The 57,156-nt window shown below is 61.7% G+C and carries 48 protein-coding genes and 2 pseudogenes (2 of these 50 cut by a window edge); 16 read left to right on the forward strand and 34 right to left on the reverse strand.

Annotated features, from left to right (window positions below):
• From gltB to hemE, 3 genes are all read left to right on the forward strand, one after another.
• Positions 1 to 3,223: the 3' portion of a glutamate synthase large subunit gene (gene gltB, locus CAF74_RS11415; RefSeq protein WP_085746421.1), read on the forward strand. It extends 1,223 nt beyond the left edge of the window; 3,223 of the gene's 4,446 nt are visible here — the last part of the coding sequence; its start codon lies beyond the left edge, outside the window; it ends in the stop codon at positions 3,221 to 3,223.
• 33 nt (positions 3,224 to 3,256) lie between these two features.
• Positions 3,257 to 4,675, forward strand: a complete 1,419-nt coding sequence (locus CAF74_RS11420) for an FAD-dependent oxidoreductase (RefSeq protein ID WP_085746422.1) — start codon at positions 3,257 to 3,259, stop codon at positions 4,673 to 4,675.
• Between the two features lie 253 nt (positions 4,676 to 4,928).
• Entirely contained in the window at positions 4,929 to 5,996 is a 1,068-nt protein-coding gene (hemE, locus tag CAF74_RS11425; RefSeq protein WP_007952372.1) for a uroporphyrinogen decarboxylase, read from the forward strand.
• A 71-nt stretch (positions 5,997 to 6,067) separates the two neighbouring features.
• Here hemE and CAF74_RS11430 read toward each other — a convergent pair whose 3' ends face one another.
• The 3 genes and pseudogenes from CAF74_RS11430 to CAF74_RS11440 form a co-directional block, all read right to left on the reverse strand.
• Positions 6,068 to 6,712, reverse strand: a complete 645-nt coding sequence (locus tag CAF74_RS11430; protein WP_085746423.1) for a retron system putative HNH endonuclease — start codon at positions 6,710 to 6,712, stop codon at positions 6,068 to 6,070.
• Positions 6,709 to 7,978 (reverse strand): annotated as a pseudogene (locus CAF74_RS11435) (AAA family ATPase). The gene CAF74_RS11430 and the pseudogene CAF74_RS11435 overlap by 4 nt, the downstream one beginning before the upstream one ends.
• Before the next feature lie 77 nt (positions 7,979 to 8,055).
• Positions 8,056 to 9,333, reverse strand: a complete 1,278-nt coding sequence (locus tag CAF74_RS11440) for an MFS transporter (RefSeq protein WP_085746424.1) — start codon at positions 9,331 to 9,333, stop codon at positions 8,056 to 8,058.
• Between the two features lie 118 nt (positions 9,334 to 9,451).
• Between CAF74_RS11440 and CAF74_RS11445 the strand changes: the two genes are divergently transcribed.
• The gene (locus CAF74_RS11445; protein ID WP_085746425.1) at positions 9,452 to 10,348 is read left to right on the forward strand and encodes a LysR family transcriptional regulator; all 897 of its coding nucleotides are present in this window, start codon (positions 9,452 to 9,454) and stop codon (positions 10,346 to 10,348) included.
• Here CAF74_RS11445 and CAF74_RS11450 read toward each other — a convergent pair whose 3' ends face one another.
• Positions 10,349 to 10,786 carry an excinuclease gene (locus tag CAF74_RS11450; protein WP_085746426.1) on the reverse strand — a complete coding sequence of 146 codons (438 nt, stop codon included), beginning with the start codon at positions 10,784 to 10,786 and terminating at the stop codon, positions 10,349 to 10,351.
• A gap of 213 nt (positions 10,787 to 10,999) precedes the next feature.
• On the opposite strand from CAF74_RS11450, the gene CAF74_RS11455 reads away from it, so the two are divergent.
• Positions 11,000 to 11,383, forward strand: coding sequence for a type II toxin-antitoxin system PemK/MazF family toxin (locus CAF74_RS11455; RefSeq protein WP_085746427.1), 384 nt, complete (start codon positions 11,000 to 11,002; stop codon positions 11,381 to 11,383).
• A gap of 209 nt (positions 11,384 to 11,592) precedes the next feature.
• On the opposite strand, the gene CAF74_RS11460 is transcribed toward CAF74_RS11455, so the two are convergent.
• The 21 genes from CAF74_RS11460 to CAF74_RS11560 are packed head-to-tail and all read right to left on the reverse strand — an operon-like array spanning position 11,593 to position 30,028.
• A complete protein-coding gene (locus tag CAF74_RS11460; protein ID WP_085648021.1) occupies positions 11,593 to 12,033 on the reverse strand; it encodes an excinuclease in 441 nt (146 codons plus the stop codon).
• Positions 12,034 to 12,053: 20 nt separating this feature from the next.
• A complete protein-coding gene (locus CAF74_RS11465) occupies positions 12,054 to 13,289 on the reverse strand; it encodes a beta-ketoacyl-ACP synthase (RefSeq protein WP_085611127.1) in 1,236 nt (411 codons plus the stop codon).
• Positions 13,289 to 14,017 carry a 3-ketoacyl-ACP reductase FabG2 gene (locus CAF74_RS11470; RefSeq protein ID WP_085746428.1) on the reverse strand — a complete coding sequence of 243 codons (729 nt, stop codon included), beginning with the start codon at positions 14,015 to 14,017 and terminating at the stop codon, positions 13,289 to 13,291. Before CAF74_RS11470 ends, CAF74_RS11465 begins: the two co-directional genes overlap by 1 nt.
• A complete protein-coding gene (locus CAF74_RS11475; RefSeq protein ID WP_085746429.1) occupies positions 14,010 to 14,474 on the reverse strand; it encodes a hotdog family protein in 465 nt (154 codons plus the stop codon). Before CAF74_RS11475 ends, CAF74_RS11470 begins: the two co-directional genes overlap by 8 nt.
• Positions 14,471 to 15,667: a beta-ketoacyl-[acyl-carrier-protein] synthase family protein gene (locus CAF74_RS11480; protein ID WP_085746430.1), complete on the reverse strand. Its 1,197-nt coding sequence runs from the start codon at positions 15,665 to 15,667 to the stop codon at positions 14,471 to 14,473. Before CAF74_RS11480 ends, CAF74_RS11475 begins: the two co-directional genes overlap by 4 nt.
• On the reverse strand, positions 15,664 to 16,146 hold the full coding sequence (locus tag CAF74_RS11485) for a hypothetical protein (RefSeq protein WP_007952358.1): 483 nt from the start codon (positions 16,144 to 16,146) through the stop codon (positions 15,664 to 15,666). Before CAF74_RS11485 ends, CAF74_RS11480 begins: the two co-directional genes overlap by 4 nt.
• Complete coding sequence (locus CAF74_RS11490; RefSeq protein ID WP_085746431.1) at positions 16,146 to 16,871, reverse strand: class I SAM-dependent methyltransferase; 726 nt, start codon at positions 16,869 to 16,871, stop codon at positions 16,146 to 16,148. The genes CAF74_RS11485 and CAF74_RS11490 overlap by 1 nt, the downstream gene beginning before the upstream one ends.
• A complete protein-coding gene (locus tag CAF74_RS11495) occupies positions 16,868 to 18,115 on the reverse strand; it encodes an NAD(P)/FAD-dependent oxidoreductase (RefSeq protein ID WP_085746432.1) in 1,248 nt (415 codons plus the stop codon). The genes CAF74_RS11490 and CAF74_RS11495 overlap by 4 nt, the downstream gene beginning before the upstream one ends.
• Entirely contained in the window at positions 18,102 to 19,262 is a 1,161-nt protein-coding gene (locus CAF74_RS11500) for a sodium:proton antiporter (RefSeq protein ID WP_085746433.1), read from the reverse strand. The genes CAF74_RS11495 and CAF74_RS11500 overlap by 14 nt, the downstream gene beginning before the upstream one ends.
• Positions 19,259 to 21,598 (reverse strand): MMPL family transporter, encoded by a 2,340-nt coding sequence (locus CAF74_RS11505; RefSeq protein ID WP_085746434.1) that lies wholly within the window; start codon positions 21,596 to 21,598, stop codon positions 19,259 to 19,261. The genes CAF74_RS11500 and CAF74_RS11505 overlap by 4 nt, the downstream gene beginning before the upstream one ends.
• Positions 21,582 to 22,184, reverse strand: coding sequence for an outer membrane lipoprotein carrier protein LolA (locus tag CAF74_RS11510; RefSeq protein ID WP_085746435.1), 603 nt, complete (start codon positions 22,182 to 22,184; stop codon positions 21,582 to 21,584). The genes CAF74_RS11505 and CAF74_RS11510 overlap by 17 nt, the downstream gene beginning before the upstream one ends.
• Entirely contained in the window at positions 22,181 to 22,606 is a 426-nt protein-coding gene (locus CAF74_RS11515; RefSeq protein ID WP_085746436.1) for a thioesterase family protein, read from the reverse strand. The genes CAF74_RS11510 and CAF74_RS11515 overlap by 4 nt, the downstream gene beginning before the upstream one ends.
• A complete protein-coding gene (gene hutH / locus CAF74_RS11520; protein ID WP_085746437.1) occupies positions 22,599 to 24,143 on the reverse strand; it encodes a histidine ammonia-lyase in 1,545 nt (514 codons plus the stop codon). The genes CAF74_RS11515 and hutH overlap by 8 nt, the downstream gene beginning before the upstream one ends.
• Complete coding sequence (locus tag CAF74_RS11525) at positions 24,124 to 25,071, reverse strand: glycosyl transferase (RefSeq protein WP_039766474.1); 948 nt, start codon at positions 25,069 to 25,071, stop codon at positions 24,124 to 24,126. Before CAF74_RS11525 ends, hutH begins: the two co-directional genes overlap by 20 nt.
• Entirely contained in the window at positions 25,068 to 25,802 is a 735-nt protein-coding gene (locus tag CAF74_RS11530; RefSeq protein ID WP_085746438.1) for a glycosyltransferase family 2 protein, read from the reverse strand. The genes CAF74_RS11525 and CAF74_RS11530 overlap by 4 nt, the downstream gene beginning before the upstream one ends.
• Complete coding sequence (locus CAF74_RS11535) at positions 25,795 to 27,474, reverse strand: acyl-CoA synthetase family protein (protein ID WP_085746439.1); 1,680 nt, start codon at positions 27,472 to 27,474, stop codon at positions 25,795 to 25,797. Before CAF74_RS11535 ends, CAF74_RS11530 begins: the two co-directional genes overlap by 8 nt.
• Entirely contained in the window at positions 27,471 to 28,016 is a 546-nt protein-coding gene (locus CAF74_RS11540; RefSeq protein WP_085746440.1) for a hypothetical protein, read from the reverse strand. Before CAF74_RS11540 ends, CAF74_RS11535 begins: the two co-directional genes overlap by 4 nt.
• On the reverse strand, positions 28,013 to 28,267 hold the full coding sequence (locus tag CAF74_RS11545; protein ID WP_007947135.1) for an acyl carrier protein: 255 nt from the start codon (positions 28,265 to 28,267) through the stop codon (positions 28,013 to 28,015). Before CAF74_RS11545 ends, CAF74_RS11540 begins: the two co-directional genes overlap by 4 nt.
• Positions 28,268 to 28,276: 9 nt before the next feature.
• Positions 28,277 to 28,537: a phosphopantetheine-binding protein gene (locus CAF74_RS11550; protein WP_007952344.1), complete on the reverse strand. Its 261-nt coding sequence runs from the start codon at positions 28,535 to 28,537 to the stop codon at positions 28,277 to 28,279.
• Complete coding sequence (locus CAF74_RS11555; protein ID WP_085746441.1) at positions 28,518 to 29,327, reverse strand: 1-acyl-sn-glycerol-3-phosphate acyltransferase; 810 nt, start codon at positions 29,325 to 29,327, stop codon at positions 28,518 to 28,520. The genes CAF74_RS11550 and CAF74_RS11555 overlap by 20 nt, the downstream gene beginning before the upstream one ends.
• Positions 29,303 to 30,028, reverse strand: coding sequence for a beta-ketoacyl synthase chain length factor (locus tag CAF74_RS11560; protein ID WP_085746442.1), 726 nt, complete (start codon positions 30,026 to 30,028; stop codon positions 29,303 to 29,305). The genes CAF74_RS11555 and CAF74_RS11560 overlap by 25 nt, the downstream gene beginning before the upstream one ends.
• 369 nt (positions 30,029 to 30,397) lie before the next feature.
• Between CAF74_RS11560 and CAF74_RS11565 the strand changes: the two genes are divergently transcribed.
• Positions 30,398 to 31,168 carry a ParA family protein gene (locus CAF74_RS11565; RefSeq protein WP_007952339.1) on the forward strand — a complete coding sequence of 257 codons (771 nt, stop codon included), beginning with the start codon at positions 30,398 to 30,400 and terminating at the stop codon, positions 31,166 to 31,168.
• A 7-nt stretch (positions 31,169 to 31,175) separates the two neighbouring features.
• Here CAF74_RS11565 and trxC read toward each other — a convergent pair whose 3' ends face one another.
• Entirely contained in the window at positions 31,176 to 31,610 is a 435-nt protein-coding gene (trxC, locus tag CAF74_RS11570; protein ID WP_085746443.1) for a thioredoxin TrxC, read from the reverse strand.
• A gap of 194 nt (positions 31,611 to 31,804) precedes the next feature.
• Between trxC and CAF74_RS11575 the strand changes: the two genes are divergently transcribed.
• Together CAF74_RS11575 and CAF74_RS11580 are read left to right on the forward strand one after the other, a co-directional pair.
• Positions 31,805 to 32,101, forward strand: a complete 297-nt coding sequence (locus CAF74_RS11575) for a type II toxin-antitoxin system HigB family toxin (protein ID WP_085746444.1) — start codon at positions 31,805 to 31,807, stop codon at positions 32,099 to 32,101.
• Positions 32,098 to 32,499: a type II toxin-antitoxin system HigA family antitoxin gene (locus tag CAF74_RS11580; protein WP_039766491.1), complete on the forward strand. Its 402-nt coding sequence runs from the start codon at positions 32,098 to 32,100 to the stop codon at positions 32,497 to 32,499. The genes CAF74_RS11575 and CAF74_RS11580 overlap by 4 nt, the downstream gene beginning before the upstream one ends.
• A 132-nt stretch (positions 32,500 to 32,631) precedes the next feature.
• On the opposite strand, the gene selO is transcribed toward CAF74_RS11580, so the two are convergent.
• The 5 genes and pseudogenes from selO to CAF74_RS29640 form a co-directional block, all read right to left on the reverse strand.
• Complete coding sequence (selO, locus tag CAF74_RS11585; protein WP_064382865.1) at positions 32,632 to 34,095, reverse strand: protein adenylyltransferase SelO; 1,464 nt, start codon at positions 34,093 to 34,095, stop codon at positions 32,632 to 32,634.
• A 48-nt stretch (positions 34,096 to 34,143) separates the two neighbouring features.
• Positions 34,144 to 37,497 (reverse strand): mechanosensitive channel MscK, encoded by a 3,354-nt coding sequence (gene mscK, locus CAF74_RS11590; RefSeq protein ID WP_085746445.1) that lies wholly within the window; start codon positions 37,495 to 37,497, stop codon positions 34,144 to 34,146.
• Between the two features lie 34 nt (positions 37,498 to 37,531).
• Positions 37,532 to 39,274: a potassium/proton antiporter gene (locus CAF74_RS11595; protein WP_085667701.1), complete on the reverse strand. Its 1,743-nt coding sequence runs from the start codon at positions 39,272 to 39,274 to the stop codon at positions 37,532 to 37,534.
• Positions 39,275 to 39,597: 323 nt separating this feature from the next.
• A complete protein-coding gene (locus CAF74_RS29635; RefSeq protein ID WP_371850982.1) occupies positions 39,598 to 40,470 on the reverse strand; it encodes a methyl-accepting chemotaxis protein in 873 nt (290 codons plus the stop codon).
• Positions 40,453 to 41,331, reverse strand: a pseudogene (locus CAF74_RS29640) (MCP four helix bundle domain-containing protein); the annotation flags it as partial. The pseudogene CAF74_RS29640 and the gene CAF74_RS29635, both read right to left, overlap by 18 nt.
• Before the next feature lie 172 nt (positions 41,332 to 41,503).
• Between CAF74_RS29640 and CAF74_RS11605 the strand changes: the two are divergent.
• The 3 genes from CAF74_RS11605 to CAF74_RS11615 all read left to right on the forward strand — a co-directional run bounded on the left by CAF74_RS11605 (position 41,504) and on the right by CAF74_RS11615 (position 44,071).
• Positions 41,504 to 41,734: a hypothetical protein gene (locus CAF74_RS11605; protein ID WP_064592964.1), complete on the forward strand. Its 231-nt coding sequence runs from the start codon at positions 41,504 to 41,506 to the stop codon at positions 41,732 to 41,734.
• The gene (locus CAF74_RS11610) at positions 41,731 to 42,033 is read left to right on the forward strand and encodes a cell division protein ZapA (RefSeq protein ID WP_007952314.1); all 303 of its coding nucleotides are present in this window, start codon (positions 41,731 to 41,733) and stop codon (positions 42,031 to 42,033) included. The genes CAF74_RS11605 and CAF74_RS11610 overlap by 4 nt, the downstream gene beginning before the upstream one ends.
• A gap of 100 nt (positions 42,034 to 42,133) precedes the next feature.
• Positions 42,134 to 44,071, forward strand: coding sequence for a methyl-accepting chemotaxis protein (locus CAF74_RS11615; RefSeq protein WP_085746447.1), 1,938 nt, complete (start codon positions 42,134 to 42,136; stop codon positions 44,069 to 44,071).
• A gap of 217 nt (positions 44,072 to 44,288) precedes the next feature.
• On the opposite strand, the gene CAF74_RS11620 is transcribed toward CAF74_RS11615, so the two are convergent.
• Both CAF74_RS11620 and putA read right to left on the reverse strand, forming a co-directional pair.
• The gene (locus CAF74_RS11620; RefSeq protein WP_085746448.1) at positions 44,289 to 46,091 is read right to left on the reverse strand and encodes an acyl-CoA dehydrogenase; all 1,803 of its coding nucleotides are present in this window, start codon (positions 46,089 to 46,091) and stop codon (positions 44,289 to 44,291) included.
• Positions 46,092 to 46,256: 165 nt separating this feature from the next.
• Positions 46,257 to 50,210, reverse strand: coding sequence for a trifunctional transcriptional regulator/proline dehydrogenase/L-glutamate gamma-semialdehyde dehydrogenase (putA, locus tag CAF74_RS11625; RefSeq protein ID WP_085746449.1), 3,954 nt, complete (start codon positions 50,208 to 50,210; stop codon positions 46,257 to 46,259).
• A 455-nt stretch (positions 50,211 to 50,665) separates the two neighbouring features.
• Between putA and putP the strand changes: the two genes are divergently transcribed.
• The 4 genes from putP to CAF74_RS11645 all read left to right on the forward strand — a co-directional run bounded on the left by putP (position 50,666) and on the right by CAF74_RS11645 (position 55,737).
• Positions 50,666 to 52,150 (forward strand): sodium/proline symporter PutP, encoded by a 1,485-nt coding sequence (putP, locus tag CAF74_RS11630; RefSeq protein ID WP_085746450.1) that lies wholly within the window; start codon positions 50,666 to 50,668, stop codon positions 52,148 to 52,150.
• 227 nt (positions 52,151 to 52,377) lie between these two features.
• Positions 52,378 to 54,393, forward strand: a complete 2,016-nt coding sequence (locus CAF74_RS11635; protein ID WP_085746451.1) for a type VI secretion system tip protein VgrG — start codon at positions 52,378 to 52,380, stop codon at positions 54,391 to 54,393.
• A complete protein-coding gene (locus CAF74_RS11640; protein ID WP_102686822.1) occupies positions 54,338 to 55,090 on the forward strand; it encodes a DUF4123 domain-containing protein in 753 nt (250 codons plus the stop codon). Before CAF74_RS11635 ends, CAF74_RS11640 begins: the two co-directional genes overlap by 56 nt.
• 329 nt (positions 55,091 to 55,419) lie before the next feature.
• Positions 55,420 to 55,737, forward strand: coding sequence for a hypothetical protein (locus CAF74_RS11645; protein ID WP_085746453.1), 318 nt, complete (start codon positions 55,420 to 55,422; stop codon positions 55,735 to 55,737).
• Positions 55,738 to 56,029: 292 nt separating this feature from the next.
• Here the strand turns inward: CAF74_RS11645 and CAF74_RS11650 are convergent, their stop codons facing one another.
• Positions 56,030 to 56,443: a hypothetical protein gene (locus tag CAF74_RS11650; protein ID WP_085746454.1), complete on the reverse strand. Its 414-nt coding sequence runs from the start codon at positions 56,441 to 56,443 to the stop codon at positions 56,030 to 56,032.
• Positions 56,444 to 56,565: 122 nt separating this feature from the next.
• On the opposite strand from CAF74_RS11650, the gene CAF74_RS11655 reads away from it, so the two are divergent.
• Positions 56,566 to 57,156: the 5' portion of a 23S rRNA (adenine(2030)-N(6))-methyltransferase RlmJ gene (locus CAF74_RS11655; protein ID WP_085746455.1), read on the forward strand. The gene runs 249 nt beyond the window's last position; only the first 591 of its 840 coding nucleotides appear in the window; its start codon is at positions 56,566 to 56,568; its stop codon lies beyond the right edge, outside the window.

Here is a 57,156-nt window from a genome sequence, read left to right on the forward strand (position 1 = left end):
CCTCGACACCGACGCGATCGACAACCGTCTCAAATCCCGTCATCCGTACAAGCAATGGCTGCGCAAGAATGCCCTGCGCATCCAGGCGACCATGGAAGACAACGACCACGGTTCGGCTTTCTACGACGTCGATCAGCTCAAGCAGTACATGAAGATGTATCAGGTCACGTTCGAAGAGCGCGATCAGGTACTGCGTCCGCTTGGCGAACAAGGCTACGAAGCCGTTGGCTCGATGGGCGACGACACGCCGATGGCCGTGCTGTCCCAGCGCGTGCGCACGCCGTACGACTATTTCCGCCAGCAGTTCGCGCAGGTGACCAACCCGCCGATCGACCCGCTGCGTGAAGCGATCGTGATGTCGCTGGAGATCTGCCTCGGTGCCGAGCGCAACATCTTCCAGGAATCGCCGGAGCACGCTTCGCGCGTGATCCTCAGCTCGCCGGTCATTTCCCCGGCCAAGTGGCGCTCGCTGATGAACCTCGACCGCCCGGGTTTCGAGCGGCAGATCATCGACCTCAACTACGACGAAAGCGTCGGCCTCGAAGCGGCGATCCGCAACGTCGCCGATCAGGCTGAAGAAGCCGTGCGCGCCGGTCGTACCCAGATCGTACTGAGCGATCGCCATATCGCTCCTGGCAAACTGCCGATCCACGCCTCGCTGGCCACCGGCGCGGTGCACCACCGCCTGACCGAAAAAGGCCTTCGCTGCGACTCCAACATCCTGGTTGAAACCGCCACCGCACGCGATCCGCACCACTTCGCCGTGCTGATCGGTTTCGGCGCCTCGGCGGTCTATCCGTTCCTCGCGTACGAAGTGCTGGGCGACCTGATCCGTACCGGTGAAGTGCTGGGCGACCTCTATGAGGTGTTCAAGAACTACCGCAAAGGCATCACCAAAGGTCTGTTGAAGATCCTGTCGAAGATGGGCATCTCGACCATCGCGTCCTATCGCGGTGCTCAGCTGTTCGAAGCCATCGGCCTGTCCGAAGAAGTCTGCGACCTGAGCTTCCGTGGCGTGCCGAGCCGCATCAAAGGTGCGCGTTTCATCGACATCGAAGCCGAGCAGAAAGCACTGGCCACCGAAGCCTGGAGTCCGCGCAAGCCGATCCAGCAGGGCGGTCTGCTGAAGTTCGTCCACGGTGGCGAATATCACGCGTACAACCCGGACGTGGTCAACACCCTGCAAGCCGCCGTGCAGCAGGGCGACTACGCCAAATTCAAGGAATACACCTCGCTGGTGGACAACCGTCCGGTGTCGATGATCCGCGACCTGTTCAAGGTCAAGACCCTCGACACGCCGCTGGACATCAGTGAAGTCGAGCCGCTGGAATCGGTGCTCAAGCGCTTCGACTCCGCCGGTATCTCGCTGGGCGCCCTGTCGCCGGAAGCTCACGAAGCCCTGGCCGAAGCCATGAACCGCCTCGGTGCGCGTTCCAACTCCGGCGAAGGCGGCGAAGACCCGGCGCGCTACGGCACCATCAAGAGCTCGAAAATCAAACAGGTCGCGACCGGCCGTTTCGGTGTGACCCCGGAATACCTGGTCAACGCCGAAGTGCTGCAGATCAAGGTCGCCCAGGGCGCCAAGCCGGGCGAGGGCGGGCAACTGCCGGGCGGTAAAGTCAACGGGTTGATCGCCAAACTGCGTTACGCAGTACCGGGCGTGACCCTGATTTCGCCACCGCCGCACCACGACATCTACTCGATCGAAGACTTGTCGCAGTTGATCTTTGACCTGAAACAGGTCAACCCGAAGGCGCTGGTTTCGGTGAAACTCGTGGCTGAAGCGGGCGTCGGCACCATCGCCGCCGGTGTGGCCAAGGCCTATGCAGACTTGATCACCATCTCCGGCTACGACGGTGGCACCGGTGCTTCGCCGCTGACCTCGATCAAATACGCTGGCGCTCCGTGGGAACTTGGTCTGGCCGAAACCCACCAGACCCTGCGCGGCAACGACCTGCGCGGCAAGGTCCGGGTCCAGACCGACGGCGGCCTGAAAACCGGCCTCGACGTGATCAAGGCAGCCATCCTCGGCGCCGAAAGCTTCGGCTTCGGCACCGCGCCGATGATCGCGCTGGGCTGCAAATACCTGCGCATCTGCCACCTGAACAACTGCGCCACCGGCGTTGCGACCCAGAACGAGAAGCTGCGCAAGGATCACTACATCGGCACCGTCGACATGGTGGTGAACTTCTTCACCTACGTCGCCGAAGAAACCCGTGAGTGGCTGGCCAAGCTGGGCGTGCGTTCCCTCGAAGAGCTGATCGGCCGTACCGATCTGCTGGAAATCCTCGAAGGCCAGACCGCCAAGCAGCATCACCTGGATCTGACCCCGCTGCTGGGCAGCGATCACATCCCGGCGGACAAGCCTCAGTTCTGCGGCGTCGAGCGCAACCCGCCGTTCGACCAGGGCCTGCTGGCCGAGAAAATGGTCGAGATGGCGACGTCGGCGATCAACGACCTCAGCGGCGCCGAGTTCGATCTGGACATCTGCAACTGCGACCGTTCGATCGGCGCACGGATCTCCGGCGAAATCGCGCGCAAGCACGGCAACCAGGGCATGGCGAAAGCGCCGATCACCTTCCGCTTCAAGGGCACTGCCGGTCAGAGCTTCGGCGTGTGGAACGCCGGCGGTCTGAACATGTACCTGGAAGGCGACGCCAACGACTACGTCGGCAAAGGCATGACCGGTGGCAAGCTGACCATCGTGCCGCCGAAGGGCAGCGTTTATAAGACTCAGGAAAGCGCCATCATCGGCAACACCTGCCTGTACGGCGCCACGGGCGGCAAGCTGTTCGCCGCCGGCACCGCAGGCGAGCGTTTCGCCGTGCGCAACTCCGGTGCCCACACGGTCGTGGAAGGCACTGGCGATCACTGCTGTGAGTACATGACCGGTGGTTTTGTCTGCGTTCTGGGCAAGACCGGTTACAACTTCGGCTCTGGCATGACCGGCGGTTTCGCCTACGTGCTCGACCAGGACAACACCTTCGTTGACCGGGTCAACCACGAACTGGTGGAAATCCAGCGGATCAGCGGCGAGGCGATGGAAGCCTATCGCAGCCACCTGCAGAACGTGCTGAACGAGTACGTCGCGGAAACCGACAGCGAGTGGGGTCGTGAACTCGCCGAGAACCTCGATGACTACCTGCGTCGTTTCTGGCTGGTCAAGCCGAAGGCTGCCAACCTGAAGTCGTTGCTTTCCAGCACCCGTGCCAACCCGCAGTGATATGCGCCTGAAGAGTTTGATGAGGTTTTAACAATGGCTGAACGTCTGAATAACGACTTCCAGTTCATCGATGTCGGGCGCAAGGATCCGAAGAAGAAACTGTTGCGTCAACGCAAGAAAGAGTTCGTGGAAATCTACGAACCGTTCAAACCCCAGCAGTCGGCCGACCAGGCCCACCGCTGCCTGGGTTGCGGCAACCCGTATTGCGAATGGAAGTGCCCGGTGCACAACTTCATTCCGAACTGGCTGAAGCTGGTGGCCGAGGGCAACATCCTCCAGGCCGCCGAGCTGTCGCACCAGACCAACACCCTGCCGGAAGTCTGCGGCCGGGTGTGCCCGCAGGATCGTCTGTGCGAGGGTGCCTGCACCCTCAACGACGGATTCGGTGCGGTGACCATCGGTTCGGTCGAGAAGTACATCACCGACACCGCATTCGCCATGGGCTGGCGCCCGGACATGTCCAAGGTCAAGCCGACCGGCAAGCGTGTCGCGATCATCGGCGCGGGCCCGGCGGGCCTCGGTTGTGCCGACGTGCTGGTGCGCGGCGGCGTGACCCCGGTGGTGTTCGACAAGAACCCGGAAATCGGCGGTCTGCTGACCTTCGGCATCCCCGAGTTCAAGCTTGAGAAGACCGTGTTGAGCAATCGCCGCGAAGTCTTCACCGGCATGGGCATCGAGTTCCGTCTCAACACCGAGGTCGGCAAGGATGTGACCATGGAGCAACTGCTCGCCGACTACGATGCCGTGTTCATGGGCATGGGCACCTACACCTACATGAAGGGTGGTTTCGCCGGTGAGGACCTGCCGGGCGTTTATGACGCGCTGGATTTCCTGATCGCCAACGTCAACCGCAACCTGGGCTTTGAAAAGTCGCCGGAAGATTTCGTCGACATGAAGGGCAAGAAGGTCGTGGTTCTTGGGGGCGGCGACACGGCGATGGACTGCAACCGCACGTCGATCCGCCAGGGCGCCAAATCGGTGACCTGCGCCTATCGTCGTGACGAAGCAAACATGCCCGGCTCGCGCAAAGAGGTGAAAAACGCCAAGGAAGAAGGCGTGAAATTCCTCTACAACCGCCAGCCGATCGCCATCGTTGGCGAGGACAAGGTCGAAGGCGTGAAGGTGGTCGAGACCCGTCTCGGCGAACCGGACGCCCGTGGCCGTCGCAGCCCCGAGCCGATTCCGGGTTCCGAAGAGATCATCCCGGCTGACGCCGTGGTCATCGCTTTCGGTTTCCGCCCGAGCCCGGCGCCGTGGTTCGAGCAGTTCGAGATCCAGACCGACAGCCAGGGCCGTGTCGTTGCGCCCGAGCAGGGACAGTACAAGCACCAGACCAGCAACCCGAAAATCTTCGCCGGTGGCGATATGGTGCGCGGTTCCGACCTGGTGGTGACGGCGATCTTCGAAGGCCGCAATGCAGCTGAAGGGATTCTGGATTACCTGGGCGTCTAAACCCGGATCCTGAGCCAAAAGCAATAAGCCTGTGGGAGCGAGCCTGCTCGCGATGGCGGTGAATCAGTCACCAGACGTATTGGCTGACAATCCGCTATCGCGAGCAGGCTCGCTCCCACAGTTGTTTCTCGCTGTTGCTGATGCCCCGTATTTATTGCGACAAATTGACCCGATAGACAAAAGGCTGACCTGCATCCGTGCCTTTTGCGTCGCGCTCTGAGAAAATGCCCGCACTTTTTTTCCGGATGCCGACATGACTGCCCTGAAGAACGACCGTTTCCTCCGCGCCCTGCTCAAGCAACCCGTAGACGTCACCCCTGTGTGGATGATGCGCCAGGCCGGCCGCTACCTGCCGGAATACCGCGCCAGCCGCGCCCAGGCCGGTGATTTCATGAGCCTGTGCATGAATCCGGAATTCGCCTGCGAAGTCACGCTGCAACCCCTCGACCGCTATCCGCAACTGGACGCGGCGATCCTGTTCTCCGACATCCTCACCATTCCCGATGCCATGGGCCAGGGCCTGTACTTCGAGACCGGTGAAGGTCCGCGCTTCAAGAAAGTCGTCAGCACCCTGGCCGACATCGAAGCCCTGCCGATCCCGGATCCGCACAAAGATCTCGGTTATGTGATGGACGCGGTCAGCACCATCCGCCGCGAGCTGAACGGCCGTGTACCGCTGATCGGTTTCTCCGGGAGCCCGTGGACCCTCGCCACGTACATGGTCGAAGGCGGCTCGTCGAAAGACTTCCGCAAGACCAAGGCGATGCTCTACGACAACCCGCAAGCCATGCACCTGCTGCTGGACAAGCTGGCGCAGTCGGTGACTTCTTACTTGAACGGCCAGATCCAGGCCGGCGCGCAAGCGGTGCAGATCTTCGATACCTGGGGCGGCAACCTGTCGGCGGCGGCGTATCAGGAATTCTCCCTGGCCTACATGAAGAAAATCGTCAGCGGCCTGATCCGCGAGCACGACGGTCGCAAGGTGCCGGTGATCCTCTTCACCAAGAACGGCGGCCTGTGGCTGGAAAGCATCGCCGACGCCGGCGCCGACGCACTGGGTCTGGACTGGACCTGCGACATCGGCAACGCCCGCGCCCGCGTCGGCGACAAGGTCGCGCTGCAAGGCAACATGGACCCGACCGTGCTGTACGCCAAACCTGAAGCGATCCGCACCGAAGTCGGACGCATCCTCGCCAGCTACGGTAAAGGCAGCGGCCATGTGTTCAACCTCGGCCACGGCATCACCCCGGAAGTCGACCCGGAACACGCCGGCGCGTTCCTGCGTGCGGTGCATGAGTTGTCGGCGCAGTATCACGAGTAATCGGCGCTCAGCGCTAAAGGTAGAAAACAAAAACGCCCGGCTTATGCCGGGCGTTTTTGTTTGCGATGGGTTTAGCGTCCGAGGAGCTGTTCGGCGTAGCGGGCGATGATGTGGTCGAAGGTTTTTTGATTGGGAATCGCGGTATTTCTGATCGCCGTCACCAACCGCTCAAGCTCTTCCTCGCTGACTTGCATGACGAACTCGTCATCGAAGAGGCGGCGGATTGTGTCCTGCCGTCGATTTTTGAGGTAGGGGATGTCTAGCGCCAATACCTCGATCATCTTTGTGGCGGGAAGGTCGTTAGAGTCCTTTGGCTGGATTTCGCCGGTTCGCAGATATCGGAAGCGCTGTTCACAGTTCTCGTCAGTGGGAGAAATGTGTTGGTTTTCGTCGAACCAGTTGCCCTTCTTATGGCCGCAGTGCAACGGATTGCCGGGCTTGGTTTCTCGCAGGCAGGAGGCATGAAGGTTGTGAAACTCCAACGCCAGCTCTTCGAAATGCTCTTGAGGTCTGAAGTGCTCGATATGGCTGGTCGAGGCATCTATTTCCCGGCCGCAATAACAGCAGAAGAAGCCTTGCTCCTTAAGCAGGGCATTATGTAAATCGCGTTTTTGCGGGTTTTGTAGCGTTGGGTAAGTTGGACTCCACTCGTCGTTCGCCGAGTTTTTCCAATCTGTAAATGAAGCGGGTTCAGTTCCTTTGAGCACTCGCTTCATTTGCCGAGAATCTCCTTGCGCCTGATCAGTGCTTCGGCGCCGGCGAATTCCGGTAGGTCGGGGGCTTTCTTTTTCAGCGCCTCAAGTTGTGATTTTTGCCTTTTCGAGGTCGTTGTCTTCCAACGTGGAAAAAAGCTCGGACAGCAGATCTTCGATCTCTGGTTCGCGCTGCGTAACGCCCATTACCTCTTCAAGCACGCTGCTGGAATCCAGACCGTAGGTGACCCGCGGATGAGTAGGATCCCCGTTGTGCAACACGATGACTTCCTCAGGCTTCAGGCTGCCGATGATTTGTGGGGAATGGCTTGCGGCGATGAACTGGACTTTGGGGAATGCCTGTCTCAATGCCGGGGCGATGCTGCGTTGCCAGGCCGGATGCAGATGGATATCCAGTTCGTCGATGATCACCACGCCGGAGGTGTTTTTCAGAACGTCCTTACCCATGTGGGGGTTGAGGATGCACATGCGGCGGGCGATATCGGCGAACAACGCAACCATCCCGCGCTGACCATCGCTAAGCTCATTGAAAGGAGTGGTCTTTCCATCCAGGTCGATCAACAAGCTTTGCAGCCGGAGGTCATAGCGAAAATTTTGTGCGTGGGGAATAGCGCGCTCGATCGCAGTGTTTACCCAGTAAAGTTCGTCGTCGAACTCAAGTGACTGGGTGTTGGAATCAAGGAGGTTCTGCATCCGTTCGAGCGTTCTACCGATTAACCAACTTTCAAATTCTCTGAGATCCGCAACTGCATCGAACCAGTTAACGTAGGCATCGAAGCGCGAGACGCGTTGTTTCGCGGCGAACTCAGCAGATACTCCTACCCCTTGCCAGCGGCGATTGGAGCGATAGAAAGCAAGCACAGGCAAATCGACTGGAATGGCCAGGTTGATTTTCTGTTTTAGTTTGTCTATCTCGGCGTCGAATACTGAATCTACAAGATGGGGCAAGTCTTCTGCATCTCGTTTCAGGACCCAGTCTGTAGTTCCGAAGAAACTGCCTATGCCATGTACCAGTAATGGGAACTTGCGCTCAAAGCGGCTTCTGTTTTCAAAACGATCTATGACAAAGCGAATGTCTTCATTTTTTATAGAGGTCTGACTTGGCTTCATGGCATTGCCGAGTTCGATGAACGAAACGGCAACCGCCTGCAACAACGAACTCTTCCCGCTCCCATTAACCCCCACCACCAGATTGAATCCCGGCTGAAAGTCGAACGTGGCATCTTCGTAGCAACGAAAATTCTGAATGTGGAGACGGTCCAGGCGCATTCTGGCTTCCTTTACCAAAGCAGGCGAATGCCGTCAGTGTACCTTGGCCCGTGATTACCGCTAGGGCGCAGTTGTCGCTAAACCTTTTCGCCACCACCCAGCGGCGGCAACTTCGCCAGCTTCAACGCCACCAACAGCGCCACCAGCAACAGCGCGCCGATGAACAACCCGATCCCGTTCCATCCCGCCATGTGCCAGAACACTCCGCCGGCCGTCCCCGCGATGCTCGACCCGGCGTAATAGCTGAACAGGTACAACGACGACGCCTGGCCCTTGGCCTTGAGCGCCCGGCGGCCGATCCAGCTGCTGGCCACCGAGTGCGCGGCGAAGAAGCCGAAGGTGAAGATCAGCATGCCGATGATCACCAGCGGCAGCGGTGTGAACATGGTCAGGGCGAGGCCGGCGAACATCAGCGCGATGGTCGCCCACAGTACTTTGCGGCGACCCAGTTTGTCGGCCAGCGAACCGATTTTCGCCGAGCTGTAGATACCCGACAGGTACACCACCGACAACAGTCCCACGAACACTTGATCCATGTGGTACGGCTCGGCCAGCAGGCGATAACCGATGTAGTTGAACAACGTGACGAACGCGCCCATCAGCACAAACGCCTCAAGGAACAGCAACGGCAGGCCGGCATCGCGAAAGTGCATGGTGAAGCCGTCGAGCAGGCTGCGCGGATGCAGCGAGCGGGAGCGGAAGTTGCGCGATTCCGGCAGGATTTTCCAGAAGACCGCCGCCGCAATCAGCGCCAGGCCGCCGATCACCATCATCGCTGTGTGCCAGCTGACGAAGTCGATCAGCACACCGGTGATCAACCGCCCGCTCATGCCGCCAATCGCGTTGCCGCCGATGTACAAACCCATCGCCAGCCCGATGTGCTGCGGATGGATTTCCTCGCTCAGGTACGTCATCGCCACCGCCGCCAGGCCACTCAATGACAGCCCGATCAGCGCACGCATGATCAGCACGCCGTGCCAGCTCGGCATCATCGAACTGGCGATGGTGCATAGCGCAGCAGCAAACAGCGCGGCGACCATCACCGGTTTGCGCCCGACCCGATCGGAAATCGGGCCGGTGATCAGCAGACCGAACGCCAGCATGCCGGTGGCCACCGACAGGATCAGGCTGCTCTGCGCAGCGTTGATCGAATACTCGTGGGACAGCAGCGGCATCATCGGCTGCACGCAGTACAGCAGGGCGAAGGTGGCGAAGCCGCCACTGAACAGCGCGAGCACCGTGCGCATGAACGCGGGCGTGCCTTTCTCGATGTAGATCTCTTGCAGTTCGGTCAGCACATCGTCCGCCGAAGCGGGCGGGACTTCATGGGCCAGTGGAGCGACGGCGGTTTTCACATCAGACCTCGGAGGGCGCGGGCAGGCAGGCAATGAAAAAATCATATAGCTGGCTAATGTTTCTATCCAATATATTGTTCGACCTGTTTGATAGCTTTCACGACCTAATGGGGTGTTCATGGAATTGCGTCATCTGCGCTACTTCATCGCCGTCGCCGAAGAACTGCACTTCGGCCGCGCCGCACAGGTGCTGGGTATCTCCCAGCCACCGCTGAGCCAGCAGATCCAGGCGCTGGAACAGGAAGTCGGCGCGCGACTGTTCGAGCGTACCAATCGTCGGGTCGAGCTCAGCGAGGCCGGGCGGTTGTTTCTGGAGGAAGCGCGGCTGGTGCTCGCGCAAGTCGATAAAGCGGCCGACGTGGCCCGTCGCGCGCAACTCGGCGAACTGGGTGAACTGAAGATCGGCTTCACCTCGTCGGCGCCGTTCAACTCGACCATTCCCCAGGCGATATTTTCCTTCCGTCAGCGTTTCCCGGCCGTGCACCTGAACCTGCGCGAGATGAGCAGCACCATGGTGGCCGATGCGTTGGTGGACGAATCGATCGAGGTCGGCATCATGCGCCCGCTGGGCCTGCCGGATTCGCTCAGCGTGGTCGAACTGATGCGCGAGCCGCTGGTGGCCGTGCTCAGCTCCAAACATCCGTTGGCGCAGGGCTCTGAAGAGGGGCTGTTCCTCTCGGCGCTGGCTCTGGAGCCGTTTGTGTTCTTCCCGCGCAGCTACGGCAGTGGTCTGTATTCACAGTTGATCAGTCTGGCCCGCGATGCCGGGTTCAGCCCGCACTTCGCCCAGGAGGCCGGCGAAGCCATGACCATCATCGGTCTGGTGGCAGCGGGTCTGGGCGTGTCGGTCATGCCGGCGTCGTATCAGCGGATGCGCATCGACGGCGTGGTCTACCGACCGCTGCTCGATCCCGAAGCCGTGACGGCGGTGTGGCTCGTGCAGCGCAAAGACCAGAAATCACCGATGGCCAAGGCGTTTGTCGAACTGCTCACGCGCAAGCTTGAAGCCGGTTGATCAGGGCAGCCGCACCAGATCACCCTTCAACGCCACTCGCGTCACAAACACTCCGGCCCGACATTCGTAAGTGTTCAGATCCTTGCGCACATGCTGGTCGTAGTAGCTGACGATGTTGGTCACCGCATTTGCCCCGACACGCTTGGCCTCGGCTTGCAGCGCAATCAGGTTCGACTGCAACACCCACTCGCACGAGTCGTGATCGCTCTTGTTGAAGCCGTTGGTCTTCAAATCGCTGACCACCCCGCGCCGCAACAACCGCTGAGTGCCCTGAGGCCCGTTGCCGACCAGATAAAACTTCACACTGCCATCCAGCCGCCCGGCGCGCATCGCATCCGACACAACTGTTTCGAACGGCATGTACATCAGATTGGTGGCATGGCTGGCGCCGGGCAGCAGGCCGAGAAGGGCGGCGGCGATGAGGGCTTTCGCTTGCATGGTCATCTCCTTGACGTTGAAAGAGAACCGCGAGTACTTGACCGACCGGGCTCGCCGTTCCGGCAGGCACTGTGTATTGGCCTGTTTGAGCGAGTGTAGTTGTGGTGAACAGGTTTGGTTGGCTCGACTCCGTACATTTCGAGTAACGGAACTGTCGTAGGGAATATGGCCGTTGTTGCGCAAAATCAGTTCTTTTTCAAACGAGTGTCACGGATGCCACTTCGATATCAGCCTAAGGAGGGCAGCGTTTTGATTTGCGATTTCAGGGGTTATGAAATCCCCGAGATGGTCAAAGTCAGACCTGTTGTTGTGATACGTAAACATCGAACCAACAGCTTGTTGGTAACAGTAGTGCCGTTGAGTACCACCGCCCCTGGTAGCTTGCTTGGGCACCATCTTGAACTTGCAAGTCACCTTCAGGGAGCCAGTCCGACCTGTTGGGCAAAGTGCGACATGATTGCCACGGTCAGCCTTTCGCGGCTTGATCGGATCAAAAGCCGGGATCGGCAAGGCAAACGCATCTACCTGATCTCACATCTTGCAACAGACGAGTTTCACGCCATTAAAACTGCGGTCAGACGGGCGTTGGGACTGTGATGGCAACGGAAGTGGCGCATCGAAGCCAAATGCCAGCCGTTGCTCGATATGAGGTTTCAGGCAATACTGCCGGCGTTCCCGAAAGGGGCTTGTGAGACTCTGAGGATCCTGGGCAACCAGCCATCGCAGAGCCAGACAGGTGACAGGCGATGACAAGCCAACCTGTTTGTGAAAGGGCGCCGAAAGGCGCCCTTTGTCGTTTCCGACCGTTATTGAACCGTCGCCAGATCGCCCTTCAACGCAACGCCCGCCATGATGGCGCCCGCGTGGCATTCGTAGGTTTTCGCATCCTTGCGCTCGTTGCTCTTGTAGAAGCTGACGATGTTGGTCACGGCGTTGGCGCCGGCGTTTTTTGCGGCCTGGTGCAGGCTGATGATCGCCGATTGCACGACCCACTCGCAGGCTTCCTGGTCGGTCTTGTTGAAGGCGTTGGTCTTCTTGTTGGTCACGGCGCCGGGGCTGACGACGGTGACTTTGCCGGCCGGGGCATTGCCCGCCAGATAGAACTTCACGCTGCCGTCGATCTTGCCGGTGCGGGTCGCTTCGGCGACGGCCTTGTCGAACGGCAGGTAGACCGCCGTGTCACGGGCCTGGCTGACGGCCGGCAAGGCGCAGATGAGCAGGGTGGCAGCGAGTTTCTTGAAGTGCATGGAGGTCTCCTTGACCTGGATTAATTCGGTTGGGGCCAGCGACGGAAAATCAGCGAGGTGTTGACCCCGCCGAAAGCGAAATTGTTGTTCATCACGTATTCGTGGCTCATCTGGCGGAATTCGCCGCGCAGGTAGTCGAGCTTGCCGCAGTGCGGATCGACCTCGTCGAGGTTGAGCGTGTGCACGTACAGGTCGCGGTTGAGCATCTCGATGCTGAACCACGACTCCAGCGCCCCACAGGCGCCGAGGGTGTGGCCCAGGAAGCTCTTTTGCGAACTGATCGGCATGCGTTCACCGAACAGGGCACTGGTGGCCAGGGTTTCGGCGACATCGCCCTGTTCGGTGGCGGTGCCGTGGCCGTTGACGTAGCCGATGACGTCCGGCGCAAGTCCTGCGTCTTCCAGCGCCAGTTCCATTGCCCGGCGCATGGTGACTTGCTCGGGGCGGGTGGTGTGCTGGCCGTCGGCGTTGCTGCCGAAACCGACGATCTCGGCGTGAATGTGCGCACCGCGTGCCAGGGCGTGTTCCAGCTCTTCAAGCACCAGCATGCCGCCGCCTTCACCGATCACCAGACCGTCGCGGCCCTTGTCGTAGGGGCGTGGCGAGGTGTGCGGCGCATCGTTTTTCAGGCTGGTGGCGTACAGCGCGTCGAACACCATGGCTTCCGTCGGGCACAGTTCTTCGGCGCCACCGGCGAGCATCAGCGGCAGGCGTCCGAACTTGATCGCCTCGTAGGCATAACCGATGCCCTGGCTGCCGCTGGTGCAGGCGCTGGAGGTCGGGATCAAACGGCCGGTGAGGCCGAAGAAGATGCTGATGTTCGCCGCCGTGGTGTGCGGCATCATGCGCACGTAGGAGTTGGCGTTGAGGCCCTCGGCCACCGAGTTGAGCAGCATGTTGCCGAACGCCTTGATCTCGTCGGTGCTGCCGGTGGACGAACCGCAGGCCACGCCCATGCGCCCGTCCTTGATCGACTCGTCGCCGAGCAGGCCGGCATCGGCCAGCGCTTTTTCCGCCGCGCCGACGGCCAGCCGCGAAACACGGCCCATGCTGCGCAGCTGTTTGCGGGTCCAGTGCGCCGGCACCTGGAAATCATCGATAGGCCCGGCCAGGCGCGTGTTGAGCTCGCTGAAGCGATCCCACTCGTCCATCCGGCGGATGCCGCTGCGGTTGGCGGCGAAATTGCCGGCGATGGTGTCCCAGTCGCTGCCCAGCGAGGTAATGCCGGCCATGCCGGTGACGACAACGCGCTTCATCAGCACAAGCCTCCGTTGACCGCCAGCACCTGGCGGGTGATGTACGACGCTTCCGCCGACATCAGGAAATTCACCGCACCGGCCACCTCTTCAGGCGTGCCCATGCGTTGTGCGGGGATCATTTTCATCAGTTCTTCCACCGGCACGTTTTCATCCAGCATCGCCGTGTCGATCAGGCCCGGCGCAACGCAATTCACCGTGATCTTGCGCTTGGCCAGTTCGATCGCCAAGGCTTTCGCGGCGCCGATCACGCCCGCTTTCGACGCGCTGTAATTGACCTGGCCACGGTTGCCGATCAGCCCCGAGACTGAGGTGATGCAAACGATGCGACCCGCGGCGCGGCGGCGGATCATCGGCATCATCACCGGGTGCAGGACGTTGTAGAAACCGTCGAGGTTGGTGCGCAGCACCACGTCCCAGTCGTCGTCGCTCAGTGCCGGAAAGGCGCCGTCGCGGGTCAGGCCGGCATTGAGCACCACGCCGTAGTAGGCGCCGTGGGCTTCAACGTCGGCTTCGAGGATGGCTTTGCAGGTTTCGCGATCCGCCACGTCGAATTGCAGGATGCGCGCGGTGCGGCCGAGCGCTTCGACTTCGGCTTTCACTGCTTGCGCTTCCGCTACGCCGCTGCGGCAATGCAGGACGATATCGTGGCCGGCACTGGCCAGGCGCAGGGCAATGGCGCGGCCGATGCCACGGCTGGAGCCGGTGACCAGTATTGATTCAGTCATCGTTCGACTCCTTGGATTGCTCTAGATAGTCCGCTGCCTGGGGCGGGCGGAACACGTTCAGCCGGGCGCTGGCCTCGATGCCGGGCGCGTTGATATGGCATTCGAATACGCCCATGCCGTTGTCGTCTTCCAGCGAGCGCAGGCCATGGATGGTCAGTTCGCTGCCAACCGGAAAGGCCGCGACATTGCATTCGAACTTGCGTGTGCCGAGCAGAAAGCCCAGCTCCACCGGGTTGCCTTTCTGCCGCGCATGGCAGCCGGCGAACGCGGCGACGCTTTGCGCCATCAGCTCGACGCCGACCCACGCCGGCAGGCTGCCGTCGGGCAGGCTGAACAGGCCGCCGGGCCGGACGGTGAGGGTGGTGTGGATCTGTTCGTCGTCAAAGCTCAGGATCCGGTCGATCAGGATCATGTCGCCAGCGTGGGGCAGCAGTTCGGCGAGCGGCCAGTGGCTCATGGGGCGTCTCCGATAATCAGGCTGACGTTATTGCCACCGAAGGCAAACGAGTTGCTCATCAGGTAGCGGGGTGCAATGGACGCCAGGCGTTCGCTTGCGGTCACCCACTTGAGTGGTGGAAGGTCCGGATCCGGCTGGCCATCCCAGACGTGCGGCGGCAAGGCGTGGTCGGGGTTGTCGGCACTCAGGCTCAACCAGCAGAACGCCGCTTCCAGTGCGCCGGCGGCGCCGAGGGTGTGGCCGGTCATCGGTTTGGTCGAGGAACACGGTACGCCTTCGGGAAACAGCGCGGCGACGGCCAGACTTTCCATCGCGTCGTTGTGCTGGGTCGCGGTGCCGTGCAGGTTCAGGTAGCTGATGTCACCGGCTTGCAGATGGGCTTGGTCGAGCGCCTTCTGCATCGATTGCAGGGCGCCACGGCCGGTCGGCTCCGGTGCGGAAATGTGGTGCGCGTCGGAGCTGGCGCCCGCGCCGAGCAGGGCAATGCCCGGCCCTGCACCGCGCTCTTTGCTCATCACGAACAGCACCGCCGCTTCGCCGATGTTGATGCCGTTGCGGTTGGCGGAAAACGGATTGCAGCGCTCGTCCGAGACCGCTTCCAGCGCACTGAAACCGTTGAGGGTCAGTTTGCACAGGCTGTCGACACCGCCGCACAGCACCGCGTCGCACAGGCCCAGATCGAGCAGGCGTCGGGCGCTCATCAGCGCGCGTGCGCTGGAAGTGCAGGCGGTGGAAATGACATAGGTCGGGCCGCTCAGTTGCAGCCAGTCGGCGAGGAAATTCGCCGGGGCGCCGAGCTCCTGTTGCCGGTAGTCGTAATCGGCCGGGAACTGCTGGTCGCGAATGTAGTGCGCGAGGCCTCGGCTGGCCTCGTCGATGCCCGAAGTGCTGGTGCCGAGCACCACGCCGATGCGCTCGCGGCCGTAAGTCTGGATCGCGTGCTCGATGTCATCGCGAATCTGCAACGCGGCTTCCAGCAACAGTTGATTGTTGCGGCTGCGCTGGTCGGCCAGCGCTTCGGGAATCGGCGCCAGATCGCCGTGCACGGCGGCCACCGGCAGTTCACGCTCCGGCACCCAGCCGGACTCGCGGCGCATGCCCGAGCAGTCGCCGGCAAACAGGTTGCGTGCCACGGCTTGCTTGTCGCGCCCCAGGGCGCAGATCACGCCGAGGGCATTGAGGTAGGCGGTCATGACGTCGGTTCACCGAGTGGCGTTACGCGATAGTGCGGGCCTTGTGGCAGGTTCAATTCGAAGCTCAAGGGTTGGGTGTAACGGATGTCCCAGCGCGCCGGCAGGGAACGTTGGCCGCCCTGTTGCTGCGCGTCGGGGTAGTTGCGCGACAGCTCGCCCGCAGGGGTCAGGGCGAACAGCAGCGCGGCGAACAACTCCCGGGCTTCCGGGTTGGGCGGCAGCAGGCCGTCGGCCTGCCAGTGCCCGTCGATCAACTGCTGACGCGCCTGGGGAATGCCCAGCGGATCCATCATCGACCAGCGGATGCCGGGCCCTTCGCGCTGGATCACCAGCAACCAGTCTTGCTGTTGCCCGGCCAGGTGACGTTCGATATGCAATTGCATCGGCAGCGGCAGGCTCGGGTTGCCGGCCGGCAGCGGCGCCTGACTGGCGCAGGCACCGAGCAGCAAGACGCAGGCGAGCAGCAGAACACGCAACATCAGACAGCCTCGTTCAAGGGTTTGCGGGCCACCACGTTGACCAGGGTTTCTTCCCGCTGGCCGAATGGTTTTGGTTTGTGCAATCCAAAACGCTCGAGCAGACCGAAATCCTTCGACCGGCTCCACCACAGATACGGGTACGAAACGTTCTGTTCGCCGAACTCGAAACCCTGCTGGCGAATCATCTCCAGGTACTGCGCCGCGCTCTTTTGCACATGCATCGGATGACGGAACAGCCAGCGAATCACCCACGTATCAATGTAAGCCTCGGTGGACTCGGCGAACAGCAGATAGCCACCGGGTTTGAGCACCCGATAGAACTCGGCCAGGGCTTTTTCCTGCTCCACCAGGTGATGGAAGGTCTGGTGACAGAACAGCAGGTCGACACTGGCGTCCGGCACATTCAGCGTCGCGCAGTCGCTGCCGATCAGCTCAACGTCGAAGCCCTGACGCGCGGCCTCGGCGGCGCTCAATTCCAGGCTGTGCGGATCGGCATCGACGCCGATCAGGCGCTGTGGCGCGAACGTCTGGCGCAGGTGGCCGAACGATTTGCCCTGGCCGCAACCGGCATCCAGCAGCACCGGACTGGCTGGCAACGATTCGCTGAACAGCCCGCGCAGATCGTTGATCGCCACGCGCAGCACATGGTGCTGCCAGGTGTGGCTGCGCAGGAACCAGAAGCCGAAGCGGGTTTCCTCGACGTAGTTGTCGCTCAGGTAATTCATGTGTCGTCCCTTGCACAGAGTTCGGAGATCGTCTTCAAACGACGGCGCGCTTCACTGACGAACGGGTTGCGTTCGTCCCAGGCGTAACCGGCGAGGATCGAGCAGATCATGCGGCGGATTTCCGGGGAGCCTTGCTCGTGGAAAATCACGTCCTGAAAGGTGCCGGCGTACCAGCCTTCGACGTAGCAGCGGAACGTGTCGACCCCGCGTTTCAGCGGCTCGGCGAACTCCCGCTGCCAGTCCACCGTTTCGCCCTGCAACTGTCGGTGCAGCACAGCGGCGGCCATGCTCGCCGAACGCATGGCGATGGTCACGCCCGAAGAGAAAACCGGGTCGAGAAATTCGGCCGCGTTACCCAACAGCGCAAAGCCCGGGCCGTGCAGGGTTTTGACGTTGGCCGCATAGCCGCCGAGAGTGCGCGCCGGGGTATCCCACACGGCGTTGTTCAGCACTTTGGCCAGGCTCGAGGTTTCGGCGATGAAACCGCGCAGGCAGGCGTCGAGGTCGGTATCGCGACCTGCGAAATGTTCAGCGGCAGCCACCACGCCCACCGAGCAGCGACCGTTGCTGAACGGGATCGACCAGAACCAGATATCGCGGTGCTGCGGGTGGGTGGTGATGAGGATCTTCTCGCGGTCGAAGCCGGGATGATCGATGTGGTCTTCGACGTGGGTGAACACGGCTTGGCGAACCGGGAAATTCGACGGTGCTTCGAGGTCCAGCAGGCGTGACAGCACGCGGCCGTAGCCGCTGGCATCGAGGACAAAATCGGCTTCGACGTAATACTCGCTGCCGTCTTCGCGGCGCACGTCCAGCAACGGTCGCGGGCGTTCGAAATCGGCGCTGACAATCGCGTCGCCGTAGCGAATTTCCGCGCCCTGCAACGCCGCCTGATCGGCCAGCAATTTGTCGAAGTCGGCGCGTTGCACCTGCAGCGTCGTGGGCTTGCCGGCGGTGAAGGTGTCACCAAAATCGAAGGCGCTGTAGCGCTCGCCCCAGGCGAATGCCGCGCCGTTCTTGCGCTGGAACCCGGCGGCATTCACCGCCTCGAGCATGCCGGCTTCTTCGACGAAATCCAGGCAATGGCAGAGCAGGCTTTCACCGATGGAGAACCTCGGGAAATGCTGGCGCTCGATCACCAGCACGTCGTACCCCTTGCGCTTGAGCAATGCGGCGGCGATGGCGCCGGAGGGGCCGGCGCCGATGATCACGACCTGACGGGATTCCATTTCAACGATTGGCACGCGAGCTCCTGGGTACGGCAATAGGGTTCAGTGACGCCCGGTGCAGGCCGATGAAGGCCGGCAACAGCGTCGCGATCAGACCCATCAGCATCAGCGCAAAGTACAACGCCGGGCTGATGAGTTGTTGTTGCAACAGCAAGTTGAGAAAAACGATTTCGCTTAAGCCGCGAATGTTCAGCAGCACGCTTTCGCGCCAGCGGCTGGCGCCTGCGAACGACGCGCCGGCCCAGCCGAGACCGAGCCAGTTGCCCAGGATTTTGCTGGCGATCGGCAACAGCAGCAGCGCCGCCCATTGCACGGTGCCGAGGCTGGCGAGGGCGCTGTGCACGTCGATCTGGACGATGCCGAAAGTGAGGATCAGCGGAATCGCGACCCAGGTCTGCAAACGGTTCATCCAGTGCGCCGGCAGCGGCAACACCAGTGGCACCTTGAGCACGGCCATGCACAGCAGATAGCCGATGCCGAAAATCAGCGCGTTGAGTTTGTAGTGTTCGGCCAGCACCAATAGCGCAAAAAAACCGAGGCTGTAGGTCAATGGCCGGCGGATCCCGAACACCCGCAGCAGCACCGGTACGCAGGCCATTCCCAGCGGCAGCAACAGGGTGCTCAGGTGCAGGCTGCCCTGAGCGAGGCCGAACAGGGTCCAGCAGGTCAGGTCGATCAGGATCGCGGTCTGCACCAGACGTCGGGTGGCGGCGGGCGGGTAGTCGATGTGGCGCAGGTACAGGTACAACACCGGGATCGCGGTGATGGCGAACACCAAACCGATCGCCAACGAGTTGATCCACGGCTGCGTCGGCAACAGCCAGTACGCCGTCGCCAGGCCGCAGGTGAACGGCACGGCGAAACTCGGCAGGGCGATCTTCACGCTCTGACGATCCAGGCGCAGGTCGATCACGTCGCTGAGGATGTGCCCCAGCAGCAGGGCGAAGCTCAGGCTGTAGAGGTTTTTCAGCCAGCCCGGCGCGATCAGTTCGGCGCCGTTGAGTTGCCAGCCCGGTTCGATCCAGAAGTACATCAGCAGCGGCAGGCCGAAGCTGGCCAGCAGCAATTGACTGACGATCGGGATCAGCCCGAAATGCCGGCCGACCCGGGTGGCGACGAAAAACAGCGCCAGGGCCATCAGCCAGAAAGTCACCACCATCATGCTGAACGCTCCGTGACGGCAACTGCGTGGGCCTGACGCCCGGCCCACGGCGCGAGCATGAAGCTGAACGCCAGACCGAGGCTCACCGACAGGCCGAAGTTGCTCACCGCCGGGGTGCTCGACACCGCCAGCAGGCCGAACGACAGCCAGGTGGTGGCGGCCGCCAGCAAGGTGCCGAGCAGGCTGACGGCCGCGCCGCCGACCTGCTCGCGCATGAGGATCGCGTAGTCGACGCTGATCGCCGTCACCAGCAACAGGCCGAACAGGCTGAACAGGGTCAGCGGCTGACCGAGCCAGCCCAGGCTGGCGAGGCTGCACAGCGCAGCGAGCAGCGGCAGGGCGACGATTCGCAGGGCGCCACCAAGACCGAACGGCAGCATCAGCACCAGCACGATCAACACGCAGGACGCGAGTTTCAGCTCAGCGGCGCTGATCTGGGTCTGGGCGAACACCTTGTTCAGATCGCCGAGCCGGTCCACCAGCATCACGCCGGGCAGGTCCAGCGCCTGCACCCACAGCAGCGACGGATTGTTCAGGCCTTGCAGGCTGACCATCGCTGCCACGCCGTCCTCGGTCGGCCCGAGCCACAGCGTGCGGTAGGGCTCGCCGAGCGGGCCGGCCAGCGCTGCATCGATGTCTTCGGCGGGCAGCGCCTGCAACTGTTGCAGTTCGGTTTGCAGCGCCGCCAGTGGTACGCCGACTTCCAGCAACGGCTGCCAGAACTGCGGCAACTTGCTCAGCGCTTCACGCACCTGTTGCTGCTGAGCCGGCGGGCTGACCAGTTGATTGAGCGCCAGATAACCCTGCAACTTGTCGAGGTTGACCAGTTGATCCAGCCGCTCGCTCAGGGCCGCTTGCCGTTCCAGCAATTGCTGCTGATCGGCGGCGCGCACCAGGAAGAACTGGCTGGTCGGCTGGTAGCCGGTAATCCGCGCAATAGTCTGCGCCTCATCAGTCAGACGTTGCGGCGCGCCGACCCACTGGCGAATGTCGTTCCTGCTCTCCAGTTGCAGCAGGCCACCGACGCAGAAGGCGATCAGCAGGGCCAGCAACACCGGCGTCCTGACGTGATCGAGCAGGGTTTCCCGCAGTCGCACCAGACGCTCGGCCAGTTGCAGCGGCCATTGCGCCGGGCGCAGTTCGACGTTTTTCAGCAGCGCCGGCAGCAGGCACACCGCCGACAGGTAGGCGCCGAGCAAACCGGCGGCGGAGAACACCGCGATCTGGGTCAGCGCCGGGAAAGGCGTCCAGGCCAGCGCCAGGTAACCGATGGCGCTGGTGATCAGGCTCAACGTCAGCCCGGACAGGGTCAGGCGCAACGCCGGCCAGCTGTGCCAAGGTTTGAGACTCCAGCTCTTGGACAGGTAGTGCAGCGGGTAATCCACCGCCACGCCGATCAGACTGGAACCGAGCACCAGCGTCATCACGTGCATGTGCCCGAACAGCGCCACGCAGGCCACCGCACCGAACAGCATGCCGACCAGCACCGGAATGAACGCCAGCAGCACCCGCCAGCGGCGGAAGGCGAGCAGCAACAGCAGCAGAATGCCGATGGTGGCGCCGCCGCCGACCCAGGTCATTTCCCGGGTCGCCTGCTGCTGACCGTTGGCGGCGTACAGCAGGCCGCTGGCGGCCAGCAATTGCACGTCGGCACTCGCCGCTTGCTCACGGCTGTGTTGCAGCAGGGCGGCGACTTGCAGCGGTTGATTCATGTCGAAGGCGCTGCCGGTGGTGCGTGCGCGCAGCAGCACCCAGCTCTTGCCGTCGGCGTCGGCGATCAACGCGCCGCTGCCGATGTCCAGTTGCACCGCGCCATGTTGCGGCTGGCTGTTCTGGATGCGCCCGGTCAGGCCCAGCCAGTCGTCCTGACTCGGCACCAGACTGAACCCGGTGAACGGGTCGAACAGTGCCTGTACCCGTTGCTGGATAAAGGCGTCGGGATGTTCACTCAGCAGTTGCCGGTCATCCGCCGAGAGCATCGCCAGCCGCCCTTGCAGCAGTTGCGTGCGCAGGGCCGGCAGGTCGGCTTGCAGGTTCCACTGGACCTTTTCGAACAACCCGCTGGCCTGCCATTGCTCGCCCAGGGTCTGGGCCATGGCGACCGCTTGCTGGCGATCGGCGTGGCCGACCAGCACCAGCATGTCGCGGTTGAGCGGTTCCTGCATGCGTTGTTCGGCGCGCAGTTCGAGGGCGTCCGGGTGGGTGCCGGGCACCAGTTCCATCAGGTTGGCCGACAGCGGCGCACCGTCGCGCCACTGCCAGGCGCCCAGTGCGACGACAGCCAGCAGCAGGATCAGGAACAGCCAGGGCAGCCTGCGTTCACTCGGCAAAGTCATGTTGCTCCGCGTCGCTCAGAGGTTGGCCGGAGGTGCTGTCCTGCATGCGCAGCACGGTGCTGTCGCCCTGGGTTTCCAGCAGTTCGATGGTGTTCACCAACGCGCCGCCGCTGATGTTGATCTGATTGAACACCTGCTTGAGCAGCACCGAACGCGGGGTCAGGGTCAGTTGCCATTTCTGCGCATCGCCGCTCAGGGCCAGTTCGAAATCCCGTTGCAGACCGCTGCTGTCGCCTTGCAGCACCGCGAGGAACAGTCGGTTCTGCTCGGCCCCGGCGCTCTTGTTCGGCAGCAGTTGCCAGCCGGTGGCGTCACGCCGGGCGATGCCTTTTGCGCTGATGCGGTAGTCCTGTTGCAGCGGGGTTTTCAGTAGCCACAGCAAGCCGTGGTTTTTGGCGAGGACAAAACTGCCCTTGCTGATCAGCGGCTGGGGCAGGGCGCGCAGGTGTTTTTCCTGGATGAACTGGCCGTGGATCACGTCCGGTTTCGCCAGTTGCTCGCTCAACTGTTGCAGGTCGAAGGCGTTGGCCAGCGACGACAACGTCAGCAGCGTCATGGCTCCGATGGATTTCAACAACACATTCATCGCAGCATCCTTTCCACGGCATCGGTGAAGACTTTCGGCGAGGCCAGTTGCATCTCGCGACTGCTCATCTCGACGGCGACCTGCACCGAGCTGGCGCGGGTCAGGCGTTCGCCGGTCTCGGCATCGGTGATCAGGTAGTGAATCTTCAGACGGTTTTCCCACTCCACCAGACTGGCGCGCACGTTCAGCCGCTGACCGAATACCGCGCCGCGCACGTAGCGCAGTTGCAGATCGATCACCGGCCAGGCATAGCCCGAGTCGACCATCTGGTTGTAGTTGTGGCCGATCTTGTCGAGCAGTGCACAGCGCGCCACTTCCAGGTATTTCACGTAATGGCCGTGCCAGACGACGTGCATGGTGTCGACGTCAAAGAACGGCACAAGGATTTCCGTATCGGCGTGAAGCACTCCGGCACTACGCATGCAGCCTCCAGTGTTGCTCGGCGATGCGTTGCAGGCACAGGCGCAATTCACCTTCCAGGACACGGTCTTCGATCACCGGCGGGAAGTCCCGGGCCAGTTGCTCGTGCATGGCGGCCAGCGATGGCGGCAGCGGACGCGCGTCTGCATCGCGACCGCGCAGCCATACGCCTTGATTGGCCGCCAGCAACGTGGCGGCGGCGACCTGTTCGGTCAGCTCCAGCACACGAATGGCGTCGCGGGCGGCGATGGTGCCCATGCTCACCTTGTCCTGGTTGTGGCACTCGGTGGAGCGCGAGAACACGCTGGCCGGCATGGTGTTTTTCAACGCTTCGGCGGTCCAGGCACTGGCGCCGATCTGCACGGCCTTGAAGCCGTGGTTGAGCATAGCGCGGTCGGCGCTGGCGCCCGACAGGTTGCTCGGCAAACCGTGGTTGTAACGCTCGTCCACCAGTAGCGCGAGTTGTCGGTCGAGCAGGTCGGCGACGTTGGCCACGAGGTTTTTCAGGCTGTCCATGGCGAATGCGATATGTCCGCCGTAGAAGTGCCCGCCGTGTAGCACGCGCTCGGCTTCGGCGTCGATGATCGGGTTGTCGTTGGCGCTGTTGAGTTCGGTCTCGATGAACGAACGCAGCCAGTTCAGGCTGTCAGCCAACACGCCCAACACATGCGGTGCACAGCGCAGTGAGTAACGATCCTGCAAACGGTGCAGCGGAGCGGTCGGTGCGTCGATCGCCAGATCCTTGCGCAGCCACGCGGCCACCTGCATCTGACCCGGATGCGGCTTGGCGGCGAACAGGCGCTCGTCGAAGTGTTCAGGATTGCCTTGCAGCGCCACCACGTTCAGCGCGGTGATGCGGGTGGCCAGTTGCAGCAGGTAATCGGCGCGGGCGTAAGCCAGGCACGCCAGACCGGTCATCACGGCGGTGCCGTTCATCAGCGCCAGCGCTTCTTTCGGACGCAGCACCAATGGTGTCCAGCCCAGTTCGCGATGCACATCGGCAGCCTGGCGGCGTTCGCCACGGAACATCACTTCACGCTCGCCGGACAGGGTTGCGGCGACGTAGGACAGCGGCGTCAGGTCGCCGCTGGCGCCCACCGAACCTTCTTCGGGGATCAGCGGCAAAATGTCGTGTTCAAGGAAGGCATGCAGGCGTTCCAGCAATTCGATGCGCACCCCGGACACGCCGTGGCACAGCGACTGCAAACGCGCCGCCAGCACCGCGCGGGTGGCCTGGGCATCGAGCAGTTTGCCCAGCCCGCAACCGTGGAACGTGTAGAGATGACGCGGCAGCGCCTCGACGTGATGCAACGGCACTGCGACCACGCAGGAATCGCCGTAACCGGTGGTCACGCCGTAGATCACGCCTTCCTTGTCCAGCAGCGAATCGAGGAACCGCGCGCCCTTGGCGATGCGTTCGCGATAAGGCGCGTCGCTCTGCAACTGCACGGGCGCCTGACGGTTGGCCAGGGCCAGCACGTCTTCGATGCGCAGAGGGCGTTCGCCGAAGGTGACCGGCTCAGGAGTTGGCGTTGTCATCGGTTTTCCAGAATGGGTAAAAGTTGAACCATTGGCACGGTGCTTCGAGGCAATAGTGACTCAGGCGTTGCGCATAGCGGGTGGCCCACTGATGAATGACCTGTTCGCGCTCGCGGCGTGACCACACCACAGCGTCGGCGAACGGCTCGAGAGTCAGGCGATAGTGGCCGTCAGGTTGCTTGAGGCACATCAGCAGGTTGACCGGGCATTTAAGCAGGCCGGCCAGCAGCCACGGCCCTTGCGGGAACGGCGCCGGGTGGCCGAGAAAGTCCACGGTCACGCTGCGCCCGCCATGCAGCGGCACGCGGTCGCCGGCAATCGCCAGCCACTCGCCGCGCTCCAGCCGTTCGTGCAGTTGCAGCATGATCACCGGGTCCAGCTCGCTGACCTGGATCAGTCGCAGGTTGGTCGCCCCGGCCTCGCCCAGCAGACGATTGAATTGCTCGGCGTGCTTGGTGTGCACCAGCACGTTCATCGTGACCTTTTCGCCCAGCTCCGCCAGCGCCCGGCACACTTCGAGGTTGCCCAGATGCGCGCCCACCAGCATTTGCCCGCGACTGCCGCGCAACTGATTGCGCAACAGCGCCGGGTCGATGATTTCGATCTGCTCGATCTTCAGCTTGCCGTTCCACACGTCGAGCTTGTCGAGCAGCGAATCGGCGAATGCCATGAACTGGCGGAATACTCGCCACCGGGTCGGGCGCAGTTCGTGGCGACCGCTCCAGTCGGCGAGGCGCTGCTGATACTGCCAGGCACTGCGCCGCGCAGTGCGGCCGAACAGGAAAAAGTACAGGACGATGCCGTACAGCAACGGACTCAGCAGGCGTCGACCAAGGACCTTGGCGGCGAACGCGGTGAATTTCATCAGCAGGAAACTGCCGCGCTCTTCGCGGTCGGCCCAGTGCTTCTTGTCGGTCTCGACGGTCATGCGCGCCACCGTCGCCAGAGGATCACGGGCAAGCGCAGCAACATGCCGAAGAACAGGCGCGTGTGCATGCTCGAGATCAGCACGTTGTCGTAGAACAGGCGAAAGTGCGACACGCCGTCCAGCGGGTAATGCACGCTGGTCTGCAACCAGCGCATCGGCTGATTGCGCCACGCCAGGCGCACCAGAATGTCCGAGTCGAAATCCATGCGCTTGCCGATCCGCGCCGAGTCGATCACGCCCAGCGTCGGTTCCAGCGGATACACGCGGAAGCCGCACATCGAGTCGCGAATCTGCAGCGACAGGGTGTTGATCCACACCATCACGTGGGTCAGGTAGCGCGCATACAAACGGCCCTTGGGCACGCTGGCGTCGTACAGCGGATAACCGCAGATCAGCGACTTGGGGTGGGCGCGGGATTCTTCGATGAAGCGCGCCACATCCTGCAGGTCATGCTGACCGTCGGCGTCGACCTGCAAAGCATGGCTGAAACCCAGTCGCGCGGCTTCACGCAGACCGGTCATGACCGCGCCGCCCTTGCCCTGGTTGGCAGTGAGGCGCACCAGATGAACCCGCTCGCGTTCGGCCAGCGCGTCCAGCACCGCCGCGCAGGGTTTGCTGCTGGCATCGTCCACCAGAATGCACGGCAGATCCTCGGCGAGCAGAGCGTCGACCACCGTGCCGATGGCGGTTTCGTGGTTGTAGACCGGGATCACGGCGCAAGGATTATGCATCGCCAGTCCCCAGCAGAATCCGCCCGCTGGAGCAGGTGGCGGTTTCGTTGCGGTAGGCGAAATACAACTTGCCGCGTTCCGGATCGAAGCGCAGATGCAACTGGACTTCATCGCCGGGGCGCACCAGTTGCTGGAATTTCAGCACTTCCATGCCGGCGAACGCGCCGGGCAGGTTCAGCAGTTGCCGACCCAGGTTCAGCGCCCACTCGACCTGCACCACGCCCGGCAGCACCGGGGCCTTGGGGAAGTGGCCGCTGAAGTAGGCCAGATCCGGCGGAACGCTCAATTGCAGGTTCCATTCGCCCCCGGTTTCGGCCTGCTCCAGTATCTCCGGCGCCTTTGGCCGTGGTGCCAACAGCAAGGCTTCGACGTCGGCTTGAGGCAACTTGCCCTGCGAGGTCAGCGGCAACTGTCGCAGCAGACGCCAGCGGCGGGGCAGGGCCAGGGCTTCGCAATGGTCGCCGAGATGACGGCGCAGGGTTTCAGTCAGGCTGCGCCGACCGTGTTCGCGCAGTGCAAACAGGCCGGATTCGCTGAGCACCAGCAGAGCGCCGAGGGATGCGCGGTTCTCCTGCACCACGCCCAGACGCGCTTCGGCGACCCAGTCGTGGGCCACCAGCGCCTGTTCAAGCATCGGCAGGGAAATACGTTTTTCTTCGAGTTTGACGATCCGGTCGAGCCGCCCGAGCAATTCAAAGCGGCCGTCGTCAGCGATACGCGCCGCATCGGCGGTGTGTTCGACATGCCCGGCGGGCAGGTAGGGCGAAGCGATCAGCAGGGCGCCGTCGCTGTCCTGGCTCAACTCGACGCCGGCAAATGGCTGCCACAACGATTCACCCTGTCGCCAGGCGATGCCGCCGGTTTCCGAGCTGCCGAGGATTTCCGTCGGCCACTGTCCCAGGCGTTGATGCAGGCTTTGTGCGGCGTCTGCCGGCAGTGCGCCACCGGAGGAAAACACCCGGCGCACAGCACTCAGTGCTGGCCAGTCGAGGTTGTCGCCCATGCGTTTGAGCAGCGCCGGACTGGCGACCCAGGCAAAGGCCGGGTGCTCGCGGCTGGCGCGTTGCAGGTCTTCCGGGAAGGCCAGTTGCTTGCGCAGGAACGGACGCCCGGCGCACAGCGGCCACAGCACGCGGAACAGCAAACCGTAGATGTGCTGGGTGGCGACGCTGCCGAGGATGCAGGCTTCACCCAGGTCCGCGCCCCATAGTTGCTCAAGGGCTTCGACTTCGTTGGCCAGTTGCCGAAGGGATTTGTCGATGCGCTTGGGCTCGCCACTGGAGCCGGAAGTGCACAGGCTCAACCGGCACTGGTCGAGATCCAGTTCGGCAGCGGGCAGGGGAGGTTGCAGCAAATTGCTCAGACGAGCGTCACCGGCCTGATCGGTCAGCCACAGATCGACGTCGTTCGACCAGCGCTGGCGGGTCTGCGCTTGCAGATCAGACGGCAGCAACACGCTGACGCCGGCACGCCAGGCGCCGAGCAGGGCGACGGCCAGGTCGGCGGCATCTTCCAGATGTACCGCCAGACGTTGCACGCCGCGCGCTTGCAGACCTGCCGCCAGGCTCAGGGCCTGTTCGCACAGCTGTGCATGATCGAATGCCGGTGCGCTCGTTACCGTGCGCGCCGGCAGGGCCTTGAGCAACAGCTGCTCAAGTTTTATCCAGTTCATGGGCGACCTCTTACCCGTTGTCGTATCAGCCATTCAATGGCAAACATCAGGCCGATCAATCCGTAGGAGATCAGGCCGGTGTACAACATCCACCAGTTCAGCGGCGCCCACAGTGTCAGCAGGGCGGCGCACAAACCGTTGCAAAAGAAAAACACGCTCCAGGCCACGGTGACCTGGCGGGTGTAACGAATCGCCTTGGGCGGCAGTTGCGGTTCACGCAGGCGAGCCAGACGCTCGACCATCGGCGGGCCGTATTTCAGGCTCAGGCTGAACAGCACCAGCATGAAGCCGCTGATCAGCACCGGGTACCAGCGCAACAGCAAAGGGCTGTCGAACACCGCCAGCAGCAGGCAGAACACGATCGCCACGCCGGCCATCCACAAACTGCCGGGCTTGCGTTCGCCGGTCAGCGCCCGGGCCAGCCACAGGCCGCCCAGCAGCAGGCCGAACTGCCATGGCGCGAAATGCTCCATGCCGAAATACACCGCAAAGGGATACAGCAAGCCTGCCAGCAGCAGGCCGAGGCCGATCAGTCGGCTCATGCGGCCGGTTGAACCAGACGGTAGACCGCCTCGACCACGTCGCTGACGGTGCGCACCGACTTGAATTCCTCGGCGGCGATTTTCTTGCCGGTCTGGCGTTTGATGTGATCGATCAGGTCGACGGCGTCGATGCTGTCGATTTCCAGATCCTGATACAGGTTGGATTCCAGGCTCACGCGAGCCGGGTCCAGTTCGAACAGCTCGACCAGGGCATCGCGCAGGGTGTTGAAGATGTCGTCACGAGTTTGCATGGTCCGGTCTCAAGCTGCCTGTTTTGCCGTGACGAACGCCGCAAGGCTCGCCACGTTGGAGAAATGGTTACGGGTGTCCTTGGCGTCGGCGTCGATCTTGATGCCGTACTTTTTCTGGATCGCCAGGCCGAGCTCCAGGGCGTCGACGGAATCCAGGCCCAGGCCTTCGCCGAACAGCGTCTGGTCGTCGCCGATGTCCTCTGCGCTGATGTCTTCGAGGCCCAGGGCGTCGATGATCAGCTCTTTGATGTCACGGTTTAGATCGCTCATCTTCGGCGAGCTCCTTGATAAAGAATTGGTGCAAATAGTCGTTGAGCTTGCGCGAAGCCTGGGGCGCTGGCCCCTGCGCGGCGAAAGTCTGTGGGTCTATATCGGCCCCGACGTGAAAACTGAAGTGCACGCGGCGACTCGGAATGCGATACCAGGGCTCGGCCTTGGTCAGGGTGGTCGGACTGACCTTGATGACCACCGGGGTGAGGATTTTCGCACCGCGCAGCGCGATGGCCGCCGCGCCCCGATGAAAGGCTGGCGCCTGACCTGGCTGGGTGCGGGTGCCTTCGGGAAAAATGATCAGGGTCTGCCCGCTCTGCAAGGCACCGGCGGCGGCGTCGAGCATGTCCATGCTGCCGTCGTTGCTGATGTATTCGGTGCTGCGCAGCGGGCCGCGAGTGAAGGGGTTTTCCCACAGGCTTTTCTTCACCACGCAGTTGGCACCGCGCACCAGACCGATGAGAAACACTACGTCGATCAGTGAAGGGTGGTTGGCGATAATCATCTGCCCCGGACGGCCGAGGCGTTCGGCGCCCTGAATGTCATAGGTCAGCACGCCGGTACGGGCCATGAACCGGACAAAAAACCAGAACAGCCGGCTGACGGTCTGGCGTGCCCGTTCGCGATGCGTAATGGCATCGCCTGGCAGACAACCGAGCAATGGAAATACCAGCAGGCGCAGGCACAGACCACCGAGCCCGAACAGGGCGAAGCTGGTGGCAGTGGCCAGCAGACGCCAGTAATAGGCGTCGCGGTTTTTTCCAATCACGGGTTGCGTTGCCAGGTCCATAGACGAGTCTTCCAGGCATGTTGGCAATGGGGTTGCTGACCGAGCAGGGTTCGCAGCAGATTCAGTGCGTGGGGCCACTGCGTTTTTGACCGTGCTTCGGGGGCGCTGTTCAGGGTCAGCCGCCAGTCGGTACCGGGGGTGAGCAACAGCCCGACCGCGTAGGGAAACGGTACGTCGTCGATCCACGTCGAATAGGCTTCGGGCGGCTGTTCCTCGGTGATCACCAGCAGCACCGCCGGGGCGCCTTCGTTCAGCAACGTGGCCGCTTCGAGCATGCCGTGTTCGAGGCCGTCGCCAGCCGCAGCGAGCGCGGTCATTTCGCTGGTCTCGCCGCGCATGATCGACCACAGGCCGATGATCGCGTTGTGCACCGACAGGCTGAACTGGGTCGGCGACAGCGGCTGTTCGTTGGCCAGATCGCTGAGGATTTCAAAGGTGCGCGGGGTTTCGCCGTGCCGGGAGACGAACACCAGCGGCAGGTTTTCCCGACCGTCGGCCAGCGGCCAGCCGACACTGAACGCCATCCGCGCCAGACGGCTGAGACGACGGCGCTGCATGGCCGGCAGAAACGAAACATCGGGTGCGGCATCGCTGCTTTCGAGCACGACCGGTTGTCGGCTCCAGGCTTGCCAGGCTTCCACACTGTCGAGCCCGGGAGCCCAGGCGCGCCATTGGGCGATGTTGAAGTTGATCACGGACATTTATCCCGCCCCTGCGGGCTGAGTTGACGCGGTTTCGCCAACGTCGCCGCTGAGCTGATTTAGCCTGAAATGGCATGGCGCGTGGCGCCGGGTGGCGCGCATTATCCCGGTGCGACGAGTGTGTAGCAAATGCTGGTTACATTTTGAACGACGAAATGAACCGAATGGTACGCGGCAAGAGCTATCACTTGGCCATTATCCAGATTGTCGGGTGTCTGTCTGTCAGGCGAATCGGCGATCATCGGGTGTCTTTGCGCCGTATTCATTGGGATATTGGCGCCCGACTCTGTAGTCCGTGCCCATCGAGGTAGCGAACCGGCACCGGGCACCACTACACTCGGTCATTCTTTGATACACGGAGGTTTTGTCATGCGGCGCGTGGTGTTCAATCAGAAAGGTGGCGTGGGCAAATCCAGCATTGCCTGCAATCTGGCGGCGGTAAGCGCCAGCGAGGGTTATCGCACGCTGTTGGTCGACCTCGATGCCCAGGCCAATTCCACTCAGTATCTGACCGGGCTCACGGGTGATGACATTCCGATGGGCATTGCCGATTTCTTCAAGCAGACCCTGTCTTCCGGGCCGTTCTCGAAAAAGAATCAGGCGGATATCTACGAAACGCCCTTCGACAACCTGCACATCATCACCGCCACTGCCGAACTGGCTGACCTGCAGCCCAAGCTTGAGGCCAAGCACAAGATCAACAAGCTGCGAAAGCTGCTCGACGAGTTGTCGGAAGATTACGACCGGATCTATCTGGATACGCCACCGGCGCTGAATTTCTACGCGGTCTCGGCACTGATTGCCGCCGATCGGGTTTTGATTCCCTTTGACTGCGACAGCTTCTCGCGTCAGGCCCTGTACGGTCTGATCGCCGAGATCGACGAGTTGAAGGAAGACCACAACGAAGGCCTGGAAGTCGAAGGTATTGTGGTCAACCAGTTCCAGGCCCGGGCCAGCCTGCCGCAGCAGATCCTCGACGAACTGATCGCCGAGGGCCTGCCGGTGCTGCCGGTCTACCTCGCCAGTTCAGTGCGCATGCGCGAATCGCATCAAGCCAACACGCCGCTGATCCACCTCGACCCACGGCACAAGCTGACGCAACAGTTCGTCGAACTGCATAACCTGCTCGAAGACGCCTGAAGCCTTGTCAGATGCCCTGGCTGCGCAGCCAGGCCATCAACTGCGACAACGGGAAGGCCCCACTCTGACGGGCGACTTCCCGGCCGTTGCGGAACAGAATCAGGCTCGGAATCGAACGAATCCCCAGCTGCGCCGACAACTGCTGATTGGCCTCGCTGTCCAGCTTGGCCAGCCGGCATTTGCCCGCCAGCTGCGCAGCCGCCTGCTCGAACACCGGCGCAAACGACTTGCACGGCCCGCACCACTCCGCCCACACGTCCACCAGCAACGGCAGATCACCCTTGATCTGACTGGCGTAATCGCCTTGCTTGAGCTCGAACGGCTTGTTCAACAGCACCTCGGACTTGCAGCGCCCGCACTTCGGGTGATCGTTGAGGCGCTCGGCGGGAATGCGGTTGAGGCCGTTGCAGGAGGGGCAGGGGATGAGGAGTGGGTCGGTCATGATCGGAATCCGGTGGAGAGCTGATAACTCCTAGTTGGAGACGTTTGCTCATATTTTCAATCGTGCAGTGTTTGGCTGTGAGCCTAGGCTGAGATGAACCGGCTGAGTCCGTTGGTCTGCTCGGCCGTATCGCAACTTGCGATAATTTTGATCTGTGATTAACTCCCCATAGCAGAATGCGATAAGGATGTTGCATGCATGTCATCACCGGAAAACGAATACGAGAAGCGAAGGCCAAATGGCCTAACGCAGCTACAGCACTGGACCACTGGCTGGAAGTGGCGAAAGGGAGCAAATCGTCAGATTTTGCGGCGCTGAAGGCCTTGTTTCCAGCTGTCGACAAAGTGGGTGATTTTCACGTTTTCGATATTGGCGGTAACAAGCTCAGGTTGATCGCCTATGTCAGATTTCGACCTCAAAAGTTGTACATCAGACATGTGTTGGATCATCGCGAATATGACCGCGGTAAATGGAGGGAGGCTAAGGCATGAGTGTTCTGATCAAAAAAGCCGCTGAGCACTGGGAGTTCGTTTCGCCTTTGCTGCGCAAGCCGAAAAGCGAAGACGACTACGACAGGCTTGTTCAAGCCCTTGACGAGTTGCTCGAAATGACGGGTGATGATGAGTCTCATCCTTTGATGAGCCTGGTGGATATCATCGGTGACTGGATTGAAGAATGGGATCGCGTGCATCACCCGACGCCTAAACCGCCCGGTTTTGAAGTACTGGGGTATTTGATGCGTGAGCATGGTTTGACCCAGAGCGATTTGCCGGGTGTGGGGACTCAGTCTGTTGTTTCGGAAATCCTCAGTGGAAAGCGCCAGTTGAATCTGCGGCAGGTCCGCTGGCTGGCCGAGCACTTCAAGCTACCTGTGGACGTGTTTATCTGAAAGGAAACCAGTGTGTTCAGAGTCGTGGCCTTTGCACTCTGAGCATGTCGCGCGGCTTTTTCAGCCGGCGCTGTCATCTAGCAGGTTGCCTGACGGGAGGGTGCACGGCTCCAAGACAGGAGACCGTGCGCTTCATGAGGAACAACTGATCTCCAAATGCTTGCCCCACTCCGGCGGCCGTTCCGCGTAGCTCTCCATTCCAGGCTGTTCCTCGAATGGATTGCTCAGCACCGCATGCAACCGGCGCACTTCTGAATAGTCACCCTGCTCGGCGGCATCAATAGCCTTCTGCGCCAGATAGTTGCGCAGGATGTACAGCGGATTCACCGCATGCATCCGCGCACGGCGCTGTTCCTGATCGGTCGCGCCATCGCGTGCGACGCGGGCGACATAGCGCTCGCCCCAGGCATCGAAACCCTTGATATCGACGAAGTCATCGCGCAGGCGAGCGACGGCCTGTTCGGCTGACTCTTCGCCCAGGCGGCGGAAGAACAGCGTGTAATCGACGCCGCTGTTCTGCATCAGTTGCAGCAGTTGTTCCAGCAGTTGCTGGTCGTCGTCCTCGGCGGTGGTGAAGCCGAAGCGGCGGCGCATCAGGTCGAGGTAGTGCGCCTGGAACAGCGGCAGGTACAAACCGAGGGTTTCGCGCAGGGCTTCAACGCTGATGAACGGCGTCAGGGCCTGGGCCAGGGCGCTGAGATTCCACTGGCCGACCGGCACCTGATTGCTGAAGGAGTAGCGGCCCTGGTCGTCGGAGTGGTTGCAGATGAAGTTCGCATCGAAATCGTCGAGGAAGGCGAACGGGCCGAAGTCGAAGGTGATGCCGAGGATCGACATGTTGTCGGTGTTCATCACGCCGTGGCAGAAACCGTAGGCCTGCCATTTGGCGATCAGTTCGGCGTTGCGCTCGACGATCTCGCGGAACATCGCCAGATACGGCTCCGGCTGTTCCAGGCATTCGGGGTAGTGCATCGCCAACACGTGTTCGCCGAGCAGCTTCTGCTGCTCGGGACGTTTGGTGTAATAGAAATATTCGAAATGGCCGAAACGGATGTGGCTCGGCGCCAGGCGCAGCACCATCGCGGCGCGTTCCTGTTTCTCACGCCAGACCGGGGTGTCGGAGCCGATCACGCAGGCGGCGCGTGAAGACGGGATGTTCAGCGCGTGCAGCGCTTCGGAAGCGAGAAACTCGCGGATCGACGAGCGCAGCACCGCGCGGCCGTCGCCCATGCGCGAGAACGGCGTCTGCCCGGCGCCCTTCAGATGCAGGTCCCAGTGCTCACCGGCGGCGTTGTAGACCTCGCCCAGCAACAATCCGCGCCCATCGCCCAATTGCGGGGTGTAGCCGCCGAACTGATGTCCGGAATAGACCATCGCCCGTGGCTCGGCATCGGCCCACAGCTTGTGGCCGCCGAACAGCTCGGCAAATTCCTGGGTGTCGGCCACTGCCGGGTCCAGATCCAGCAGCGCCAGGGCCGCAGGGCTGGCCACGACCAGTCGCGGATTGTCGATCGGTTCGGGCAGCACGTGGGCCGAGAACGCATCGCCCAGGCGGGCGAAGCGGTTGTCGAAGGTCAGTTCGTCGAGGGCTTTCAAGGGCCGGCTCCAGCAGAATGTCCGAGCATTCTGCTGGGATTAGCCGGGTTAGTCGAGTTTGGCCGGCGGCGGTTCCTGCAAGGGTTTCTGGTCATCGCTGACCGGCACGATGGTTTTGGTTTCCGGCTCGATCGGCACCATCTTGTATTCCTGACCGTGGAGGTTCTTCAGGTAAACCTCCATCTGGCGGAACGAAATGTTGATGTGCTGCTTCTTGAACTCGCGGTTGATGAAGCGGTTGACCTCATCGAGTACCGGGTTGCGGTCGCCGAGATCGCGCACATGCATGCGCAATTCGTGGTCGAGAGTGCTTTCGCCGAAGTTGAGGAAGTACACGTGCGGCTCGGGTTCCTTGAGCACACGCGGGTTTTCCCGGGCGGCCTTGAGCAGCAGTTCCTTGACCAGATCCAGATCCGAACCGTAATCGACGCCCAGTTTCAGGGTCACCCGGGTGATGGTGTCGGTCAGCGACCAGTTGATCAGTTGCCCGGTGATGAACGTCTTGTTCGGGACAATGATGTCCTTGCGGTCGAAGTCGGTGATGGTCGTGGCGCGGATGCGGATCTTGCTCACCGTACCCGAGAGGTTGCCGATGGTGATGGTGTCGCCGATCCGCACCGGGCGTTCGAACAGGATCATGATGCCGGAGATGAAGTTCGCGAAGATCTCCTGCATGCCGAAACCGAGGCCGACCGACAGCGCTGCCACCAGCCATTGCAACTTGTCCCAGCTGACGCCGAGGGTCGACAGGGTCGAGACGAAACCGACCCCGGCGATCACGTACGACAGCAGCGTCGTGGTCGCGTAGGCACTGCCCTGGGCCAGATTGAGTTTCGACAAAACGAACACTTCAAGCAGGCCCGGCAAGTTGCGGGCGAGCGCGAAGGTGATGCCGATGATGATCAGCGCGCCGAGCATGTCGCCGATGCTGATCGGCACCATGCTCATGTTGGCGCCGGTGCCGCTGGTGTATTCGTAGAGGGTGATGTTGTCGAGGTACGAAAACACCGTGATCAGGTCGGCCCAGACCCAGTACAGCGCGGCGATGAAGCCGCCGAGCAGTGCCAGACGGATCAGGCGCAGAGACTGTTCGTTGACCTTTTCGATGTCCAGAGTCGGCTCTTCGATCACCGCTTCGCCGTCGCCGGCTTCCTTCGCGGCCTGACGTTTGGCCAGGGCGCGCTGGTAAGCCAGGCGACGTGCCGCGACCGCGAGGCCACGGACGAAGGTGGCTTCGATCACCAGCCAGAACATCAGCAGGTACAGGGTGTTGATCAAGCGGTCGCTGAGCTTCAGCGCGGTGTAGTAGTAGCCGAAGCACACGGCGACGAACAGCGCGATGGGCAGCAGGGTGAACATCACGCCCACGGCCTTGCGGAACAGCGAGGCGTTTTCGTGGGTCGGGCTGCTGATCAGCAGGCGGCTGAGCAGCCACGCCATCAGCGCATAGCAGGTCAGCACAACCGGCATGCCCAGCACATCGTCGGCCAGCGCCGCCGGTTGCAGCTCGGCGACCGCCACCACCGCCACCAGCGCCATGACCACCAGTCCGAGGCGACGCACCCAGCCTTGCAGGAATTCGACCTGCGGCTTTTCCCAGCGAAAGTGCAGTTCCGCCACGCCGCCCGGCGCGAGGATCCGGTAAGCGGTGTAGAACACCAGCCACGCCTGGGCCATTTGCAGCAGCGCCGCGCCCATGTTGGCGTTCTGCCCGCGGGCGTCGATCTGCAACGCCAGCCCGCACAGGGCCAGGCCCAGCGCCACCGGCATCGCCAGCAGAATATTGATCAGGATCGCCTGCGGCGTGTGCCACTGGCTGTCACGCTTGAAGTGGCCGATGTCCTGGTGAACCTTGTTCAAGCGCGAATACAACTGCTTGCGGCGCCACAGCAGCGCGCCGATCAGCAGCGCCAGCGGCAGGAACAACAGCGGTCGCTGGGTCAGGCCGTCGGTCAGTTCGCTGAAGCTCGAGGCCAGTGGCAACGTGTCGATCTGACGCTTGAGGCGCTCCGGCACGCCGCGCATCCATTCGGTGTCCAGCGGCTTGTTGCTCGGAATCCAGAACATCTGCTCGTCGAGGGTCGCGCGCAGGCTTTGCGCGGTGCTCAGCAGTTGTTTCTGGTTCAGTTGCAGGGTGATCGATTCGTTGAGCATCGCGCTCAGTTCGCGACTCAACCGTTCCAACAGATCAACGCGGGTGTTGGCCAGCTCCAGCAGACTCTTGCGCAGTTGTGGCGTGACCTGCTCCGGCGGCTGGGTGGACAGCAGGTTGTCGACGTAGGTCGCCGGATTGCTCAGCTGTTCGCGCTGCTGGTTGATCTCGAACTGGTACAGGCGAATGTCGGCGATCTGGTCCGCCAGGTCGCGGTCGACCTTGAGGCGCGGCAGCGCCTGTTTCTGTTTATAGAGAATCTTCGACAGCAGAAGGCTGCCCTTGAGCACGTTGATCTGCTCGTCGAGGGCCGAATCGCTCTGGGTCACGCTGTCCAGCTGCTGCTTGGTCTGCAGGTTCTGTTGGGTCAGTTCGTTGAGGCGGTCGGTGCTTTTGAGCAGGTAGTCGGAGAGCTTGAGGTTGGCCGCGCTTTCCGTGGCGAGCAGGGCGCTGCTGCCGGACTTCTGGGCCTCGATCGACTGCTGCGTCACGGTTTCCTGCGACAGGGTCAGACGTTTCTGGTTGATCAGGGTTTGCAGTTCCTGGATCTCGCGGTCCAGACGGTCGGACTTTTCCGAAAGCAGGTCATGCTGGCTGTTGCCCAGATCCTGCAATTGGTTGTTGCCGGCCAGTTCCTGACGGCGCAGCGGGATCAGCGCGTTCAGGGCGGCCAGCTCGGCGTTGAGCAGGTCGCGCTGCTCGGCGCTGACGGTTTTGCCGGCGTCCTTGCCGGTCTTGAGGATGTTATTGATCTGCTGGATGCGCGTCTGGCTGCTGGAAATCTCGGCCTGGGCACGCTCGGGGCGGGTCTGGGCGGTGATGATCAGGCTGTTGGCGTCGGCCAGGGCCTTTTGCAGATCGCTTTGCTGGGTCGAGCGCTCGGTGAGCATCTGCTCCAGCTGCTGGATGTTTTCCTTCGGGAAGCGCTGCGCCACCGGCACTACGGCGCTGGCCTTGAGGCGGGTCAGTTCGCGCGAATTCTCGATAGTCTGCTTCGGCGCCGTGGCCAGTTGCTGCTTGAGGTCGATCAGCTTCTGTTCGTAGTCACGCCGGTTATTGAGCTGGTTCAGCGTGTTTTGCAGGACCGTCTGCAGGGCCTTCTTGTCGGCCTCGGGCAGTTTGCTGTCGGTGAGCTTGTCCAGGCTGGCCTGCACGGCGTCGCTGGACGGCGGTTCTGCGGCCTGCAGCGGGCCGACAGTAAGACTCAGGCCCAGCAGGGCCGCGAGGAAAAAGGAGCGCAGGGTAGGCATAGAGACCGGTCAAGCAAGTGAGAGTGGACGCAGTTTAGAGGAAGAGCCCGGGGCCCGGGCGACTTCCTTCGGGGAATCTGACGCCCACTTTGGCGATCTTGTTCCCGTCCATGACCGCAACCGTCCAGTGGGTGTTGTTCCATTCCACCTGGTCGCCAACGATAGGTGCACCGCCGACTTTCTGGGCAATGAAGTGGCCCAGGGTCATGTCCGGATCGATGCCTTCGGCGGGCAGGCCGTACAGGGCGGCAACCGCTTTGAGCTGGGCATCTCCTTCGAGCACGAAGTCGCCGAAGAAGCGCAGATCGAGGCCGCGTTGCGGCGCCTGGCTGAACAGTTTTCCGAGGGCCGGAAGGTTGTGTTCATGGCCGATAACACACAGCAAATCATCGACTTCCAGCACCGTACTACCCGACGGATGGAGCAGTTGCTGGCCGCGAAACAGGGCGGCGATACGCGTGCCTTCGGGCATTTTCAGTTCGCGCAGGGGCGAACCGATGCACCATTTTTCCGCGCCGAGCTTGTAGACGAACAGTTCCCACTCGCTGGTGACGTGCACTTCGAGGGCGGCGCGGGAAATCGGCGCCGGCTCCGGCGGCACCGTCACCTTGAGCAGCTTGGCCACCCACGGCAGGCTCGTGCCCTGCACCAGCAGCGACACCAGCACGATAAAGAACGCGAGGTTGAAGTACAGCTGCGCATTTGGCAGCCCGGCCATCAGCGGGAATACCGCCAGAATGATCGGTACCGCGCCGCGCAGACCGACCCAGGAAATGAACGCCTTTTCGCGGCCATGGAAGGCCTTGAACGGCAGCAGCCCGACCAGCACCGACAGCGGCCGCGCGAACAGAATCATCCACAGCGCCAGACCCAGCGCCGGCAAGGCGATCGGCAGCAGATCATGCGGAGTGACCAGCAGCCCCAGCACCAGGAACATGCCGATCTGCGCCAGCCACGCCATGCCGTCGAGCATGTGCAGAATGCCGTGACGACTGCGCACCGGGCGGTTGCCGATCACCAGGCCGCACAGGTACACGGCGAGGAAGCCGCTGCCGTGCAGGGCGTTGGTCAGGGCGAACACCACCAGACCGCCGGCGATCACCAGAATCGGATACAGGCCGGCGGCCAGATTGATCCGGTTGACCAGTTGCAGCATCAGCCAGCCACCGCCCAGACCGATCACACCACCGATGCCGAACTCGCGGATCAGGTGGGTCAGCAGGCTCCAGTGCAGGCCGGTCTGGCCGCTGGCGAGCATGTCGATCAGGGTCACGGTGAGGAACACCGCCATCGGGTCGTTGCTGCCGGATTCGATTTCCAGGCTGGCGGTCACCCGTTCGTTCAGGCCTTTGCCGCCGAGCAGCGAGAACACCGCCGCGGCATCCGTGGAACCGACGATGGCGCCGATCAGCAGGCCTTGAATCAGGTTGAGATCGAACAACCACGCGGCGGCCATGCCGGTGAGGCCGGTGGTGATGAGTACCCCGACCGTCGCCAGCGACAAAGCCGGCCATAGGGCCACGCGGAAACTGGACACCCGGGTGCGCAAGCCGCCGTCGAGCAGGATCACCGCCAGCGCGAGGTTGCCGACCAGATAGGCCGTCGGGTAGTTATCGAAAATGATGCCGCCGCCATCGACCCCGGCAGTCATGCCGACCGCGAGGATGATCACCAGAATCGGGATGCCGAGACGGGAAGAAAGGGAGCTGACAAGAATGCTTGCGCCTACCAGCAACGCGCCGATCAAGAACAGGCTGTTGATGGTCGTCGCATTCAAAGGCAGTACTCCAGAAGCGGAAAGACGGGCACAAACTGACCATGCAGTCTGCGTGCCAGCGATTCTAACCTGTTGAAATGTGATGCTGTCAAAAAGGTTTTTCAGCGGGGGATTCGGGATTTGGGTTCGGCTTGCGATTGCTGCCCTCACCCTAGCCCTCTCCCGGAGGGAGAGGGGACTGACCGAGTGGCTCTCTCGAGTTACATCGACCTGAAATAGCGAGTCGAACTCAGGTCTTGAAACGCACGAAGATCTGCTCCCTCCCCCTCGCCCCCTTTAGGGGGAGAGGGGGTAGCTTTTGATCTTGACCTTGATCTAACAAATCAAAGGCTAAACCGCCCAACCATATTGTTCAGATCCAGCGCCAATCGCGACAGCTCATTACTCGCCGCACTGGTCTGATTCGCGCCGGTCGCCGATTGCACCGACAGATCGCGGATGTTCACCAGGTTGCGATCCACTTCCCGCGCCACTTGCGCCTGCTCTTCGGCGGCGCTGGCGATCACCAGGTTGCGCTCGTTGATTTCGACGATGGCCGTGTTGATGGTGTCCAGCGACAGACCGGCGCCACGGGCGATGTTCAGGGTCGACTCGGCGCGCTCGGTGCTGTTGCGCATCGAATCCACGGCGTGTTCGGTGCCGCTCTGGATGCTGCCGATCATGCGCTCGATTTCGCTGGTCGACTGCTGGGTGCGGTGCGCCAGGGCACGGACTTCGTCAGCCACCACGGCAAAACCACGACCGGCTTCACCGGCACGGGCGGCTTCGATGGCGGCGTTGAGCGCGAGCAGGTTGGTCTGGTCAGCCAGGCCACGGATCACGTCCAGCACCTTGCCGATGTCGCGGGATTCGTTGGCCAGATCGCCGATCAGGGTCGCGGTGCTCTGTACGTCGGCGCTCATGCGTTCGATGGCGCTGACGGTTTCCTGCACCAGATCGCGGCCGTCGCCGGCAGAAGTGGTGGCGTTCTTCGAGGCTTCCGAAGTGCTGACCGCGTTGCGTGCAACTTCTTCCACGGCGCTGGTCATCTCGTTGACTGCGGTGGCGGCCTGTTCGATTTCATTGTTCTGTTGGGTCAGGCCACGGGCGCTTTCGTCGGTGACGCTGTTCAGCTCTTCGGCGGCGGAGGCCAGTTGGGTGGCCGAACCGGAAATCCGCTGCAGGGTGTCGCGCAGCTTCGATTGCATCTTGGCCATGGCTGCCAGCAGGCGACCGGCTTCGTCGGTGCCGTCAACGTGGATCGGCTGGGTCAGGTTGCCTTCGGCGATGGTTTCCGCCGCATCGAGTGCCTTGGCGATTGGCTTGGTGATGCTGCTGGTCAACAACCAGGCGAACAGGAAGGTCAGGCCGGTGGCGATGATCAACAGGGTCACGACCAGATTGAACGACATCGAATACTGATCCGTGGCGCCCTGATTGGTCTCGGCGATCTGTTGGGTGTTGATCTCCAGCAAACGCGCGAGAGCGGTATTCACCGCTTCGGAATTGGCGAGCAAATCGGTGTTGAGCATCTGCCGCAGTTCGTCGATCTGATTGTTGCGTGACAGAGTCTTCATCCGGTCTTCGAGCTGGCGGTACTGTGCCAGCAACTGCACGTACTGATCGTAAGCCGCGCGTTCTTGCGGGCCATCGATCAGCGGCTCGTAGGCGCGTTGCGCGTCGGTGATCTGCCGGTTGCGCAAATCGAACAGCTCGATGGTTTTTTGCTGGACGTCTGGCTCGCGGTTGATCAGCAACCGATACGACAGCACGCGCAGGCGCAGGGTCAACTGGGTGAATTCGTCGAGGGCCTTGATCGAAGGCACGCTGGCGGTGGCGATGTCTTCGCCTGCTGCGCGGATCTTGCTCATCTGGTTCAGGGCGAACACACCAAGAATCAGCATCAGGCCGCCGATCAGGGCGAAACCGGTGAACGCCCGGGGGGCGATGTTCATATTGCGAAGGGACATGGAGGCGGATACCAGGGAAGGGCCGCATCCGTGCGGGCTGAGACTGCTGTTGGGTGACTTATCGGTCATACGACTAAAGTCTTGAGGTGGTGTGCGTATTTGTCGCATCCGCACGCAAGCGACGAAGTGCAGGAACCAGATTGGCAGATGACAGTCTCTAAGACTCGCAAGAACGGTCGAGCCGCCAGGAAAATCAAGGCCTTGCGCCGGTTTAACCCTGGCGTCAACGACGACTTTTCTTTATCGTACGCGCCCTTTGAAAAAGCCCTGGAAGATCAAAATGTTGGAAGCATCCCTCAGCCAATTGGAACAGCTCGTCAGCGACCTGGTGCAACAAAACCAGACCCTGTCGCAAACCAACCAGACCCTGTCCACGGAACTGGCCCAGGCCAAGGATGAAAACGAAAGCCTGCAACTGAGCCTGATGGAACAGGAAGAAAAGCACGGCGCCACCGCCGCGCGCATCCAGGCCCTGGTTGATCGCGTCAACGCAGGTCCTGTCAGCGCATGAACCACGGCACAGCAGGGGTAAAAGTCATCTCCATCATGGGGGAGGACTATTCGATCAAGGCACCGGCCGGGGAAGAACAGACCCTGCTGGACGCCGCATTGATGCTCAAGGCCGCGCTGGCCGACACCAAGCGCAAATACCCGACCCTGATCGGCGACCGCCTGCTGGTGCTGGCGGCGATGAATCTGTGCTCGCAGCAGATTGAAATGAAGAAGCAGCATCAGGAAGAACTCGAGCGTTACCAAGAGCAAGTCAGCGCCACGGTCGAGACCATCGCCAAGACCATCAATCAGGGTTGATGGGGTTGCGCACAACCAAAGAATAAGATTGTCGATTGGTTTGTATACAATCGGCACGGCTGTTGCAGTGTTTCAGCCTCTTATTCTTTGGGGGTGCTCCATGCAGTTCTGGCGTCGCAGTATTCAATGGCAGCTGATCCTCGGTATGGGCACCGCCCTGCTGGTCAGCATTCTGATCGTGGTTGGCATTTATACCCTGGTGGTCAACCGCCTCGCCCAGAGCTATCTGGTCGAACAGGCGCTGCCGTCGAGCATCGAAGCGACGCGCAACGACATCGAACGAATCCTCGTTCAACCCCTCACCGCCGCCAAGGACATCGCCAGCAACACCATGGTCCGCGACTGGCTGGCCAATGGTGAAGACTCCGCCAAAACGGCGGGCTTCGCGCAGTATTTGGAAGGTATCCGCGCCGAACACAAGGCGTTTACCGCGCTGATCATCGGCACCGAATCCAATCACTACATCACCGAAAAAGGCCTGGATCGCACTCTGAGTCGCGACAAACCGGCAGATGCCTGGTTCTATTCCTTCCTCGACAGCAATCAGCCTCGAACCCTGAACATCGACAACGACGGAGCCACCGGGGAGCTGGCGCTGTTCATCGATTTGAAGGTGGAGCAGGCCGGCAAAGTGGTCGGTGTCGCGGGGCTCGGGCTGAGCATGAAAGAGCTGTCGGAGCTGATCCACAACTTCAGCTTCGGCGAGCGCGGGAAGGTCTATCTCGTGCGTTCCGACGGTCTGATCCAGGTCCATCCCGAGGCACAGTTCAGCGGCAAGCGCACCCTCACGGAGCAGATCGGCGCCAACGCGGCGCAAGCGGTCATGGGCCACAAAGTGGCGACCAACAGCAGCTTTCAGCGCGATGGCGAAGACTTCCTCGCCTTCAGCCTGCCTTTGCGCGACCTCGGCTGGACCCTGGTGGCCGAAGTGCCACAGTCGCAGATCTACGCCGAAGCCCGCCGGGCGATGTGGATGAGCAGCGGCATCGGTCTGGCGGTGGCGCTGGTTTGCCTGGCGCTGGTGATCTGGCTGGCTCAGGGATTGGTGCGACCGATTCGTCAGGTAACAGCTGCGCTGGTAGCAATCGGTAGCGGTGGTGGAGATTTGACCCATCGGTTAGATTCCAGCCGCGCCGACGAGCTGGGCGACCTCGCTCGGGGCTTCAACCGTTTCCTCGACAGCCAGCGCGGGATGATCGGTGAAGTGCTGACCACCAGCGAGCGTCTGCGCGTTGCCGTAGGTCAGGTGGCCAGGGTTGTGGATAACACCGCCGAGCGCTCAGGTCGCCAGCAGGAAATGACCGACATGGTCGCCACCGCCGTCCACGAAATGGGCCTGACGGTGCAGGAAATCGCCCAGAACGCCGGCAACGCGGCGCTCGCCTCGCAAACTGCGCGCGATGAAGCCATGCAGGCGCGGGAAGTGGTCGGCGGTTCGATTCGCCATATAGAAAGCATGTCCGATGAAATTGGCGTCGCGGCCGGCGCGGTGGGTGAGTTGGCGCATCAGGTGGCGTCGATCGATCAGGTGCTGGCGGTAATTCGCGGGGTGTCAGAGCAGACCAATTTGCTGGCGTTGAACGCGGCGATTGAAGCGGCTCGGGCCGGGGACATGGGGCGTGGTTTTGCGGTGGTCGCCGATGAAGTGCGGACATTGGCGCGACGGACTCAGGCGTCTACCGACGAGATTCAGCAGATGATCGGCAGCCTCAAGCAGGGGGCGGAGAATGCGGTGTCATCGATGCGCACCGGGCAGGCTGCGACGGGGACAGGAGTTGAATCGAGCCAGCGTACCGGGGCCTCTTTGACTGCGATTACCGGGCAGGTCGAGCGCATCAGCGACATGAACCATCAGGTGGCGACGGCGACTGAGGAGCAGTCGGCTGTGACCGAGGAGATCAACCGCAACGTACAGGGCATTTCCGATCTGGCCCGGGCGACGGCGGGGGAGGTTCGGGCGTGTCGCGAGGATTGTCAGATGTTGCAGCGGTTGGCGGATGATCTGGCGCGGCAGATGGGTGGGTTCAAGTTGGTTTGAGTGCCAAGAGCCAAAGAGCCCCTCACCCTAACCCTCTCCCGGAGGGAGAGGGGACTGACCGAGTTGTCTTGCTCTCTACATCGACCTGAAAAACCGAGTCGATTATGGATTCGGCATAGCACTTTCAGGTCGATGTACTTCTTAAGCATCCCCCATTCGGCCCCCTCTCCCTCCGGGAGAGGGCTGGGGTGAGGGCCGGGTTTCACTCGGTCAATGATCAGAACCACGCATCCTGCATCCCCAGACACGTATCATCCCGCGCCTCCAGCAACGCCAATTCATGCTGGCACCCCGGCACTTCCCACGTCAGAAAATAACGCGCCGCCTGCAACTTGCCCTTATAGAAGTCGACATCCGCCGCATTCCCCTTGGCCAACCCTTCCTCGGCTCGAATCGCCTGTTCCAGCCAGCGCCAGCCAATCACCGCGTGCCCGAACACCTTCAGGTACAACGCCGAGTTCGCCAGGCTGCTGTTGACCTTGCCCTGAGCCAGATCGGTCAACAAACCGATGGTCACGGTTTGTAGGCGAGCAACCAGTTTCTCCAATGGCTCACGCAGCGCGGTCAACGATTCGTACGCCACCGCCCGCTCGGCGGTGTCGGCGATCAGTCGAATCAGCTGCTTGAGCCCGGCACCACCGTTCTGCGCCAGTTTGCGCCCGAGCAAGTCCAGCGACTGAATGCCGTGAGTGCCTTCGTGGATCGGGTTCAGGCGGTTGTCGCGGTAGTACTGCTCCACCGGGTATTCACGGGTGTAGCCGTGGCCGCCGAGAATCTGGATCGCCAGTTCGTTGGCCTTGAGGCAGTACTCCGATGGCCAGGATTTGACGATCGGTGTCAGCAAATCCAGTAGCTCATGAGCCTGTTTGCGCTCGGCCTCGGTTTCCAGTGTGGTGGTGTCATCGAACAGTCGCGCCGCATACAGGCCGAGATCGAACGCACCTTCAACGTAGGATTTCTGCATCAGCAGCATGCGTCTGACATCGGCGTGCTGAATGATCGCCACCGGCGCCGTCGTCGGATCCTTGCTGTCCGGCACCCGGCCCTGCGGGCGTTCGCGGGCGTACTCCAGCGAGTACAGGTAACCGGCATAACCAAGCATCACCGCGCCCATGCCGACGCCGATCCGCGCTTCGTTCATCATCTGGAACATGTAGCTCAAGCCGTGATGAGGCTTGCCTACCAGATAACCGACACACTCGCCGTTATCGCCGAAGTTCAGCGCCGTGGACGTCGTGCCGCGCCAGCCCATCTTGTGGAACAGCCCGGCCAGCAACACGTCGTTGCGTTTGCCGAGACTGCCGTCATCGTTGACCAGGAATTTGGGCACGATGAACAGCGAAATACCCTTCACGCCGGCCGGCGCGTCCGGCAGTTTGGCCAGCACCATGTGCACGATGTTTTCCGAGAGTGGGTGATCGCCGCCGGAAATGAAGATCTTGTTGCCCTTGAGGCGATAAGTGCCGTCGGACGCAGGCTCGGCGCGGGTACGAATATCCGACAGCGACGAACCGGCATGGGGTTCGGTCAGGGCCATGGTGCCGAAGAAGCGGCCGTCGATCATCGGTTGCAGGAAACGTTGCTTCTGTTCTTCGGTGCCGAAGCTTTCGATCAGGTTGGCCGCGCCCATGGTCAGGAACGGATAGGAAGTAGAAGCCGCGTTCGCTGACTGAAAGTGAGCGAAGCAGGCCTGGGACAGCAGTGTAGGAAGTTGCATGCCGCCAGCGTCGAAACTGCGCGCCGCGTTGAGGAATCCAGCCTCGAGGAAGGCATCCACCGCCGGTTTCACCTCGGGAATCAGAATCGCCTGACCGTTCTCGTAGCGCGGCTCGTTTTCGTCGCCCTTGCGGTTGTGCGGTGCGAAGTACTTCTCGGCAATGTTGCGTGCCGTGCCGATGGCGGCGTCGAAGGTTTCGCGGTTGTGCTCGGCAAATCGCTCGCGCCGGGTCAGGCCCTCGGCATCGAGGACTTCGTACAGCTCGAAAGCCAGATTGCGGGAACTGAGCAGCGTCTCGGACATGGCGGCCTACCTTAAATAAAGTATGCCGCAGTCTAGGGAGGCTTATAAAAAGGGGAAAGGAAGATAGATAAGGGTGATGGGGCGGCACAAGTTACAAGCTTCAAGCCGCAAGTAAGAGCAGTTTGCTTTTACTTGCAGCTTGTCGCTCGAAGCTTGCAGCTGCTTTTATCCGATGGTCATCAGGCTGGCGTTACCGCCCGCTGCCGCAGTGTTGACGCTCAACGCGCGCTCGATCACCAGACGCTCCAGCGCAATGTTGGTCTCGCCCTGGGACAGACCCTGGACTCCAACAATGGCGCCAGCACGTTTGGCGATCTGCTGGCAGACCGCACGCAACTGGTCGGAGTGGCCGTGATGCAGAACCGCATCGAACACCACGTCGTCCTTGTTCCAGTCGGAAACCAGTTTGATCCGCGCCTGAATCTCCTTCGGCAGGCGTGCGAACAATGCCTTGCTGGTGTCGGATTCCGGCCAGACCGCCGAACCGCCCACCGCCAGTACCGCCGCGAGTTGGGTCAGCAGATCACCTTCGATGTCAGCCAGGCACAGCACGTGCTCGCGCGGCAGGATCGCGTAGCTGTTCTTCTCGCCGGTCGGGCCGGCCAGTACGCGGGTGATACCGCTTTGCGACTGCGCTGCGTACTGCACGCACAGGGTGCTCAGGTCGGCGAACTTGTTGCTGTCGGCCCAGGCTTTCAGGGCGGTCAGCGGTTTGCTCATGGCGTCGCGCAGACGAACGTCCGGTGCCACGGCAGCATCACCGCGAGCGAAGGATTGTTCGATGGCATCGGTAGGACGCGTCGACAGCAGACGGTACAGGTACAGCGGGCCACCGGCTTTCGGGCCAGTACCCGACAGGCCTTCACCACCGAACGGCTGGACGCCGACCACGGCACCGACGATGTTGCGGTTGACGTAGACGTTGCCGGCGTTGACGTTGTCGATCACCTTGGCGATGGTCTCGTCGATGCGGGTGTGCACGCCGAGGGTCAGGCCGTAACCGGAGGCGTTGATCTGGGCGATCAACTGGTCGATCTCTTTACGCTTGTAGCGCACCACGTGCAGCACCGGGCCGAAGATCTCGCGTTGCAGTTCGTCGAAGCTTTCCAGCTCGATCAGGGTCGGCATGACGAAGGTGCCGCGTTTGACTTCCTCGGTATCGGCGATGGCCACCTGGTACACGTTGCGACCTTTGTCGCGCATGCCCTGGATGTGCTTCTCGATACCGGCCTTGGCTTCGGCGTCGATCACCGGGCCGATGTCCACGGACAGGCGCTCCGGGTTGCCGAGACGGCTTTCAGCCATCGCGCCCTTGAGCATTTCGATGACGCGATCAGCGGAATCTTCCTGCAAGCACAGAACACGCAGGGCCGAGCAACGCTGGCCGGCGCTGTCGAAGGCCGACGACACCACGTCGATCACCACCTGTTCGGTCAGTGCTGAAGAGTCGACGATCATCGCGTTCTGGCCGCCGGTTTCGGCGATCAGCGGAATCGGACGGCCCTGGTTGTCGAGGCGACCAGCAATGTTGCGTTGCAGCAGACGCGCGACTTCGGTGGAACCGGTAAACATCACGCCTTTGACGCGCTCATCGCCCACCAGACCGGCGCCGACGGTTTCACCGCGACCCGGCAACAGTTGCAGCACGCCTTCCGGAATCCCGGCTTCGAGCATCAGACGCACGGCTTGTGCGGCGACCAGCGGAGTCTGTTCGGCCGGTTTGGCCAGCACCGGGTTACCGGCGGCCAGTGCGGCGGCGACCTGACCGCTGAAGATCGCCAGCGGGAAGTTCCACGGGCTGATGCAGACCACCGGGCCCAGTGGGCGGTGGGCGTCGTTGCTAAAATCGTTGCGAGCCTGCACCGCGTAGTAACGCAGGAAGTCGACGGCTTCGCGGACTTCGGCGATGGCGTTGGCGAAGGTCTTGCCGGCCTCGCGGGCCAGCAGGCCCATCAGCGGCTGGATCTCGCCTTCCATCAAGTCAGCGGCGCGTTCCAGAATCGCGGCACGTTCGGCCGGCGGGGTGGCCTGCCAGATCGGTGCGGCGTTCAGGGCGCATTGGATTGCGTTGTCGACGTCTTCGACCGTGGCTTCCTGCACGTGGCCGACCACGTCACGCAGATCGGACGGGTTCAGCACCGGTGCCGGCGCTTCGTTGCTGGAGGCGCAACCGAGCATCGGCGCAGCTTTCCAGTTGTTGTGCGCGGTCGCCAGCAGGGCACAGGACAGCGAAGCCAGACGATGTTCGTTGGCCATGTCGATGCCGGCAGAGTTGGCACGCTCGGAACCGTACAGGTCACGCGGCAGCGGAATGCGCGGGTGCGGCAGGCCGAAACCACCTTCCACGGTCGCCATCTGCTCGATCTGCGCCACCGGATCGGCCACCAGTTCCTGGATCGAAATCGACTGGTCGGCGATGCGGTTGACGAACGAGGTGTTGGCGCCGTTTTCCAGCAGACGACGTACGAGGTACGCCAGCAGGGTTTCGTGGGTGCCGACCGGAGCGTACACACGGCACGGACGGTTCAGCTTGCCTTCGGAGACTTTGCCTACAACCTGTTCGTACAACGGTTCGCCCATGCCGTGCAGGCACTGGAACTCATACTGGCCCGGGTAATAGTTCTGACCGGCAATGTGATAAATCGCCGACAGGGTGTGGGCGTTGTGCGTGGCGAATTGCGGGTAGATGACTTCCGGCACCGACAGCAGTTTGCGGGCGCAGGCGATGTAGGAAACGTCGGTGTACACCTTGCGGGTGTAGACCGGATAGCCTTCCAGGCCTTCGACCTGAGCGCGCTTGATTTCGCTGTCCCAGTACGCGCCTTTCACCAGACGGATCATCAGGCGATGACGGCTGCGGCGAGCCAGGTCGATCACGTAGTCGATCACGTACGGGCAACGCTTCTGGTAGGCCTGGATCACGAAACCGATGCCGTTCCAGCCGGTCAGTTGCGGCTCGAAGCACAGGCGCTCGAGCAGATCCAGCGACAGCTCCAGGCGGTCGGCTTCTTCGGCGTCGATGTTCAGGCCGATGTCGTATTGCTTGGCCAGCAGGGTCAGCGACAGCAGGCGCGGGTACAGCTCGTCCATCACGCGCTCGTACTGGGCCCGGCTGTAACGCGGGTGCAGGGCCGACAGCTTGATCGAGATGCCCGGGCCTTCATAAATCCCACGGCCGTGGGACGCTTTGCCGATCGAGTGAATGGCTTGTTCGTACGAGGCCAGGTACTTCTGGGCGTCGTGTTCGGTCAGCGCCGCTTCACCGAGCATGTCGTAGGAATAGCGGAAGCCTTTGGCTTCGAATTTGCTCGCATTGGCCAGGGCTTCGGCGATGGTTTCGCCGGTCACGAACTGCTCGCCCATCAGGCGCATGGCCATGTCGACGCCCTTGCGGATCATCGGCTCGCCGCTCTTTCCGATGATGCGGCTCAGGGACGAAGTCAGGCCGGCTTCGTTGTGAGTGGAAACCAGTTTGCCGGTCAGCAGCAGGCCCCAGGTTGCGGCGTTGACGAACAGCGAAGGGCTGTTGCCCAGGTGTGGCTGCCAGTTGCCGGTGCTGATTTTGTCGCGGATCAGCGCATCGCGAGTGCCTTTGTCCGGGATACGCAGCAGCGCTTCGGCCAGGCACATCAGCGCCACGCCTTCCTGGGACGACAGGGAAAATTCCTGCAACAGACCCTGAACAATGCCTGCACGACCGCCGGCACTCTTCTGGTTACGCAGTTTTTCCGCGATGGTCGCGGCGAGCTTGTTGGTGGCTTCGGCCATCGGTGCCGGCAGGCGTGCCTGCTCGATCAGCATCGGTACGACTTCCGGCTCAGGGCGACGGTAAGCGGCGGTGATCGAGGCGCGCAGCACCGACTGCGGCAGGATGCTTTCGGCGAATTCGAGGAAGCATTGGTGAGCGTGATCGGTGTGGACTTCGCCCGCGTCGTCGGCGTCCTTGGCGGTCAAACTGTTCAGCTCGGTCAGGGTTGCACCACCCTCGAGTTTTTCCAGGTAATTGAAAATTGCCTGCTTGATCAGCCAGTGCGGTGTGCGATCAATCGAGGTTGCGGCGGCCTTCAGGCGTTCGCGGGTCGGGTCGTCAAGTTTGACCCCAAGGGTGGTGGTAGCCATATTTTTATCCTCATAGGTGCCGCAGTTGCGCGACAACAGCTGGCGGCAAGATTAGCCGCGAGCCGAAACAGGTGCAACCGGGTGCAACCCTTTTTTGTCGGAATATTCTGCAGCTCGTCAGGAAATAATTTCTGGTACGAAAGTGCTGCTCTTGCTTGGTGCTTTTGCTTCTAGAAAAGCGTTGTCACTGCGTTAAAAGGGAGCAAAAAGCCACTTCCGTAAGATAAATCCGACTGGGTGCAACTAATTCTCAAGAAACTGGTTGCACCTGTTTTACTTTGTTGCATAGGATTCGCGCCCAGGTGCAACCGGGGAAACCCGACGCACCGGCCAATGGCTTTCCTGGGGAAACATTGGTCATAAATGCGCGGCCGTGCGAATCGTCTGTCAGACGTCAGTCTGCAAACGGTGCAACCGCCGCCGCTACATAAAAACAAAGCCAGGGCACGTACGTAATGAGCGCAAGCAATCCAACCCTGATCACGTTCGTGATCTACATCGCAGCAATGGTGCTGATCGGCTTCATGGCCTATCGCTCCACCAATAACCTTTCTGACTATATTCTGGGCGGCCGCAGCCTGGGCAGCGTGGTGACGGCATTGTCCGCCGGCGCTTCCGACATGAGCGGCTGGTTGCTGATGGGCCTGCCGGGCGCCATCTACATGTCTGGCCTGTCCGAAAGCTGGATCGCCATCGGCCTGATCGTCGGTGCCTACCTGAACTGGCTGTTCGTCGCCGGTCGTCTGCGTGTTCAGACCGAGCACAACGGCGATGCACTGACCCTGCCGGACTACTTCTCCAGCCGTTTCGAAGACAAGAGCGGTCTGCTGCGCATCATTTCGGCAGTCGTGATTCTGGTGTTCTTCACCATCTACTGCGCTTCCGGCATCGTGGCCGGTGCCCGTCTGTTCGAAAGCACCTTCGGCATGTCCTACGAGACGGCGCTGTGGGCCGGTGCTGCGGCGACGATCGCCTACACCTTCGTCGGCGGTTTCCTCGCGGTGAGCTGGACCGACACCGTACAAGCCACCCTGATGATCTTCGCCCTGCTGCTGACGCCGATCATCGTGCTGCTGGCCACCGGCGGCGTCGACACCACGTTCCTGGCGATCGAAGCGCAGGACCCGAGCAACTTCGACATGCTCAAGGGCACCACTTTCATCGGCATCATCTCGCTGATGGGTTGGGGTCTGGGCTACTTCGGTCAGCCGCACATCCTGGCGCGTTTCATGGCCGCTGATTCGGTGAAATCCATCGCCAACGCCCGTCGCATCTCCATGACCTGGATGATCCTGTGCCTGGGCGGCACCGTGGCGGTGGGCTTCTTCGGTATCGCTTACTTCTCGGCGCACCCGGAAGTGGCCGGTCCAGTGACCGAAAACCACGAGCGCGTGTTCATTGAACTGGCGAAAATCCTCTTTAACCCGTGGATTGCAGGCGTGCTGTTGTCGGCGATTCTCGCGGCAGTAATGAGCACCCTGAGCTGTCAGTTGCTGGTGTGCTCGAGCGCCCTGACCGAAGACTTCTACAAGGCTTTCCTGCGTAAATCCGCTTCGCAAGTGGAGCTGGTATGGGTTGGTCGCGCCATGGTGCTGCTGGTTGCGCTGGTTGCTATCGCCCTGGCTGCCAACCCGGAAAACCGCGTGCTGGGTCTGGTGTCCTACGCCTGGGCTGGTTTCGGTGCGGCCTTCGGTCCTGTGGTGCTGATCTCGGTGATCTGGAAAAAGATGACCCGTGACGGCGCACTGGCGGGCATCCTGGTCGGCGCGATCACCGTGATCGTGTGGAAGCATTTCGAAGTGCTGGGCCTGTACGAAATCATCCCGGGCTTCATCTTCGCCAGCCTGGCGATCTACTTCGTCAGCCTGATGGGGCAGCCGAGCACTGGCATGGTTCAGCGCTTTGAAGCGGCCGAGAAGGATTTCCATCTGAACAAGTGATGGAAATGAGCTGAGGCTCACCAGAAAGCGGCCCGTTTCCTACCAGGAAGCGGGCCGTTTTTTTTGCCTGCGATTTTTCTGAAGGCAAAGTCTGTAGTCGAATGCGCCAATTCTTGAAGGGGAGATCGAAGTTTCAAGTAGGGGAAATCTGATTTTTCAGTCACCCAACCTGCACCCCTTGCCCCTCATGCAGAATCGCCCGCCCTCAATCTGCAGAGAGACATCGGATGTTCGCGCCTGCCAATCAACCGCGTTTCACGTTGACCGTCGAAGGCGCCCTGTTTGACCTCAAAGTCCTTGAGTTCACGGGCAAGGAAGCCATCAGCCAACCCTTTCGCTTTGACCTGGAGCTGGTCAGTGAACGGCCGGATCTGGATCTGGAAAGCCTGCTGCACTGTCAGGCGTTTCTGAGTTTTGATGAAGACGGTTCCGGTATCCACGGTCAGATCTATCGGGTCGGGCAGGGGGATTCCGGCAAGCGTCTGACCCGCTATCACGTCAGCCTCGTTCCGCGTCTGGCCTATCTGGGTCATCGGATCAATCAGCGGATCTTCCAGCATCAAAGCGTGCCGCAGATTGTGACGCAGATCCTCAAGGATCACGCGATCCTGCGCGACGCCTTCGAATTTCGCCTCGGCAGCGATTACCCGCCGCGTGAGTATTGCGTGCAGTACGCCGAGAGCGATCTGGCGTTCATCCAGCGGCTGTGTGCCGAAGTCGGCATTCACTTCCACTTTCAGCACAGCCCGGACGGGCATCTGTTGGTGTTCGGTGACGATCAAACGGTGTTCCCACGTCTGGCCGAGCCGACGCTGTACCTGCCGGGCAGCGGCATGGCTGCATCGGCACCGGCAATCAAGCGCTTCACCGTTCGAGTGGAAACCCGCACCAGCGTGGTCACCCGGCGTGATTACGACTTCACCAAACCGCGGCTGGCGCTGCAGAGCTGGGTGGAAAGCGACCAGCGCCCGGTGCTGGAGGATTACCACTTTCCCGGCCAGTTCACCGATCGCGCCACTGGCAAGCAACTGGCCCAGCGCACGCTTGAGCGGCATGTCGCCGATTACCGTCAGGCCGAGGGGCGCAGCGATCAATCTGCCTTGGTCAGCGGACATTTCCTGCAACTGGCCGAGCATCCGCGCCAGGATCTGAATGACCTCTGGCTGCTGACCGCAATCGAGCACCATGGCCGACAGCCGCAAGTGCTGGAGGAATCGGTGACCAGCGAGGGTGACGAATTCCAGGGTTACCGTAATACCTTTCTCGCCACACCGTGGGACGTGTTCTTCCGCCCGCCGATGGGCCCGGAAAAACCTCGGATGCTCGGTTATCAGCCAGCCGTGGTCACTGGTCCGCAAGACAGTGAAATCCATTGCGACGAGTACGGTCGGGTCAAGGTGCAACTGGCCTGGGATCGCGACGGCGAACTCAACGAGCATTCCAGTTGCTGGCTGCGGGTCGCCAGCGGCTGGGCTCATGACCGTTATGGCAGCGTGCTGATTCCGCGGGTCGGCATGGAAGTGCTGGTGGGGTTCATCGATTCCGATGCCGACAAACCGCTGGTCATGGCTTGCCTGCCGAACGCCGCGACGCCAGTGCCGCTGGACCTGCCGGCCGACAAGACCCGCAGTATTTTCCGCAGCCAGAGCAGTCCCGGCGGTGGGGGCTACAACGAACTGCGCATCGAGGATCGCAAAGGCGCCGAGGAAATCTACCTGCGGGCCCAGCGAAACTGGACGCAGCATGTGCTGAACGATCAGCAGGTGCAGGTCGATAACCAGCGCAGCGTCGTTGTGACCGGTCTCGCCAAGCATGAACTGAAAGCCGATGAGCAGCGCATCACCCACGGCCAGCGCCAGACCGAAGTGAAGCAGGACGACCACCTCACGGTGACCGGCGACCGGCACATCCGCGTAAGCAATCAGGCGATCAACGCCAGTGCTCAATTCCACGTCAGCGCAGGCCAGCAAGTGGTGATCGACGGCGGGGCGAGCGCGACGATTCAGGCGGGCGGGCAGTGGATCAACATCGGCCCCGGCGGGATCTTCAGCAGCGTGCCGATTGTGGTGGGTGGCGCGCCAATGGCGGCGATGAGCGCGGCGCCGACAGTGCCGGGGTTGCCGGAAAAACTGGTGGCGGCACCGGCTGTGATTCTGACTGCGGCGCAAATCATGAGCCTTAAAGGTGATGCGCCGTTCTGCGAAGAATGCGAGCGCTGCAAGGGTGGTGTCTGTGCAGCCTGAACAATGGTTGAAGGATGTGCCGCTGAAGCCGTCGGAGCAGTTGTTCGCGATTTTCAGTAGCGCCAGTGCGGCAGAGCCACTGAAGGCCTGGCCGCTGAAAGCGCAGATGCCGAAACCGGTCTGGGCGGAAACGATCTATGCCGAGTGGGATGCGGTGATGCCCTACGTGGGAATCGTCGACGCGGGCAGTGAGTTTCTGGATTGGGTGGCGACCACGGAGTCTCGCGACTGGGGCTGGCTGGCGGTTTCTTCAGCGGGGCTTGAGGCGGTGGTCGAGCACTTCCGCAGTTTGACCCAGGTGCTGATGCCGGACGGGAAAGTGGTGTTCTTCCGGTTTTGGGATGGGCGGTATTTATTGCCGATCCTTGAGTCGTCCGAGGTGGATGCCGGGCAACTACTACCGGTCCTCACGCGAGGATTGATCAACGGTCAGGCCGTCGAGATAGGGGGTAGAGCGCAGGTCTCCGGTCGAGAGTTTCCTTGGTGGTCGGTGCCGGAAAAACTGCTGGCGCAATTCGGCGAAGATGCCCGGATCAACAACGCCTTGCAGTGGTTGAGCGAGGAGCAACCGGCGTTGTTCGAAGCGTTCCCCGCCGATGTCTTGCGCTGCAAGGTTGTCAGGTTTTTTGCGGTTTCAGCGTCGGACGAATCGTCGGCTTCGGCACTGCTGGACTACTTGCGGGACGAATCAGAGTGAAATTTCCGGGCAAAGGCTTCGGACGTTTCCTGCGAGTTGCGGCGGTTTGCGTGAACTGGTGGGCGCGGTGGTGCGGGGATAGTCTTTGGTTGTCTCCGCAAGTGTGGAGAAAGGGCGTAGGAGCCCTGATTCCAGAGCAGTGCATAAGCGTCGTTGCCCGATTTGCGGCAGTCTTCGCACGACCGTAAGATCTTTTGCGGCGGTTATGCGCGGGCACGCTTCGGCGTGGCTGAGTGCTCTGGTCTCAGTCCTCCTACCCCGCGCATGGCTGCCACCCAATCCGTAGGAGGGGAACGGTGGAAGCTCACTTCACTACCAGAGGTTCAAAAATGAGCAAACTTCATCCCGATCCACCCTACGAACCATTCATCCCTCACCCCAACAACCGCCTCATGGCGCTGACCAGCAACTGCAACGACATGCCCACCCTGTTCATCGACACCCACGCCCCGCTCGACATCCTGATGGACGCCGCCAACTACCGCATTCGCGCTGTAATCCAGGTCCTGGAAAACATGTGCATGCGCGGCTCGGTCGAGTGCGACTCGGCCATCCTCAGTGACTTCGCCCAGCTCTGCGTGATTCCGTTGCGTGATGGCTGTGATGTGTTGGATGTGATTGGCCGCAGGTTGCGTGACCGGCCTTAGATCCCCAACCCCTCACCCTAGCCCTCTCCCAAGGGGTAGAGGGGACCGACCGAGTTGTTTGGGTCATGTACGTCGACCTGCGACTTCGGTGGTGAACTTCGCTTGGCCAAGCTGAGGTCGCGGTGATTTTTCAGGTCGATGCAAACCGAAAGATCACCTCGGTCAGTCCCCTCTCCCTCCGGGAGAGGGCTAGGGTGAGGGGGCTCTCACGGATGTACCCGACAGCTAGACTGCCCACTCACCCCTTTCCAACATCCGTTTTGGAAAGATCATTTAGTCAGGCGAGAAGATTTCAGTTTTGCAGATACCGATCCTGCGACTTGATGAAAGCGTCAAATTCCGGGGAGTTATAAATTTCCAGACAAGAATAGAAAACTATATTTTTACCAGTCTGTTTGCTGGTCGATGATTTTTTGAGGTATGCGTCTGCCATGTATTTCTCTGTCTCGGCATACGGATCATGCGTGACCTCCAGCGTGTCCTCATTCTGAACAATGGTGTGCAGGCCTTTGCCCATGAGCGAGTAGGCTCCGGCGGACAGTCCGATGTCTTTTTCCAGTGCAGATTGTTCTTTGAATGGCGCCAGGATGCAGTAGCTCAAACCGTAGTTCTTCAGATTCTGGCGTGCCTGTTCGGTGTGTTCTTCGCCAGCGAAGGCGTGTAATGAGCCCGGCAGGCAAAGGAGGGCAATGATCCGGCAATACATGATTTTCAGACTTCCTGTCAGGTGGTTGCGGCCAGTGTAGCGCCGGGAACGCCCACTCAGCCCCCAACCCCTGACTTGCCGCCCGGTAAAAGGTAAACTTCACGGCCCTCGCAGGAGCAGCCATGAATTATCGTCACGCCTTCCATGCCGGCAATCACGCCGATGTGTTCAAACACCTGACTTTGACCCGCCTCATCGCCCTGATGTCGCGCAAGGAGCAGCCGTTTGCCTATCTCGACAGCCACGCCGGCATCGGTCTGTATGACCTGCAGGGTGATCAGGCCAACCGTACCGGCGAGTACCTGGAAGGCATCGCGCGGTTGTGGGATCAGCCGGATCTGCCGGCGCTGACCGCCGACTATATGAAGGTGCTGCACGAGATGAACCCGGACGGTCAGTTGCGTTATTACCCGGGTTCGCCGGAGCTGGCACGGCGTCTGACCCGACCGCAGGACCGGGTGATGCTCAACGAGAAGCACCCTGAAGACGGCGTGCAGCTCAAGGAGAACATGGCCGGCGATCGTCGGGTGAAGGTGCATCTGGGCGAGGGCTGGCATGTCGCCCGCGCCATGTTGCCGGTGCAGGAGAAACGCGCGGTGATGCTGATTGATCCGCCGTTCGAACAGCTCGATGAAATGCAGCGTTGTGCGGCGTCGATGAAAGAGGCCATTGGCCGGATGCGCCAGACCGTGGCTGCGATCTGGTATCCGGTG

It is taken from the genome of Pseudomonas sp. R45(2017), from assembly GCF_002112305.1.
Taxonomy (GTDB): Bacteria; Pseudomonadota; Gammaproteobacteria; order Pseudomonadales; family Pseudomonadaceae; genus Aquipseudomonas; species Aquipseudomonas paraglycinae.

Excerpts from the sequence above, each read along its gene's own strand:
- CAF74_RS11555 (WP_085746441.1), bottom strand. The coding sequence starts at position 29,327 with ATGGACCTGGCAACGCAACCCGTGATTGGAAAAAACCGCGACGCCTAT.
- CAF74_RS11515 (WP_085746436.1), bottom strand. The coding sequence starts at position 22,606 with ATGCGTAGTGCCGGAGTGCTTCACGCCGATACGGAAATCCTTGTGCCG.
- CAF74_RS11535 (WP_085746439.1), bottom strand. The coding sequence starts at position 27,474 with ATGAACTGGATAAAACTTGAGCAGCTGTTGCTCAAGGCCCTGCCGGCG.
- CAF74_RS11650 (WP_085746454.1), bottom strand. The coding sequence starts at position 56,443 with ATGTATTGCCGGATCATTGCCCTCCTTTGCCTGCCGGGCTCATTACAC.
- CAF74_RS11455 (WP_085746427.1), top strand. The coding sequence starts at position 11,000 with ATGCCACTTCGATATCAGCCTAAGGAGGGCAGCGTTTTGATTTGCGAT.
- CAF74_RS11545 (WP_007947135.1), bottom strand. The coding sequence starts at position 28,267 with ATGCAAACTCGTGACGACATCTTCAACACCCTGCGCGATGCCCTGGTC.
- CAF74_RS11575 (WP_085746444.1), top strand. The coding sequence starts at position 31,805 with ATGCATGTCATCACCGGAAAACGAATACGAGAAGCGAAGGCCAAATGG.
- CAF74_RS11530 (WP_085746438.1), bottom strand. The coding sequence starts at position 25,802 with ATGCATAATCCTTGCGCCGTGATCCCGGTCTACAACCACGAAACCGCC.
- CAF74_RS11560 (WP_085746442.1), bottom strand. The coding sequence starts at position 30,028 with ATGTCCGTGATCAACTTCAACATCGCCCAATGGCGCGCCTGGGCTCCC.
- CAF74_RS11640 (WP_102686822.1), top strand. The coding sequence starts at position 54,338 with ATGCGCCGTTCTGCGAAGAATGCGAGCGCTGCAAGGGTGGTGTCTGTG.
- CAF74_RS11490 (WP_085746431.1), bottom strand. The coding sequence starts at position 16,871 with ATGAATTACCTGAGCGACAACTACGTCGAGGAAACCCGCTTCGGCTTC.
- mscK (WP_085746445.1), bottom strand. The coding sequence starts at position 37,497 with ATGCCTACCCTGCGCTCCTTTTTCCTCGCGGCCCTGCTGGGCCTGAGT.
- CAF74_RS11605 (WP_064592964.1), top strand. The coding sequence starts at position 41,504 with ATGTTGGAAGCATCCCTCAGCCAATTGGAACAGCTCGTCAGCGACCTG.
- hemE (WP_007952372.1), top strand. The coding sequence starts at position 4,929 with ATGACTGCCCTGAAGAACGACCGTTTCCTCCGCGCCCTGCTCAAGCAA.
- CAF74_RS11505 (WP_085746434.1), bottom strand. The coding sequence starts at position 21,598 with ATGACTTTGCCGAGTGAACGCAGGCTGCCCTGGCTGTTCCTGATCCTG.
- CAF74_RS11615 (WP_085746447.1), top strand. The coding sequence starts at position 42,134 with ATGCAGTTCTGGCGTCGCAGTATTCAATGGCAGCTGATCCTCGGTATG.
- CAF74_RS29635 (WP_371850982.1), bottom strand. The coding sequence starts at position 40,470 with ATGGCCAAGATGCAATCGAAGCTGCGCGACACCCTGCAGCGGATTTCC.
- CAF74_RS11610 (WP_007952314.1), top strand. The coding sequence starts at position 41,731 with ATGAACCACGGCACAGCAGGGGTAAAAGTCATCTCCATCATGGGGGAG.
- CAF74_RS11635 (WP_085746451.1), top strand. The coding sequence starts at position 52,378 with ATGTTCGCGCCTGCCAATCAACCGCGTTTCACGTTGACCGTCGAAGGC.
- CAF74_RS11485 (WP_007952358.1), bottom strand. The coding sequence starts at position 16,146 with ATGTTGCGTGTTCTGCTGCTCGCCTGCGTCTTGCTGCTCGGTGCCTGC.
- putP (WP_085746450.1), top strand. The coding sequence starts at position 50,666 with ATGAGCGCAAGCAATCCAACCCTGATCACGTTCGTGATCTACATCGCA.
- CAF74_RS11510 (WP_085746435.1), bottom strand. The coding sequence starts at position 22,184 with ATGAATGTGTTGTTGAAATCCATCGGAGCCATGACGCTGCTGACGTTG.
- CAF74_RS11500 (WP_085746433.1), bottom strand. The coding sequence starts at position 19,262 with ATGATGGTGGTGACTTTCTGGCTGATGGCCCTGGCGCTGTTTTTCGTC.
- CAF74_RS11550 (WP_007952344.1), bottom strand. The coding sequence starts at position 28,537 with ATGAGCGATCTAAACCGTGACATCAAAGAGCTGATCATCGACGCCCTG.
- trxC (WP_085746443.1), bottom strand. The coding sequence starts at position 31,610 with ATGACCGACCCACTCCTCATCCCCTGCCCCTCCTGCAACGGCCTCAAC.
- CAF74_RS11540 (WP_085746440.1), bottom strand. The coding sequence starts at position 28,016 with ATGAGCCGACTGATCGGCCTCGGCCTGCTGCTGGCAGGCTTGCTGTAT.
- CAF74_RS11620 (WP_085746448.1), bottom strand. The coding sequence starts at position 46,091 with ATGTCCGAGACGCTGCTCAGTTCCCGCAATCTGGCTTTCGAGCTGTAC.
- CAF74_RS11445 (WP_085746425.1), top strand. The coding sequence starts at position 9,452 with ATGGAATTGCGTCATCTGCGCTACTTCATCGCCGTCGCCGAAGAACTG.
- CAF74_RS11465 (WP_085611127.1), bottom strand. The coding sequence starts at position 13,289 with ATGAAGCGCGTTGTCGTCACCGGCATGGCCGGCATTACCTCGCTGGGC.
- CAF74_RS11480 (WP_085746430.1), bottom strand. The coding sequence starts at position 15,667 with ATGACCGCCTACCTCAATGCCCTCGGCGTGATCTGCGCCCTGGGGCGC.
- CAF74_RS11475 (WP_085746429.1), bottom strand. The coding sequence starts at position 14,474 with ATGAGCCACTGGCCGCTCGCCGAACTGCTGCCCCACGCTGGCGACATG.
- putA (WP_085746449.1), bottom strand. The coding sequence starts at position 50,210 with ATGGCTACCACCACCCTTGGGGTCAAACTTGACGACCCGACCCGCGAA.
- CAF74_RS11470 (WP_085746428.1), bottom strand. The coding sequence starts at position 14,017 with ATGACTGAATCAATACTGGTCACCGGCTCCAGCCGTGGCATCGGCCGC.
- CAF74_RS11580 (WP_039766491.1), top strand. The coding sequence starts at position 32,098 with ATGAGTGTTCTGATCAAAAAAGCCGCTGAGCACTGGGAGTTCGTTTCG.
- CAF74_RS11430 (WP_085746423.1), bottom strand. The coding sequence starts at position 6,712 with ATGAAGCGAGTGCTCAAAGGAACTGAACCCGCTTCATTTACAGATTGG.
- CAF74_RS11420 (WP_085746422.1), top strand. The coding sequence starts at position 3,257 with ATGGCTGAACGTCTGAATAACGACTTCCAGTTCATCGATGTCGGGCGC.
- CAF74_RS11525 (WP_039766474.1), bottom strand. The coding sequence starts at position 25,071 with ATGACCGTCGAGACCGACAAGAAGCACTGGGCCGACCGCGAAGAGCGC.
- CAF74_RS11565 (WP_007952339.1), top strand. The coding sequence starts at position 30,398 with ATGCGGCGCGTGGTGTTCAATCAGAAAGGTGGCGTGGGCAAATCCAGC.
- CAF74_RS11460 (WP_085648021.1), bottom strand. The coding sequence starts at position 12,033 with ATGCACTTCAAGAAACTCGCTGCCACCCTGCTCATCTGCGCCTTGCCG.
- CAF74_RS11450 (WP_085746426.1), bottom strand. The coding sequence starts at position 10,786 with ATGCAAGCGAAAGCCCTCATCGCCGCCGCCCTTCTCGGCCTGCTGCCC.
- CAF74_RS11645 (WP_085746453.1), top strand. The coding sequence starts at position 55,420 with ATGAGCAAACTTCATCCCGATCCACCCTACGAACCATTCATCCCTCAC.
- hutH (WP_085746437.1), bottom strand. The coding sequence starts at position 24,143 with ATGACAACGCCAACTCCTGAGCCGGTCACCTTCGGCGAACGCCCTCTG.